This is a genomic window from Mycobacterium sp. E796 (assembly GCF_001672815.1).
Lineage (GTDB): Bacteria > Actinomycetota > Actinomycetes > Mycobacteriales > Mycobacteriaceae > Mycobacterium.
Map to the genome: position 1 here is coordinate 1 of NZ_LZKK01000365.1, position 55032 is coordinate 55032.

Here is a 55032-nt window from a genome sequence, read left to right on the forward strand (position 1 = left end):
TGCGGTCCGTCGGTGAACACGTGGCCGAGGTGGCCGCCGCATTGGCTGCAGAGAACTTCGGTGCGCATCATGCCCAGGCTGGCGTCTGGGCGTTGCAGCACCGCGTTATCCAGGGTCTTCCAGAAGCTCGGCCAACCAGTGCCGCTGTCGAACTTCGTGTCCGAGGAGTACAGGTGCAGCCCGCAGCCAGCGCAGCCAAAAACGCCGCGACGGTGTTCGTCATTGAGCGGGCTGGTGAACGGAGTCTCGGTGCCCGCGTTACGCAACACGTTGTATTGCGCCGGGGTCAGCAGTCTTTGCCACTCGGCGTCGCTGTGGGTCACGGCGAAGCCGGTATCAGGAGATGCCGACGACGTACCCTCGGCGAAGGCCCCGACCGTGACCATCGACATCACGCCTGCGCTTGCCCCGATGAGAAATCGCCGTCTCGTCACGTCCATGGCATCAGTGTGACGAGTTGACGGGGCGACGTCGAACTGTCTAGAAGTCCCAGTCCTCGTCCTCGGTGACGACGGCCTTGCCGATCACGTAAGACGAGCCCGAGCCCGAGAAGAAGTCGTGGTTCTCGTCGGCGTTGGGTGACAGCGCCGACAGGATCGCCGGGTTCACGTCGGTCTCGTCGCGCGGGAACATCGCCTCGTACCCCAGGTTCATCAGCGCCTTGTTGGCGTTGTACCGGATGAACTTCTTGACGTCCTCGGTCAGCCCGACCTCGTCGTAGAGGTCCTGCGTGTACTCCACCTCGTTGTCGTAGAGCTCGAAGAGCAGTTCGTAGGTGTAGTCCTTGATGTCGGCGCGCCTGGCGTCGTCGACCAAGGCCAAGCCGCGCTGGAACTTGTAGCCGATGTAGTAGCCGTGCACGGCCTCGTCGCGGATGATCAGCCGGATCAGGTCCGCGGTGTTGGTCAGCTTGGCCCGGCTCGACCAGTACATCGGCAGGTAGAAACCGGAATAGAAGAGGAAGCTTTCCAGCAGCACCGAGGCCACCTTGCGCTTGAGCGGGTCGTCGCCCCGGTAGTAGTCGATCACGATCTGTGCTTTGCGCTGCAGGTTGACGTTCTCCTCCGACCAGCGGAAGGCGTCGTCGATCTCGGTGGTCGAGCACAGCGTGGAGAAGATCGAGCTGTAGCTCTTGGCGTGCACGGACTCCATGAACGCGAAGTTGGTGAGGACGGCCTCCTCGTGCGGGGTCAGTGCATCCGGAATCATGCTGACCGCGCCGACCGTGCTCTGAACGGTGTCCAGCAGCGTCAGCCCCGTGAACACCCGCATCGTCAGCTGCTTTTCACTGTCGGTCAGCGTCCCCCACGACGGCAGGTCGTTGGACACCGGCACCTTCTCGGGCAACCAGAAATTTCCGGTCACCCGCTCCCAGACCTCGGCGTCCTTGTCGTCTTGCACCCGGTTCCAGTTGATCGCCGAGGTCCGGTCAATCAGCTTCATGTTCGTCACCAGAACCCTTCTTCACCAGCCGATTTTGCCTTCGATGTCTAGGTCACAAACACTACCCCTGGGGTCCGACAAGGCGGTGGAACACAACAACTTGTGTTTTGCCGTGTCGCGCCGTCAATCCAATCCCACCTCCCGCAGCGTGCGCGTCAGACCCTCCTCGAGGGCGCGCAAGGCGACGTCGGTGAGGCGGCTGAGCTCGTCGATATCCTCCCCGCCTTTACCCATCCAGGCTTCCAGCGACGCGAACACGGCGGTCGCCAGGCTGTGCGCCGCGATGTCGGCGATCATGGCGCCGTCGGCGGTGGGTGCCGATCGTTCGTGGATGAATCGGGCGATCTCGTCGGCCACCTGATCGCGCATCCGCCGAATGTGCGTGGTGATGATCTCCTGGTCGAGGTCGCGTGAGCGGATGGTGGCCGCCTCGCGGACCATCGCGAAGTCAAAAGGAAACGCGTCCATGGCTTTTCGCACCGACGCCGTGATGGGCTCACCGTGCGGGCGCAGCGCCAGCGCGCGGGCGAACCATTCGAATCCGATGTCGTAGTCGGCGAAGATCACCGCGTGCTTGGACGCGAAGTGCCGATAGAAGGTTCGCTCGGTGACCCCGACGTCGGCGGCGATGTCGGAAACGCTGGTTTGGTGCACGCCGTCGGCGACGAAGCGCTTCATCGCCGCCTGTTGCAGCGCCTGGCGCGTGCGCTGGCTCCGAGATTCCACCCTGTAAGCAGACACTAAATGTCACCATTGACGCAAATATGTCATATGTGACATTGTGCCTTCTGTCGACGGATCACCACCGAAGGAGCCGGCATGTCGGACTACGACGCGATCATCATCGGGGCAGGTCACAACGGTCTGGTCGCCGCCAACGTGCTGGCGAAGGGCGGCGCGAAGGTGCTCGTCCTGGAACGGGCGCACTTCCTCGGCGGGATGGCCGCCACCCGCGAACTCTTCGACGGCTACAAGCACAGCGTCGGCGCCTGGGCCGTGCTGATCTGGCGGCAGGAGATGACCGAACGCCTCGAGCTCACCAAGTGGGGCTTCGAGCTGATGGACCAGTGGACGTCGACGTGCACGTTCGGCGACGCAGCCGACTCCCCGTTCGTGATGTACAACGACCTTGAACGCATGGCGCGCCACCTGCTCGACGATCACGGGGCCGACACCGCGGCGGCGCTGGGGTCGCTGTTTGCCCACATCGGCCGATTCGCACCGTATTTCGTCGACTCGGCGTTCGGGCCGCCGCTGGACATCATCGAGGTGATCGCCTCCCAGCCCACGCCCGAGGACCGCCACGATTTCGCCCAGATGTGGTACGGCAGCACCATGGACACGGTCCGCCGTTTCCTGGCACCCGACCAGGGCCGCTGCATCCAGGGCTCGCTGGCCGCGATGTCCATCGACGCCTTCGACGGCGGCCCGTGGACCCCGGGTTCGAACGCATCGACCTTGTATCACTACCTGATCGGCGGCGGCAACGTCGAATACATCATGCCGCGCGGGGGCATCGGCTCGCTGAGCACCGCGCTGTGCCGGCGCGCCGAATCGCTGGGCGCCGAGGTGCAGCTGAAGCAACACGTCAAGGACATCCTGGTCACCGACGGGCGCGCCACCGGAGTCGAATTACGCGACGGCACAACGATTTCCGCCGACGCCGTGCTGTCGTCGCTCGACCCGTACACCACGTTCGTCAATCTGGCCGGCGCGCAGAACTTTCCGCCCGACTACATTCGCAAGATCAAGGAGATCAACTTCAACCTGGGTTACATCCAGGCGCATCTCACGATTGACCAGGCGCCCCGATGGATCGAGCGCCTGCAGCCCTACATGCACGACAACGGCCAGTGGTGTCCCACCGTCGCCTACGCGCCGTCGCCGGAGTACATCAGCGACGCGTGGGAGCAATACCGCAAGGGGCAGCTTCCCGACGCGCCGCCCACCTACCTGTACATCCCCAGCATGGTCGACTCGTCGCTGGCGCCGGCGGGCAAGCACAGCGCGACCATCTTCACCCCGTACTTCCCCACCGGGCTGGACGCCGACGAAAACCGAAGCTGGAAGGAGCAATACGCCGACACCTGCGTGCGCATCTTCGACACCTTCGCGCCCGGGTTCGCCGACTCCGTCACCAACCGCGTGGTGTTTTCCAACCGTTACTTCGGCAGCACCTTCAGCGCACACGCCGGCGACTACTCGCACGGCCTGCTGCAGCCGAACCAGCTGTGGACCGGCCGCGTCGTCGAGGGCGCCGACAAGTTCGCCACCCCGGTCGACGGGCTCTTCCTGTGCGGCCAGTGCACGCACCCCGGACCCGGGGTGACCGGCATCCCCGGCTGGAACGGCGCCGAGGCGGCGCTCAAGCACCTCAACGCCCGCGTCGCGTAGGGGCGTTGCAAAGCCCTGATTTCGATGTACCATTTGGTACATGTTTACCCAAGACAGCATCGAGATCGACGCGCCGCCGCAGGTCGTGTGGGACGTCTTCAGCGACGTCGAACACTGGCCCGAGTGGACCGCGTCGGTCGACTCCCTGACCGGGCGGGACGGTTCCGCCCTGGCCGCCGGCAGGCGGTTCGCGATCAAGCAACCCGGCCTGCAGAAGCTGATCTGGAAGGTCACAGAGATCGATCCCGGCACCTCCTGGACCTGGGTGACCCGCTCCCCCGGCGTGCAGGTGACCGCGCGCCACTACGTCACCGCCCTGCCCGGTGGACGCAGCCTGGTGCGCCAGGAACTCGATCAGCAGGGCCTCCTCGGTGCGCTGGTCGGGCGGTTGACGGTCAAACGGACCCAGCGCTTCCTCGAGATGGAGGCCAAGGGCCTCAAGGCCCGGTCTGAACAGGTCAGCCGCGCCAATGGCCCGCACGCCTGACCGACGGCGGCGCCGCGAACTACTGGATGCGCTCTTCGACGAGTTCGCCGCGAACGGCATCGGCGATCGCTCGCTTCGCGATGTCGCCGCCGCGGTCGGCACCAGCCACCGGATGCTGTTGCACCACTTCGGTTCTCGCGAAGACCTGCTGATCGCGATCGTCGAGGAGGCCGAGCGCCGCCAGATGGCCCTCGTCCCCGACCTGCCGCAGAACCCGGCCGAGGGCTTCGCCGCGATGTGGGCCGACCTTCGTCGCCGCGAATTGCGCCAACTGGAGCGCCTGTTCTTCGAGTGCTATTCGCGGGCCGCCCAGGGCGAAAAGCCGTTCACGCGAATGGTTCCCGGCGCGGTCGACGGCTGGCTGCGCGAGGTGGAATCGGCCGCCGCCGGCGTTGTCTACGACGGCGCGATGGCAAGGCTCGGGCTGGCCGTCACCCGAGGCCTGCTGCTGGACCTGGTGGCCACCGACGACGAGGCCGGCGTGGACGCGGCCGCGCAAGCGTTCATCGAGCTTTTGGCAACAGCGCGATGAGCGTGTCGACGAGCTCCTCGGCGTTGGTGTGCCACTTGTCCAAATCCATGTGGCCGCTGAGATCCAGTCCCGTGATGCCGTGGGCACTGGTCAACAGCAGCGCCCCATAACGGCGCGCCTGCTGCGGGCCGACAATGCGACCCATGATGTCGAGAAACAGATCCTGCGCGCGTTCGGCCGCCCGCATCGCCGCGGCCGGATCGCCCGCCGGCGGGGTGAACATCAACCGATACAGGTGAGGCCGGGTGCGGCCGATGGCGATCAGCGATAGCAAGCCGGATCGCAGTGACTCCTCGGGCGGGTCCCCGCTGTTGGCCAACGCCTCCAGCGCATCGCCCAGGTCGGTCAAGGCGTTGGTCGCGACCACCGCGAGCAGAGCTTCCTTGTCGGCGAAGTGGCGATACGCCGCCGAGCGCGACACACCGCTGCGCGCCCCCACCTCGCGCAGCGTCACCGCCTCGACTCCACCGAGGTCGAGCAAGACCTCGGCGGCCTCAAGCAGCGAACGACGTGTCGCCGCAGCGCTCTCCGCTCGACTCGTCACCCGCAGAGCATAAGCCCGGCAACCAGTTGACAACGTCAACTCAAACGCCTAGCTTCAGTTGACAACGTCAACTCAGTGCATTCACCGGACGGAGACAGCCATGAATTCCTCGAATCGCGCCGACCGCAACGAGCTGATCGTCGTCACCGGCGCGTCGACGGGGATGGGCGCGGCGACGGCTCGTGCGCTGGCGCGCAAGGGTTTTCACGTGCTCGCCGGCGTACGCCGCGAAGCCGACGCCGCAGCGCTGGCGGCCGACGGGCTGGAGCCGCGCATCCTGGACATCACCGTCGAATCGGACGTGGCCGCGATCGCCGAACGCGTCGCGAACGATCCGCTGCGCCGTCCGCTGCGCGCGCTGGTCAACAACGCCGGGATCGCGATCAACGCACCGGTGGAAGCCCTGCCAATGGACGAGTGGCGCAAGCAGTTTGAGGTCAACCTGTTCGGACACATCGCGATGATCCAGGCGTTGTTGCCGGCGCTGCTGCTCAGCTCGGGCACCGTCGTGAACATCAGTTCCGTCGGCGGGAAGGTCGTGTTGCCGACATATGGCGCATATGCCGGTTCGAAGTTCGCGCTGGAGGCGGTCAGCGATGCCCTGCGCCGAGAGGTCGGCGAGCTCGGGATCAAGGTCGTCGTCGTCGAACCCGGCGCCGTCAAAACCGAGATGGCGGAGCGTGGGATCGCCACCGCGGAGGGGCTGATGGCCAACATGACCGCCGCCCAGCTCGCACGCTATGAGGATCTCGCCGCGGCCGTCACCGCCCAAGCCCGATCGTTCGGTGAGGACGGCGTTTCGGCCGAGCACGCCGCGAAAGTGATCGTCAAGGCCGCGACCGCATCGCGTCCCCGGACGCGCTACACGATCGGCCGCGACGCCGCGATCCTGCTGCGAATCAGCCGTGTCGTATCCGACCGGGTTCTGGACCGCATTGTGCGGCTGAACCTTCGGTCGTTCGCGAAAACCTCAGCCTCCCACGGCCGCCGCGCGGCGGTTGGCGTGTGAGCCCGTCTTCACCCCGAAGAACTGGTACTCCTCCGGCTTCACCGCGCGGGTCGCTCGCCAGTACTCCCAGGTGTAGCCGCCCCACAGCACGGTGTTCTTGCCGTGCTCGTCGAGGTACCAGCTGCTGCAGCCGCCGCTGTTCCACACCGACTGCGAAAGCCTCTGCTGCAGTTCGTCGTTGAACCGGTCCTGCGCGGCGCGGGTCGGGGCCAGCGCCTCGGCGCCCAGCTTGTCACATTTCGCGATCGCGTCGGCGACGTAGTGGATCTGGGACTCGATCATGAACACCACGGAGTTGTGGCCGAGCCCCGTGTTCGGCCCCAGCAGGAAGAACAGGTTCGGCACGTCGGCGACGGTGATGCCCCGGTGCGCGCCGATGCCCTCCCGGTTCCACCGGTCGACCAGGTCCTCGCCGTTCCGCCCCTTGATCTGGACGTAGGTGTAGGAGTCGGTGACGTGGAAGCCGGTGCCGTAGACGATCACGTCCACCTTGCGCTCTTTGCCATCCGCCGTGACGATGCCGTCGCGCGTGATCCGGGTGATTCCGTCGGTGACCAGTTCGGTCTTGGGGTCGGCGACGGCGCCATAGTACGTGGAGGAGTTGAGGATTCGCTTGCAACCGATCCGGTAGTGCGGGGTCAGCTTGCGGCGCAGCTCGCGGTCCTTGACCGAGCGCCGGATGTTGTATTTCGCGTAGGCCTCGATGATCTTCAGCGCGTTCGGCCGTTTGGTCATGCCGAAGGCCAGCGCCTCCTGACCCCAGTAGATCGCCAGGCGCACCGCCGCGCGAAGGCCGGGAACGTTCTCCATCGCCCGGCGCAGCGCCACGGGCAGCTCGGGGTTGGACCGCGGCACCACCCACGGCGGGGTGCGTTGGTAGAGCTGAAGTTCGGCGACCTTCCCCACGATCTCGGGCACGATCTGGATCGCGCTGGCGCCGGTGCCGATCACGGCCACCCGCTTGCCGGTCAGGTCGACCGAGTGGTCCCACTCCGCGGAATGGAAAGCGGGACCGGCAAACTCGTCGCGGCCCTCGATGTCGGGGAACGACGGAATGTGCAGCGCGCCGGCCCCGGAGATCAGGAACTGCGCGACGTACTCGCGGCCGTCGGTGGTGAAGACGTGCCAGCGATTCTCGTCGTCGTCCCAGTGGCCCCGGTCGACCAGCGAGTTGAACACGATGTGGCGGCGCAGCCCGTATTTCTCGGTGACGCCCTTGAGGTAGTCCCAGATCTCGGGCTGATACGAGAACGGGTTCTTCCAGTCGGGCTTGGGCTCAAAGGAGAAGGAGTACAGGTGCGAGGGGATGTCGCAGGCACAGCCGGGATAGCTGTTGTCGCGCCACGTGCCACCGACGTCGCCGGCCTTCTCCAGGATGACGAAGTCCACGCCCTGCTGTTGCAGCTTGATGCCCATGCCCAGGCCGGAGAATCCGGTCCCGATGATCAGGGCGCGGGTGTGCACCGGCTCCTGCGTCTGCTGGGTCGGCTCGGCTTGTGTCATGGCATCGGTCACGGCGGATCGGTCTTCCTGTTGGCTAGCGCAAATACCCAGTACCCAGGGTATCGGATAGGGCGAGTGTTGACGATCGCCGGGACGATGTCAACGTGCCAAAAGTCCTCAGCTGGCGGCGGGGTTGCTGGGCACCACGCTGTGAATCGGCTGATCGGGGTCCATCGCGATGCCCAGCGCGTCGGCCGTGCCGACGAGAACGCCCATCATGATGGTCGTCAGGTGGGCGACGAACTGCTCGCGCGGCATGCGCCGCGGGCTGTCGGCCTCGGGGCCCAGCCACCACTCGGTGGCCGACGCGGCCGATCCGAAGGCCGCGTGCCCGGCCAGTTCGATCGCCGCGTGGTCCAGCTCCATCTCCCGCAGCTCGTTGTCGAACATGTCGGCCACGGCCAGGGTGATCCCGCGGCCCTCCTCCAGGATCTTGGGGCTCGCCGCGGAACGGCCCTGGATGAACACCCGCAGCACGTTGGGGTGCTGGTCGACGAGGTTGACATACTCCTCGACGGCGCGGCCGATCACCTCGCGGGCCGAATCGGTCTTGAGGTCGATCGACGGGAAGATCGCCGCCCACAACATGTCGCGCAGCCGCTCGCCGATCGCCTGAAACAGGTCGGATTTGTCGTGGAAGTGCCGGTAGATCTTGGGCTTGGCGGTGCCGGCCTCCTCGGCAATCTCCCGCACACTCAGCTCGGGGCCCAGGCGGTCGATGGCGCGGAACGCGGCATCCACGATTTCACCGCGCACCTTCTTGCGGTGTTCGCGCCACCGCTCGCTGCGCGCGTCGACCTTGACCCCGGGCTTCGCGCTTGGCGGATGGGGCATAGGTGGTCGGGGAATTCTCACCACACCAAGCACCTTACCCCGGTGGCGCCGCTGACCTGGGCAGACCGACCATCCGCGGCTCGGCGTGCCGATGCGTCACCGTGGCGCGCGCAGTACCTCGCTCGGAGATCGGCCGAACTCCCGGCGGTAGTCGGCCGCGAACCGGCCCAGGTTGCCGAACCCCCAGTGGTACGCGACGGCCGCGACGGTCGTTCCGTCCTCGATGGACGACCGCCGAAGGTCCGCGTGCGCTCGAGTGAGACGGATTGCCCTCAGGTATGCCATGGGCGTCGTGTCCAGGTGCCTCCGGAAGGCCTCCTGCAGGGCGCGGGTGCTCAATCGCGCCGCTGCGGCGACGTCACCGATCCGGACGTCCTCGGCTGCGGATTCCTCGAGGTAGGCGATCGCGCGCCGAATGGCTGGCGGGCGGACGCCGCCACTCGGGCCCCCGCCGGCCGTGTGGAGAATCCCGGGGTAGGCCTCGATGAGGCTCGCTATCAACATCCGCCGCATCTGCGCGGACAGCAGAGGCCCGGACGCCAAGAGCCCGTCCGGTCCGGCGTTTTGGAGCAGGATTTGCATCACCTTCGCTACGGCCTTCGACGCCGGTTTGGACGGGTGCCAGCTCAGCGGGAATCGGACGGCGGCCGGCCGGCTCGCGCCGGTGAACTCGGCAGCGGTCGTCTCGAAATCGGTGCGGGGTATTCGCACATGGAAAAGGTTGCAGTTTTCTTCCCAGCGCAGCCGATACGCCGTGTGCGCGTCCAGCACCAGGTGTTCGCCGGGCGACAGGAGCCGTTCCCCACTTGCGGCGCGGGCCGCGAACCGCCCGCTGATCTGCTGCGAGACCAGGAAGAAGTCGTCGAACGTCGACGATTCCAGAAGCGTGGTGCCCGATCCATACGACAGGGAGTAGACGCCCAGGCCGTCGGCGCCTCCCTCGGCATGCCGCGCGCGGAACGCCGACAAGCTGCCGCGGACGGTGAGCCGGTGGGGACAGTAAACCGACGCGATTTGGGTTCGCGCCTCTTCCGGATCTTTGGTATCGGTTCGGATGCGCAGACCCTCGATCGTGAGGCCAGGCTTCATGTGACCGCGACAATCGTCTTGCCGTCGCCGCGACACGCGGGGTCGAACGCGCCGGGTGCTTCGGCCAGTGAACAAACCGCGCCGACGATCGGGTGCAGCCTTCCGTCGCGCAGCATGTGTTCCAGCGCGGCCAAGCCCGCCCGGTCGGGTTCGACGACGAAGAAGATCGAGCGCGCATGCTCCGGTTCAACCTCCGGCGGTTCGGCGATGGTGATCAGCGAACCGCCGGGGCGCACCAATTCCGCTGAGCGCTTGAGGATTTCACCGCCGATCACGTCGAATACCACGTCGACCAAGCCGACATCCTCCAGCCGATCGGATTGCAGATCCACGAAAGCGTCGGCGCCCAGGCCCAGCACGGTCTCCCGGTGCTTGGCGCGGCCGCTGCCGATCACGCGAGCCCCGGCATCGCGAGCAAGTTGCACCGCCATACAGCCGACGGCGCCGGCGGCGCCGTGCACCAGAACGGTCTGGCCCGTGCCGAGCTGTGCGTGCAGGAACAGCCCCTGCCATGCGGTCAGTCCGGGGAGCGCCACCGCAGCGGCCACGGTGTGCTCGATGCTTGCCGATAAAGGCGCAAGATTGCGGGCCTCCACCGCAACGTATTCCGCGAGGGAGCCGTTGCGGGCCCAGTCGGTGATCCCGAAGACCCGCTGGCCCACTATCAAACCAGTTGTCCCGTAGCCCAACTCGGCGACGACCCCCGAGACTTCATGCCCCGGGATGCTGGGTGCGCGATCGTGACCGGCGCGGTCGGTCCAGGTTGCCGGCCAGTCGAGCTCACCCGGCGTGAAGCTGGCGGCGTGGACCCGCACGATGACGTCGTTTTCCGCGGCATGCGGATAGGGCATGTCGACCAGAGAAAGCCCACGGAAACCGGCGGCGCGGTCGCGCGCGGTAATCGCTTGCACAGCTGTCGCACCCCCAATGCCGACGGACGCGCAGCCACGGCCCGTCCGGACAACGTTATTCAAGCCTGCACGGCTGCGGCGCAATTCACCTATGGCCATTGAGCCGTCTTGTCCACAAAAAACGACACGAGCGGGTCAACGGGTGTCGGCGTATTCGGTCGCGGCAGCGCGTCGTGCGGTGGTCGTGCGCGGCGGTCTGGACCGGATCAGCCGGGGCCACCAGAAGAACGGTCCGAGCAGCTGGGCGATGGCGGGTGTGATGAACGAACGCACGATCAACGTGTCGAGCAGCAGGCCAATGCCGATTGTGGATCCCATTTCGCCGACCGACACCAATTTGCCGGAAACCATTGCCATCATGGTGACGGCGAAGACGAGCCCGGCGGTGGTGACCACCTTGCCGGAATTGGCCACCGCTCGGATCAGACCGGTGTTGAGACCCGCCTTGCTTTCTTCCAGGTAGCGGGCGATGAGCAGCAAGTTGTAGTCCGAGCCGACCGCCACCAAGATGATGAACGTGAGCGGCAGGCCCAGCCAGCTGATCGGAATGCCCAGCATGTGCTGCCAGATCAGCACCGACAGGCCAAACGCTCCCGAATAAGAGAAAGCTACGGTGCCAATTATCACCAATGCCGCGATCATGCTCCCGGTGATGAGCAGCATTACCAGGAAAATCAACGCGAATGCCGCCGTGGCCGCGATGATCAGGTCGGTCTTGGCCGCATCCTGGATGTCCCAGTAGGTCGTCGCGGCGCCGCCGAGATAGACGCGTGCCCCGCCGAGCGTGGTGCCTTTCAACGCCTCCTCGGCGGCGGGTAAATAGGTCTGGTCGTGACGGATACCTTCGGCAGTGAGCGCCTCACCGTCGTGGTAGATCATGTAGCGGGCGGCCTTGCCGTCCGGGGACATGAAAAATCTCAGGTCGATGTGAAATGAAGGGTTTCCGAACGCATCTGGTGGTAGGTAGAAGAACTCGTCATTCTTCGCACTGTCGAACGCGTTGCCCAGGTCCATCATCTGACGGCCCAGCTCGTCCAACTGCGCCAGCTGGGGCTCGATCGTACTGTTTTCGGCCAGGATGACCCGGTGCAGCTGGTCGAGCTGGTCCACGTTGCGGCCCAGCAGTTCGACCAGTTGGGGCGTCACCGAGTCCTGAATCAGCGCGGCCTTGAGACTCTTGTCCATCTGCTCGTCGAGCTGGTCGATCTTGTCGGTCGCGTCGAACAGCGACCGCAGTGACAAGCAGAGCGGGATGTCGAAACAGTGCTTCTCCCAGTAGAAGTAGCTTCGGATCGGTCGCCAGACGTCGTCGAAGTCGGCGAGGTTGTCCCGCACCGCATCCGTGACGTCCTTCATGCCCCTCGCGGCGTCGGCGGCGACATGAGCCGCGCCCGCCTGCTGCGACGTCAGTTCCTGCTGATGACGCATCAGGTCGGTCATCCGGTTCGTGATGTCGGCCAGCTCGGTGAGCCGGGTGTTGAGGTCGGTGAGGAACGGCAGGAGTTCCTTGATCTTCGTACCCATCGAGCCCATGGTGTAAGTGAACGAAGAATGCTCGAGGGGAGTCCCCAGCGGCCTGGTGACACTCTGGACCAATCCCACACCCGGAGTGTGAAATACAGTGCGTGCCACCCGGTCCAGCGCGATCATGTCGGTGCTGTTTCGCATGTCGTGATCGGATTCGACCATGAGCATATCGCCGTTAAGCCTGCTGACCGGGAAGTGCCTGTCGCTCGCGGCATATCCCTGCTTCGACGGGCTGTCGTCCGAGATGTAGATCCGGTCGTCATAGTTGGGACGGTAGGTGGGGAGCGTGAGCGACCCCACCAGCACCACGACACAGCTTGCCAGCAGGATCCGGCCGGGCCACCGAACCGTCAGGGTGCCGACCTTGCGCCAGATTCCCACTCCGCCTCGACGTTTCGGCTCGAAGACCCCGAAGCGGCTGCCCAACGCCAGCACAGCCGGACCGAACGTGAGAGCAGCCGCAACTGCCGTGAGCATGGCCACGGCGCAGGGAATTCCACAGGTGTTGAAGTAATTTAGCCGGGTGAACTTGAGGCAGAACGTTGCGCCGGCGACCGCGAGGCCGGACCCGAGGATGACGTGGGACACGCCGTTCACGGCCGAATAGTAGGCCGTCTCGCGGTCTTCACCCGCGTGCCGTGCCTCGTGGTAGCGGCCGACCAGAAAGATCGCGTAATCGGTGCCCGCCCCGAGGATCAGGGACACCAAGAGGTTCGACGCGAACTCCGATATCCCGATGAACTTGTGGAAGGCGAGAATGGCGACAATGCCTCGCCCGCAGTTCAATTCGAGCATCACCATGAACAGGACGAGAAGCGCTGTCTTGATCGATCGATAAACGACCAGCAGCATCACGCTGATCAGGACGATAGTGACGAACATGATCGTGATCAGGCTCTCGTTGCCGGCTTCGAGCATGTCCGCCGACAGCGGCGCCGAACCCGAGACGTAGACCTTCAGCCCAGGCGGACTTTTGGCCTGCGCCACCAAATCGCGCACCGCCTTGATTGATTCGTCCGACAGCGCCGAGCCGAGATTCCCGGCGATCCGCACCAGAGTGTAGGACGCCTTTCCGTCATTGCTCTGCACCCCGGCGGCGGTCGCGCCTTGGCCCCACAGGTCCATGACGTATTGAACGTGCTTGTCGTGCTGCAGCTTTGCGACCAAATCCGTGTAGAACGCGTGATCGGTTTCGTCCAGTTTGTGCTCGCCCTCGAAGACGACCATCACCAGGCTGTTGCTGTCGGACTCCTTGAACACTTCCCCGATGTGGATGAGCGCTTTCGCCGACGGCGCGTCGACCGGGACCAGGGGACCCCGGCCCGCCTCGGTAACGGGCTCTAGCTGCGGAACGACCACGTTGAGGACGACCATCAGCGCGATCCACGCGAGGACCACGGGCACGGCGAACTTGCGGATGGTCCGCGCGACGAATGGTTTGCGCACATCGGTGACGGCGCCGTCGAGGCTCATGCGGACAGCACCTGGCACCAGACGCCGGCATGCTCGCCGGTTGCCGTGTGCTCGGAACGCACCTGACCATCGACGGTGATGCGGCAGCCGACATTTCCTCCCGCCACCTGCGCCGTGATATCGGCGGTCGCCGTCGTCAAGACGGTTACTTCCGTGTGCGTCCAGGGCAGCGCAGCGAGGTCGACCGTGACCGCGTGAGAGTTCACGTCCCAGTAGCTGGTCCTCCCCCACCCAGCCAAATCGCCAAATATCTCGTATTCGATGCGTTTGGGATTGAACTGAGCGATCGCGAATTTGTTGCCCGGGCTTCGAGTTCGGTCCTTGGCGCCGAAGGTTCCGTGGGCGGTGTCGATGACGAATCCAGCCAGGACGACAACGACGGCCACCAGGGTGGGCACCCAGAGCCTGCCGATCAATCGCCGGGATACCGAAACGCCCACGCGAATAACCTTCCCCGGGCGGTGACGACAGAAATCCAACTCACGCGGGCCCGAACCACGCGAGTGATTGGTGCAGGGATGATGGCGAACGCGGCTGCGACGAACCCGCTAGGTGCGCGACGCGCTCAACATCCGCGTGAAACTTGCGAGCTCGACGAAGCCGTCCGCGGTCGGGGCGGTCCGTCCGGCTGAGCGGAAGACGGTGGCCATGTCCAGACTCTGCGCCGTCCAGCCACGCTCGGCCAGGTACGCTGCGGGGTCTGCGTGCTGCCCGGCGAAAGTGAGCCCCCGCAAGTCTATTTCGGGGTCTCGCTCGTTCCATATCGGATGGAGTCTCCGGAAATTTTCACCGAGCGCGTCGGCTCTCGGGCTGTAAACATAATCGGCTCCAAGCCGGCTGCCAGGAGCGCTCAATGCGGTAATCGCATCGAGTATTTCGTCGTGCGCCCGGGACGGTAGGTACCCGATGAGGATCCCCTCGAGGATCCAGACGGTGGGCTGGGCGTCATCGAAACCGGCTTGGCGCAACGCCGTTGGCCAGTCTTGGCGCAGATCGATGCCCAGGCAGTGGTGGCCTTCCGCCGGTGGCCAGCCCAAGCCGGTCAGGACGCTGCGTTTCCACTCGATTATCTGCGGTTGGTCGACTTCGTAGATGGACATCGCCGACGGCCAACCCAAACGGTAGGCACGGCAATCCAATCCAGACGCGAGGATCACGGCCTGCCGAACGCCAGAGCGGCACGCGTCGAGGGCGAAGTCGTCGAGGCTTCTGCTGCGCATGCCGAAATATGCGGGCATCCAGTCGGCGTCGAGGTCGCAGAAGTCGATCGTGCCGTCAAGCAACTGTCTGAACAATTTCAGCCCGACCGCTCGAACCAGCACTTCGGCGAACGGGTCCCTGATCACCGGATCGGTTTGCCTGCTGGCGACGGCTCGGGCCGCGGCCACCAACGTGGCCGTGGCGCCTACGCCGGTCTTGAGATCCCAACTGTCGTCACGGGTCCGCGGCATGTAGCCCCCTCTATTCATCGGATGCGTCCAAGACAGTCGACGGCACCCGAAGGGGGCGCCTTCTTGAAAGTCGCTGTCCGATGCAAAGTTAGGGGTGCACCCGCCACCGGTCTACCCGAATAACGCGGCCGATGGCCGGAATACGCGGTGAACCCCGCGGACCAAGCCCGACGGCCGAGTGTGAGCTACGCGACGCGAGCCGCGACTACACCGTCGCGTGCGTCACAGCATGCAGGAGACGCAACCCTCCACCTCAGTCCCCTCCAGCGCCATCTGGCGCAGCCGGATGTAGTAGAGCGTCTTGATTCCCTTGCGCCAGGCGTAGATCTGCGCCTTGTTCACGTCGCGGGTGGTCGCGGTGTCCTTGAAGAACAGCGTCAGCGACAGCCCTTGGTCCACGTGCTGGGTGGCCGCCGCGTAGGTGTCGATGATCTTCTCGTAACCGATCTCGTAGGCGTCCTGGTAGTACTCCAGGTTGTCGTTGGTCATGTAGGGCGCCGGGTAGTAGACCCGCCCGATCTTGCCCTCCTTGCGGATCTCGACCTTCGACACGATCGGGTGGATCGACGACGTGGAGTGGTTGATGTAAGAGATCGACCCGGTCGGCGGCACCGCCTGCAGGTTCTGGTTGTAGATGCCGTGCGCTTGAACCGATTCCTTCAGCCGCTTCCAATCGTCCTGGGTGGGGATGCGGATCTCGGCGTCGGCGAACAGCTGGCGCACCTTGTCGGTCGCCGGCTCCCACACCTGCTCGGTGTACTTGTCGAAGAACTCTCCCGACGCGTACTTGGAGCGCTCGAATCCCTTGAAGTGCGTGCCGCGTTCGATCGCGATGCGGTTCGAGGCCCGCAGCGCGTGGTAGAGCACGGTGTAGAAGTAGATGTTGGTGAAGTCGATGCCTTCCTCGGAACCGTAGAAGATGCCCTCGCGGGCCAGGTAGCCGTGCAGGTTCATCTGCCCGAGGCCGATCGCGTGGGAATCGTTGTTGCCCTGCTCGATTGAGGGCACCGACGTGATGTGCGTCTGGTCGCTGACGGCGGTGAGCGCCCGGATCGCCACCTCGATCGTCTGGGCGAAGTCCGGTGAGTCCATCGTCTTGGCGATGTTCAGCGACCCCAGGTTGCACGAAATGTCCTTGCCCACCTTCGCATATGACAGGTCGTCGTTGAACAGCGACGGCGTGGACACCTGCAGGATCTCCGAGCACAGGTTCGAATGCGTGATCTTGCCCTCGATGGGGTTGGCCCGGTTCACCGTGTCCTCGAACATGATGTACGGGTAGCCCGACTCGAACTGCAGCTCGGCCAGCGTCTGGAAGAATTCGCGCGCCTTGATCTTGGTCTTGCGGATGCGCGCGTCGTCGACCATCTCGTAGTACTTCTCGGTAATCGAGATGTCGGCGAACGGCACTCCGTAGACGCGCTCGACGTCGTATGGCGAGAACAGGTACATGTCCTCGTTCTTCTTGGCCAGCTCGAAGGTGATGTCGGGGATCACCACGCCCAGGCTCAGGGTCTTGATCCGGATCTTCTCGTCGGCGTTCTCCCGCTTGGTGTCCAGGAAGCGGTAGATGTCGGGGTGATGCGCCTGCAGGTACACCGCGCCGGCACCCTGGCGCGCCCCTAGCTGATTGGCGTAGGAGAACGAGTCCTCCAGCAGCTTCATGATCGGGATGACGCCCGAGGACTGGTTCTCGATGTTCTTGATCGGGGCGCCGTGCTCGCGAATGTTGGAGAGCAGCAACGCAACTCCCCCGCCGCGCTTGGACAGCTGCAGGGCGGAGTTGATCGATCGCCCGATCGACTCCATGTTGTCCTCGATGCGCAGCAGAAAGCAGCTGACCGGCTCTCCGCGCTGCTTCTTGCCCGAGTTCAGGAACGTCGGGGTGGCCGGCTGGAACCGCCCGTCGATGATCTCGTCGACCAGCTTCTCGGCCAGCCCGGTGTCGCCGGACGCCAGTGTCAGCGCGACCATGACGACGCGGTCCTCGAAGCGCTCCAGATAGCGCTTCCCGTCGAACGTCTTCAGCGTGTAGGAGGTGTAGTACTTGAACGCGCCCAGGAACGTCGGGAAGCGGAACTTCTTGGCGTAGGCGCGGTCCAGCAGCGACTTGACGAAGTTGCGCGAGTACTGGTCGAGAACCTCACGCTCGTAATAGTTTTCGCGGATCAGGTAGTCGAGCTTCTCGTCCTGATTATGGAAGAACACGGTGTTCTGGTTGACGTGCTGCAGGAAGTACTGGCGCGCCGCGAGAACGTCCTTGTCGAACTGAATCTTGCCGTCCTTGTCGTACAGGTTCAGCATCGCGTTCAGCGCGTGGTAGTCCGTTTCGTCGTGCAACCCGTGCGTGGCGGCGGCTACAGGCTCTGCAGTGACGGTTGGTGGCACGTCTGTTCCTTCCAGAAATCGGCGAGACCGGCGCGGACGGCATCCACGTCGTCCGGGGTCCCCATCAGTTCGAAGCGGTAAAGGTAGGGAACGCTGCACTTGCGCGAGATGATGTTGCCCGCGTACGCGAATGCGATCCCGTAGTCGTTGTTGCCCGCGGCGATGACGCCGCGGATCAACGACCGGTTGAGCTCGTTGTTCAAAAAGGCGATGACCTGTTTAGGGACATACCCCCGGGCATTGACGTCCAAGTCGTGCCGTCCGCCGCCGTACGTCGGCACGATCAGCACATACGGCTCGCTGACCTCAATGCGCCCGTGCAGCGGTATCCGTGTGGCGGGGACACCCAGCTTCTGCACGAAGCGGTGGGTGCTCTCCGACACGGAAGAGAAATAGACCAGTGACGATCGCAAGCGCGGCGCAGCCGGGCGAAGCGGGTCGTCACTCATCCAACCAAGGTTGCGCCCAGTGATCTCCATGGCACCGCAACCTTCCTTACCTAACGTCTGCCGCTTTGCCTACGCGCTGAGCGCCGACTCCGCGAGCGCCTTGATGCGGTCGGGGCGGAAACCCGACCAGTGATCGTTCCCGGCAACCACGACGGGAGCCTGCAGGTAGCCCAGCGCCATCACGTAGTCCCGCGACTCAGCGTCCAGCGTGATGTCGACCTTCTGGTAGGCGATGCCCTGCTTGTCCATGGCCTTGAAGGTGGCGCTGCACTGCACGCACGCGGGCTTGGTGTAGACGGTGATGCTCATGGATGCCGCTCCTTTGCGGAAGGGAGACCTGTAACGGACTGGCAACTACTCGGGTACTGCAACGAACTGCGTCTTCGCTGTGTTTCAGCGGCCCGTCAGGGCCCCGGATTCCCGTCTTGCGGCGCTGGAAGCCGAAGGCGCTGCTTCGACCTCTTCGAGCCGATTCGGGGAAGTCCCCAAGCCCGGCCAGCGTGGGGATCCTGGGATCTGCCGGTGCCTCGAAACACTACACCTAGTGGCCGACAAGTTGTCTAGATACAAGATGTTCTGAATAACAATTTTGAAATTCCCTGGTCGTAAGGCTCCGCACGACATCCGCTCGGCGTGTCGCAGGTCACAGATCGGTCTCGGGAAGCCCACACCATCCGGTATATCAGCGGCCACCGACAACGATCGTGTCGCCGCGGCGCGATCGGCGGCCGGGCCCATCCCCGCCCGATCACCAGCAAAGCCGCCAGCCAGGGCTGGCGGCTTCGGCTATTCGGTTATCGAAACGTCGCTGGTGGCCGGCGAGCGGCTTGTGGGTTCTCGCTAAATTCAGCCGACTTCGGCGGCCAGCTTGCCGACGACGTCGCGCACGTTCGCCGAGAGCTCGGCGTGTTCGCCGGGCGCATTGCCGTCCAGCGTCTTGAACGGCACCGAGAGCTTGAGCCCCTCGATCACCCGGGCGCCGGCGATTCCGAACGACTTGCGGGTCTCGTCGTGCGCCCACACCCCGCCGTACTGCCCGAACGATCCCCCGATGACCGCCAGGGGCTTGCCCTTCAGCGCGCCGTCGCCGAACGGGCGGGACAGCCAGTCGATCGCGTTCTTGATGACCGCCGGGATGCTGCCGTTGTATTCGGGGGTGACGACCAGCGCGGCGTCCGCGTCGGCCGCCGCGGCGCGCAGCGCGGTCACCGAAGCCAGCGGCGGGGCGTCGGGGTTCATCGCGTCGTCGATCTCTTCGTTGTAGAACGGCACCTCGGCCAGCCCCTCGAAGATCGTGACGGTTACGCCGTCGGGCGCGACGTCCCCCGCCAACTCGGCGATCTGGCGGTTGATCGACGCCGCGCGCAAACTGCCCACGAACGCCACAATTTTGATCTCTCCCACGCTTGTTCCCTTCGGCCTTTGGTCTACCATCCTTGCACGCCTCAACCGGACCACGGTCCGGTTTATTCCGGCAGCGTTAAAGTGCGGATATGAGCGGTGTCGAGCGGTCGCGCGAGTTGCCCGTGTCGGTTCCCCAGGAACGAGGCGACGCGGCGCGCAACCGCACGCTCCTGCTTCAGGCCGCGCGCAGGCTGGTCGCCGAGCGCGGCGCGGACGCGGTCACCATGGACGACGTCGCCGCCGCCGCAGGCGTCGGCAAGGGCACGCTGTTCCGCCGCTTCGGCAACCGGGCGGGCCTGATGATGGTGCTGCTCGACGAGGACGAGCGGGCCAGCCAGCAGGCTTTCCTGTTCGGCCCCCCGCCGCTCGGGCCCGATGCCCCGCCGATGGATCGCCTGGTCGCCTTCGGCCGCGCGCGGATGTGCTTCGTGCACACCCATCACGAGCTGCTGTCGGCGGCCAACCGCGATCCGCAGCTGCGCCACGCCGGGGCGGGCGCCGTGCAGCGCACGCACGTGCGGCTGCTGCTGGCCTCGGCGGGCACCACCGGCGACCTCGACATCCAGACCGACGCGCTGCTGGCCCTGCTAGACCCGGACTACGTGGAGCACCAACTCAACGGCGGCGGGCACACCCTGGACACGCTGTGCGATGCGTGGGAAAGCCTGGCGCGCAAGCTCTGTGGACGGTGACGGCGCCATGAGCTGGGTCCTGCATGTCGACCTCGACCAGTTTCTGGCGTCGGTCGAGCTGCGCCGCCACCCCCAACTGGCCGGGCTGCCGGTCATCGTCGGCGGCAGCGGCGATCCGACCGAACCGCGCAAGGTGGTCACCTGCGCCTCGTATGAGGCCCGGGAATTCGGTGTGCACGCCGGCATGCCGTTGCGCACCGCCGCCCGCCGCTGCCCTGACGCCACGTTCCTGCCGTCGGACCCGGCCGCCTACGACGCCGCCTCCGACCAGGTGATGGGCCTGCTGCGCGACCTGGGGCATCCGGTCGAAGTGTGGGGCTGGGATGAGGCCTACGTCGGCGTCGAGGGCGCGGAACCGACCGAGGTGGCCGAACAGATCCGAACGGTGATCGCGTCGGAGACCGGACTGTCGTGCTCGGTCGGCATCAGCGACAACAAACAGCGGGCCAAGGTCGCCACCGGCTTCGCGAAACCGGCCGGCATCTTCGCGCTCACCGACGCGAACTGGATGGCGGTGATGGCCGACCGCCCGGTCGACGCACTCTGGGGCGTGGGCCCCAAGACGGCGAAAAAGCTGGCGGCACTTGATATCACCACGGTCCGCGACCTCGCGAACGCCGACGCGGAGCTGCTGACGTCCACGTTCGGCCCGCGCACCGGCCTGTGGCTGCTGCTGCTGGCCAAGGGTGGCGGCGATGCGGAAGTCAGCGCCGAGCCGTGGATTCCGCGCTCGCGCAGCCACGTCATCACCTTTCCGCGCGACCTCACCGATAGGGCCGAAATGGACTCGGCCATAACGCGATTGGCGCGTCAGGCATTGGACGACGTGCTGGCCGGGGGACGGATCGTCACCCGCGTGGCCGTCACCGTGCGGACCGCGACGTTCTACACCCGCACCAAAATCCGCAAGCTGCCCGCGCCCACCACCGACGCAGACACCATCACCGAGGCGGCCCTGCGCGTCCTGGACCTCTTCGAGCTGGACCGGCCGATTCGCCTACTCGGCGTGCGACTCGAGCTGGCCATGCCGGACTAGCGGCGCCGGGGCGGGACGCAGTGCGCGCGTGAAGATCACGTTGACCTGACGCATCGCCACGCTGTACGGCCACCAGGCCAACCGCTTGAACGCGTACAGCGCACGGATGTCGCCCGACGTGTAGATCAGGTAGCGGTTCTTCGCGACGCCGGCCAGGATCTTCTCGGCCGCCCTTTCCGGCGATACCGCGTGACCGCTGAATCGGTCCACCCAGCGGGCGACTCTGGGGTCCTCGCGGTCGACCCCGGCGATCTCGACCGTGTCCACCAGCGGGGTCTTCACCGCGCCCGGCACCACCACCGACACCCCGATGCGGTGGCGCGCCAGGTCGAAGCGCAACACCTCGGACAGGCCGCGCAACCCGAACTTGCTCGCGCTGTAGGCCGCGTGCCACGGCAGCGCCACCAGCCCCGCCGCCGACGACACGTTGACCACGTGACCGCCCCGGCCGGCCGCCAACATCGGGGGAACGAACGCCTCGATGACGTGGATCGGACCCATCAGGTTGATCGCGATCATCTTGCTCCACTGCTCGTGGCTCAGCCGGTCGACGGTGCCCCAGGCCGACACGCCGGCGATGTTCAGCACGACATCCATCGTCGAATGCTCGGCGTGGATGTCGGCGGCGAAGGCCGCCACCTGGTCATGGTCGGCGATGTCCAGGGCGCGGTGGGCGGGCACCGCAGCGCCGAGCGCGCGGGCGTCGGCCACGGTCCGTTCGAGGCCGTCGGCGTTGCGATCGGTCAGGTACAGCTCGGCGCCCTGCGCGGCCAACCGCAGGGCGGTCGCCCGCCCGATCCCGCTCGCCGCGCCGGTGACCAGGCACCGCTTCCCCGCGAAATACCGCCCCGACGCCCTCGGAAGCCTTGGCCCCATGGCCGTGACCATACCGCGTTACTTCTGGCCGCCACCCCAGAGCGAATTCAGCCACAGCTGCTCGAGCACCCGCACGCGACGCTCCAGGTCGTCTTGGTGACCTTGGCGTCCGGCGAGCAGCGGGTCGCCGCTCAGCGTCAGGGAGGTGGTGCCCGCCAGGGTTCGCACCAACGCCGGGATGTCGTCGCTGATCGGGTTCGCCGTCCCGGCCTTCATCTCCGCCTCGACGATCGCCGTGATCTGTCCCAGCACCACCTCGAACTGCCGCTCCAGGAGCTCTTGAATCTGAACGTCGGTGTGGCGGGCCACCTCACAAGCCGCCATCACCGGGTCGTTGTGCGCGTAGACCGCGGCGGCGCTGCGGACCATCCGCTTGGCGAACTGTTCCGGCGACTCGCCCGGTTCGCGGGGGGCGAAGTACTGGGTTAGCTGTTCGAGTTCCTCGGCGGCGTCGGCCATGATCTGGGCGAGCACCGCGTACTTGGAGTCGAAGTAGAAGTAGAAGCCCGAGCGGGCCACCCCGGCCCGCAGGCTGATGGTGCTGACCGACAGTTCCGCGAACGGTTTCTCCTCGAGTAGGTCGCGCACCGCCTGCATGATCGCCTGCCGATGCTTGTCGCCCCGGCGGCGAATGGCCGGTTCGCCCGGGTCGGAGTCGGCATGGCTGCTCACGCCATCGACCTTGCACCACGCCACACGAAAAGCAAACTTGACAGCCGTCAACTTTTTCCCGAAGGTATGAGTCAGTGACCGCTGTCACCCGACCCGGGCCCGCAAAGGAGCGCGAAGGAGTTTCATGGCCGCCACTATCAGCACCCCTAATTACCTGCTCGATCAGGCGCGCCGCAGGTTGACCCCGTCATTCAACAACTTCCCCGGCATGGGCCTGGTCGAACGCAGGTTGCTGAACACCACGTTCCCGGAGCACAAGCTCGCCGACCCGCCGCCGGGCAGCGGGCTCAAGCCGGTCCTCGGTGACGCGGGGCTGCCGGTCCTCGGGCACATCATCGAGATGCTGCGCGGCGGACCCGACTATCTGTTGTTCCTGTACCGGACCAAGGGCCCGGTCGTCTTCGGTGACTCGCCGGTCCTGCCGGGGGTCGCGGCGCTGGGCCCCGACGCGGCACAGGTCATCTACTCCAACCGCAACAAGGACTACTCCCAGCAGGGCTGGGTGCCGGTGATCGGGCCATTCTTCCACCGCGGGCTGATGCTGCTCGACTTCGAAGAGCACCTGTTCCACCGGCGCATCATGCAGGAGGCGTTCGTCCGGTCCCGGCTCGTCTCCTACGTCGAGCAGATGGACAAGGTCATCACCAAAACGGTCGCGGACGACTGGGTGGTCAACGACGCGCGCTTTCTTCTCTATCCGGCGATGAAGGAGCTGACCCTCGACATCGCCTCGATGGTGTTCATGGGCCACGAGCCCGGCACCGACCGCGAACTGGTGACCAAGGTGAACAGGGCGTTCACGGTCACCACCCGCGCCGGGAACGCGATCATCCGCACCGGAGTCCCGCCGTTCACCTGGTGGCGCGGCCTGAAGGCCCGCGAACTGCTGGAGAACTATTTCCGCGAGCGCGTCAAGGAACAGCGCGGAAAGGACGGCAACGACCTGCTGTCCGTGTTGTGCCAGACCGAGGACGAGGACGGCAACAAGTTCTCCGACGAGGACATCGTCAACCACATGATCTTCCTGATGATGGCCGCGCACGACACGTCGACGTCGACCGCCACGACGATGGTCTACCAGCTGGCCGCCCACCCGGAGTGGCAGGAGCGCTGCCGCGACGAGTCGGACCGCCTGATCGGCGACGGGCCGCTCGACATCGACTCCCTCGAGAAGCTCGAGTCGCTGGACCTGGTGATGAACGAGTCGATCCGGCTGGTGACCCCGGTGCAGTGGGCGATGCGTCAGACCGTGCGCGACACGGACCTGCTGGGCTACTACATCCCCAAGGGCACGAACGTGATCGCCTATCCGGGGATGAATCACCGGCTGCCGGAACTCTGGACGGACCCGCTGAAATTCGACCCCGACCGGTTCACCGAGCCGCGCAACGAGCACAAGCGGCACCGCTACGGGTGGACGCCGTTCGGCGGCGGCGCGCACAAGTGCATCGGAATGGTGTTCGGGCAGTTGGAGATCAAGTCGATCCTGCACCGCCTGCTGCGCCGCTACCGGCTGGAGCTGCCCCGCCCTGGGTACCAGGCCGAGTGGGACTACGGCGGTATGCCGGTGCCCAAGGACGGCATGCCGATCGTGCTGCGCCCGCTCTAGTCCCCTCGCCACCAGACGCAAAAGTCCCCATTTGAGGCCCGAACTGGGGGCTTTTACGTCTGCTCGGCAGCGTCAGGCGATCAGCCGGTTGGCGCACGCGATCACCGCGCGCAACGCCGACTGGGTCGGATCCTCCGAGAGGCCCATCGCCCACTCGGCGCGAATCCCGTTGCTGCCGCGGATAAACGTCGCCGTGGCCGCGCCGCAACCGATCTGGTGAAACCTCAGCATCTCCACCGTGATCCCGCGCTCGTGCAGCATCGCGGTGAGGGCGGCGATCGGACCGCTGGCGGCGGCGGTCGACGTGCTGATGTGGTCGCCGACGGCGATCATCGCCCGAAAGTTGCGGGCCTGCGGGCCGAGCCGCCCGGCGGGCCGCTCGGTGTCGGTGCAGGCCCAGTGGCCCAGTCGCAGCGGGCCGGCCGTGCGACCGTAGGTGGCGACGAAGGCCTCCCACGACATCGCGTCGGCCTCCTCGCGCAGCCCGCGCGGCAGGGCGGCGCCGAAGTGCTCGCTTAAGGAGGGAAGGGATTTGGTAAGAGCCACGATTTCGGTCTTCTCTGATCAGCAGGGGCGACCGACGGTAGTAGCTTCCGACCCACAGCGGGGGGTCGGTCTGGGATCAGACCCCGCTGCGGGTGCTGGCTACTACGGCACGCTGAAGAAGACGCACGAGCGCCGAGACTAGACGTCGCGGGCCGGCAATGCAAATCCGTTTCGCGCGGCCCGGTAACTCACTGCCGGACAAGCGCTTTCGTGATGATGCCCTATCCGTTCGGCCCGGGCGCCGCGTCGAACCGCAGGTAGGCCTGGATCGTCGTCCCGGCCGGGGTGGTGTGCGTGCGGACCAGGTCCGATATGGCATTGACCAGATACAGACCGCGACTGGCCGGGCCGCTCGGGCCGGGGTCCAGGCGGCCCACCAGCGGGTTGCCCAGCCGCCCGGTGTCGCGCGCCTCACAAACCAGGTGCTCGTCTTCGCGCCAGAACGCCAGCCGGCAGGCTCCGTCGGTGTACATCAGGCTGTTGCTGGCCAGCTCCGTCGCGATCAGTTGCAGATCCTCGATGCCGTCCTGGGACATTCCCACCCAGCCGGCGTAGTCGACGGCGAACGAGCGGGCGGGCCGCAGGTCCGCCGACTTCCTGACTAGGTACGTGACGGCGCCCGGCTTGGCGACGAGCGGTTGGTTGCAGCGATCCAAGACCTCGCCGGGCGCATATTCGGCGCTGCGACGCAGCGCGCCACGGCTCCACAGCAAGGGGTGCGTCGCGCGGGCGTCCGCCAGCACCGCGTCACCCAGCTCGCTCGCGTCGTACAGGCACAACACGGTCGCCGGGTATCCGTCGAGGGCCGAATTCACCAGCGCCTCGTGTTCGGAGCAGGCGACGATTTCCGCGTCGGTGCGTTGGGGCCAGGCGAGCTCGCTCACGATTCGCACCCGCCGGCCCTGGTGTTCGTCGATGAAGGAACCCTCCATGGCCATGAAGCGGCTCGGGTTGCGGCCGATCTCGGCAATGTCGACCATCCGCAGTTCCGCAGCGAATCCCCCGCCGGGCCCGGGCAGCGCGTCGCGCAGCGTGTCCAGCTTGTCGCCGGGCACCGCCACCAAAACGTCCTCGTCCCGCGCCAACCCGTCGGCGACGAAGCGAACCGCAAAGTCCAGGTACTCCGCCTGCGAACGATAAAGAAGCCCGGAATGAACGAAACCCGAGTGGTCGGTGTACATCCCCCCGAAGCCTCCCGTCACCGGTGCGCGCTCGCTTTCGATCACAAGTGCCAACCCCCTGCCGGACCGGCCGTTCGGTACTTCCATTGCCAGTACCCCAGATGGGCTTTCGCTATGCCGACGAACGCGTCACACCCGGAAACGGCTATAGCCACCACGAGGCCGCGGCGTCGAGGTGACGACGGATGCGGTAACGCGCGAGGCTGTCGTCGCCGGCTTCGATCGCCTGCAGGATCCGCAGATGCGCGTGCTCGACGGCGACGACATCGGCCCAATCCGGCTCCGTCTGCGCGGTGCTGGACCAGTGCCGGCGAAACAGCTCGATGATGATGCGAAGGAACAAATCCAGCAGCGCGTTGCCGGCCAGCCGGGCCAATCCGAGGTGGAAGCGGGCCTCTTCGGCGACGGCCTTGCGCACGTCGCCCGGGTGGGTGTCCGGACGGGTCGCCAGAAACGCCGCCACCTCGGACTCGCTGCGCCGCTTGACGATTCTGGCGACGTTGTCGATCTCGATGGCGTCGCGAACGCAGCGCAGGTCGTCCCGCGTCGGCCTGCGGTACTGCAGGTACAGCGCGATGGTGTCGATGCTGGCCTCGGCGTGCGGTGTGGTGACGATCAGGCCGCCGCCCGGCCCGCGCCGCATCCGCGCGACCGAGTGATATTCGAGCAGCCGCACCGCCTCCCGGAAAACCGCGCGGCTGACCCGGTAACGCTCCAGCAGGGCCGTCTCCGTTCCGAACACCGAGCCGACCCGCCAGCCGTCGGCGGCGATGTCGTCGCCGACGGTGACGGCCAGCATCTCGGCGAGTTTGCCGGTGGGCGCGTCACCTTCGAGGGACAGGCCCGGCTGCAGCCGGCGCCCCCCGCGCGGAGGGGTGCCCTCGCCGGGGTAATGCCGCTGCAGCCAGGAGGTCACCGCTTCGACGTGCCGTTCGGAAAGCGTCTTGGCCCGGGCCGCGTCGCCGGAGGTGACGGCGGCGACGAGCCGCGAGTGGTCGCGGTGCATGTGCTCGACCGCCTCGATCGCCTCGGTCGACGAGTCGGCCCGCGACTGCAGGGCATAGCGCGAGGTGAGCCGCATCAAGATGTCGATGAATAATTGCAGGACCGGGCTTTTCGATTGCTCCGCCAGCGCGATGTGGAACTCGTCGCGCGGCGCCGGAAGGCCCGGCCGCCACTGCTCCTCCGCCCGCAACACCGCCCGCAACCGGTCGATGCCGGCCTCGTCGATGCGTTCGGCCGCAAGCGAGGCCGCCAGCGGCTCGAGGACCAGGCGCGCGTTGAGCAGGTCGACCAGGGTCGTGCCCAGGTACTCGAGGTAGATCACCACGGCTCGGGTCGCCGGGCCGGCGTCCGGCCGGCAGATCAGCAGCCCGCCACCCGGTCCGCGGCGCATCCGGGCGACCTGGTGGTGTTCGACCAGGCGGACGGCCTCGCGCAGCACCGATCGGCTCACGCCGTACCGCTGTTGCAGCGCCTGTTCGGAGCCCAGCGATTCGCCGACGGTCCAGCCGCGCCGGACTACGTCCGCCTCGATGCGGCGGGCAATCTGCGCGGCGAGTTTGTCCGCGGGACTCCAATCGCGCTGTGCCACAAGCTATCTCAACAGGTGAGCAATAAGCATCCGGCGACGGGGCCACCGCCCACGGAAACGACGCCGACCTCGGGGCGTTTAGACACCTGGCGCCCCCCCGCGTCGCCCCGCAGCTGCAGGCACCCTTCGTGCAAGGCCCAGTAGCCGTGCATGCGCCCCGCCGACAGCTGGCCGCCGTAGGTGTTCAGCGGCAGTTGGCCGTCACGGGCGATCCGCGCGCCGCCCTCGACGAACGGCCCGGCCTCGCCGTCGCCGCATACCCCCAGCGCCTCGAGCCACGCGAGGGCGAGAAACGTGAAACCGTCGTACAACTCGGCAAGCTCCAGGTCGGCCGGCGTCAACTGGGTGCGTGACCACATCTGCGCGGTCGCGTCCGACATCGCCATCTTCGGGTAGTCGGCACGGTGAAACCAGCCGCCCGCGCCGTCGGATCCGCCGATCGCCTCCACCGCCACCGCGCGGTGCGGACAGTCGCGGGCGTACTGGGCGTGCGACACCACCACCGCGATCGAACCGTCGATGGGCACGTCGCAGTCCAGCAGGCCGAACGGCGTCGAAACCGGCCGCGCCGCAAGGTAGTCGGCCATGGTCATCGGTTCGCGATAGACCGCAAGGGGATTCAGCGCGGCGTTGCGTCTGCCGTTGAGCGCCAGCCAGCCCAGCTGTTCCTTGGTGGTCCCGTACAGCTCCATGTGGCGGCGGCAGTTCAGCGCCAGCCAGTTCGCGGCGGAGTAGGCGTGGGCCGCGACCAGGTCGTTGACGTCGTCCATCGCGCCGACCGCCGGCTTCGGCGCGCCTTCTGGTGTCTCGAACATGCGCGCCAGTGCCGGCGCCGGCGCGTTTTCCTCCCGCTTGACCGGGACCGTCCCGCCGAGCATTTGGATCGTCCGGTAGATCACCACGTGGTGCGCGCGTCGTTCGGCGACCGCGCGGCACGCCGACATCACCGGGCTCAGCAGGCCCCCGGTGCCGAAGCCGGCCCCGCAGTCGGCCGCCTCAATGCGCAGTTCGGCGTTGACGTCCGCGGCGGGGGTGTCGCCTAGGGTGGCGATCCCGTCGATGTCGGTCGGCGACAGGCCGGCGTCGGCGATGGCGGCGCGCACCGCCTCCATGGTCAGTTCCAGGCCCGGGATCCCGGTGCGACGGCCGATTCGCGAGATGCCGAGGCCGGAGATGATCGCGTCTTTTTCGAAGTAGCTCATGTGCACCATCCGTCCAAGCAACCCAAACCAAAGAGTGTACTGTATTGGCCGTGTCAGGCGAGTTGCTCATCGAACACTGCGACGCGTGCGCGCGCTGGGTGCACCCGGCGGCCGGCGAATGCCGGGACTGCGGCGGCCCGCTGGTGGCGCGACCGGTGTCGGGCCGGGGCACCGTGTTCACCTACACCGTGAACCACCACCCGTACAACCCCGAGATCCCGACACCCTACGTGATCGCGATCGTCGAACTCGCCGAGCAGAGCGGGCTGCGGGTGGCCGCCAACATCGTTGGCTGCGAACCGGATTCGGTGACGTGCGGCCTGCCCGTCGCCATCCAGCCCGAGAGGGGCAGCGGCGGCGCGCCGCAATTCGCCCCTGCTTCATAACCGCGAGCAGACGCAAAAGACCCCAAATGCCCAGCGAAATAGGGGCTTTTGCGTCTGCTCGCCGAACGAAAGTTAGTTGATCAGCGGGTCACGCGGCATGCCAAGGATCCGCTCGGCGATCTGATTGCGGGTCACCTCGGAGGTGCCGCCGGCGATCGACATGCCACGGGCGCCCATGATCATCCGGCTCGCCAGCGCGCCCTGCCCGTCGCCAAGCGCGACCTCGGGCCCCAGCAACGCGGCCGAAATCGCGGCCCCGTCCACCATGTGTTCGGCCAACTTCAGCTTGGTGACGTTGCCCTCGGGCCCGGGGCCCGCGCCCTCGACGCTGCGGGCGACGCGGCGCAGGTTCAGCAACCGCAGCGCGTGGTCATCGGCCAGGTAGTTTCCCACGCGGATCTTGGCCCCCGCCAACTGATCCGGTCGCTGCCTGGCGAGTTCGATCAGCATGTCCGCCAGGCCCTCATAGAACGATCCGCTGCCGCCGATGCTGACGCGCTCGTTGCCGAGCGTGGCACGAGCAACCGTCCACCCGGTGTTGGGCTCGCCGACGACGTCTTCGTCGGGAACGAACAAGTCGTTGAAGAACACCTCGTTGAAATCCGAGCCGCCGGTGATCTGCCGCAGCGGCCGCACCTCGACCTCCGGCGCCTTCATGTCGACGATCACCGTGGTGATGCCGGCATGCTTCGGCGCGTCCGGGTCGGTGCGGACGGTAGCCAGCCCCCGCGCGCAATAGTGCGCCCCACTGGTCCACACCTTCTGCCCGTTGATCTTCCAGCCACCCTCGACGCGGGTGGCACGGGTCTTGATGGACGCCGCGTCCGATCCCGCGTCCGGCTCGGAGAACAGCTGACACCAGATCTCGTCTTTGCGCAGCGCCTTCTCTACGAATCTTTCGATCTGCCAGGGGGTTCCGTGCTGGATCAGGGTCAGGATCACCCATCCGGTGATTCCGTAGTCGGGCCGCTTGATGCCGGCGGCGCGAAACTCTTCCTCGATCACCAGCTGCTCCACCGCGTCGGCCGCCCGACCCCACGGCTTGGGCCAGTGCGGCATCACGTAGCCCGTCTCGATCAGCTTGTCGCGCTGGGCCTGTTTGTCCAGGGCGGCGATCTCGGCGGCGTCGGCGTGGATCCGGGTGCGCAGCTCCTCGGCCTCGGGCGGCAGGTCCAGGCTATTCTCGCGCACCGCGCCGGCCGCGGTGCGCTCGAAGACGTCGGCGACCGGGGCGTCCCCGCCGAACAGCGCCGCGGTCACCAGTGACCGCCGCAGGTGCAGGTGCGCGTCGTGCTCCCAGGTGAAGCCGATGCCGCCGTGCACCTGGATGTTCAGCTCGGCATTGCGCGCATACGCCGGGAACGCCAGCGCGGCGGCCGCTGCGGCGATGAGGCGAAACTGATCCTCGTCCTCCCCCGCGGCGCGCGAGGCGTCCCAAACCGCGGCGGTCGCCGACTCGGCGGCCACCAGCATGTTCGCGCAGTGATGCTTGACCGCCTGGAAGGTCGCGATGGTCCGGCCGAATTGCTGGCGCACCTTGGCATAGGCGACGGCGGCCTCGACGCAGTCCGACGACCCGCCGACGGCCTCGGCGGCCAGCAACGTGCGCGCTCGGGCCAGCGCCGACAGCCGCGCGCCCGGCAGGATGTCGTCGGCGCTGACGCGCACGCCCTGCAGGCGCACGCGACCGGAGCGCCGGGTCGGGTCGAGGTTGTCGGGCACGTCCACCGTCACCCCGTCGCGGGCCCGGTCCAGCAGCAGCACGTCGTCACCGGCGGCGACCAGCAGCAGCTCGGCGAGCCCGGCACCCAGCACGATCCCGGCGTCGCCCTCCGCCACGCCGCCGGTGACCCGCACCTTGCCGTCCAGGCCGATGCCCGCGGTGACGGTTCCGTCGATCAGGCCGGGCAGCAGCCGCGACTTCTGCTCTGCGCTGCCCTCTTTGGCGATCACCGCCGAGGCGATCACGGTCGGCACGAACGGTCCCGGCGCCACCGCGCGCCCGAGTTCCTCGACGACCACGACGAGTTCGGGCAGACCGTAGCCGGAGCCGCCGTGCTCCTCGTCGACATGCAGGCCGAGCCAGCCGAGCTCCACCAGGTTCTGCCAGAACGGCGGGCGGGATTCTTCGGCCGCGTCGAGCAGCGACCGCGCCGCCCAGCGCGCCTTCTGCGAAGTCAGGAACGCGCGGGCCACCTCGGCGAGTTCGCGATGGTCGTCGGTCAGTGCGATACCCATGAGGGGCCTCCTCGCTACCGGGCTGACTGCCTGCCCCGCTCCGAGGGGGAGCGGGGCGGCTGCCTAAAGAGTGTACTTATTCCCGGGAAGGCCCGCGCCGGGGGGTTACTTCGGCGCGAAGCGCTGTCCGGCGTCCAGCCGCAGGCACTGGCCGTTGAGCATCGGGTTGTCCACGATGGCCGCCGCGAGTTTGGCGTACTCGATGGGCCGGCCGAGGCGCTTGGGGAAGGCCGCGTCCTTGGTGAGCGCGGCCGCGAACTCGTCCGGTATGCCCTGGGTCAACCCCGTGGCGAACAGGCTGGGCGCGATCGCCAGCACGCGGATGCCCAGCGAACCAAGGTCACGCGCCATCGTCAGGCACATGCCCGCGACGCCGGCCTTGGCGGCGGTGTAGGCAACCTGCCCGATCTGGCCCTCGAAGGCCGCGATCGAGGCCGTGTTGATGATCACGCCGCGCTCTTCGTCCTCGGGTTCGTTCTTGGCCATGTGGGCGGCCGCCAGCCGGCTGATGTTGAAGGTGGCGATCAGGTTGAGATCGATCACCGACTGGAAGGACTCCAGGTCGTGCGGGCCGGACTTGGTCATGGTCCGCTTGGCGATGCCGCCACCGGCGGTGGTGATGATGACGTGCAGGCCGCCCAGCTTGTCGACCGCGGTCTGCAGCGTCTCCTCGGTTCCCGCGAAGTCGGTGACGTCGACGGGGTAGAACGCACCGCTGACGGCCTCGGCGACGGTCTTGCCGTCGGAACCCTCGCGGTCGAGTATGGCGACGTCCGCGCCGCGTTCGTGCAGCAACTCGGCGCTGGCACGGCCCATGCCCGACGCGCCGCCGATGACGACGACCTTCTTCCCGTTGATCTCCATCCGGACCTCCTCGTTAGGCTTGTCAGAATCCACGAAATTTGTAACGTTTCCTAGGCACGCTAGCGTGTCGGCCCGGCGGGGTTGTCCCCGCCTTGTTTCAAGAGCCATGCCAAGCTCGATTGCGTGCTCCTCTTCGACGTCGCAAGCACGTCGCTGAATGTCGGCGGGACGTCGTCGCGGCTGGCCAAGGTCGCCCACATCGCCGAGCTGCTGCGGCGCGCCGGCGCCGACCCACAGGCGGCGGCGATCATCGTCTCGTGGCTGTCGGGTGAGCTGCGGCAGCGCCAGATCGGGGTCGGCTGGGCGTCGCTGCGGTCCCGGCCGCCGCCGGCGTCAGACCCGACCCTGACCGTCACCGGGGTCGACGCCACCTTCACCGAGATCGGGGCGGTGTCGGGCAAGGGATCGCAGGCGCGGCGGGCCGAACTCCTCGGTGCGCTGTTCGCCGCCGCGACCGAAACCGAGCAGGCCTTTCTGCTGCGCCTGCTCGGCGGCGAGCTGCGCCAGGGGGCGCTGGCCGGGATCATGGCCGATGCCGTGGCCAAGGCCGCCGGGCTCCCCACCGCGTCGGTCCAACGCGCCGCGATGCTGGGCGGGGACTTGCCGGCGGTGGCCGCGGCTTGTTTAAAGGCCGCCCTCTCCGGGGAAGCCGCGGCCCTGGACGCGTTCACCCTGCGGGTCGGCCGGCCGGTCAGCCCGATGCTGGCCCAGACCGCGCCTGGCGTCGCCGATGCGCTCGAACGACACGGCGGCACAAGCATTTTCGAGGCGAAGCTGGACGGCGCGCGAGTGCAGATCCACCGCTCCGGCGACCAGGTCACGGTCTACACCCGCAGCCTCGACGACGTCACGGCCCGGCTGCCGGAGGTGGTCGAGGCGACGCTGGCGCTGCCGGCAACCGAGCTGATCGCCGACGGCGAGGCGATCGCGCTGCGGCCCGACAACTCACCGCATCGCTTCCAGGTCACCGCCTCGCGGTTCGGCCGATCCGTCGACATCGAGGCGGCCCTTGCCGCCCAACGGCTTTCGGTGTTCTTCTTCGACATCCTGCACCGCGACGGCGTGGACCTGCTGGACGCGCCGACCGTCGACCGGTTGGCCGCCCTGGACGACCTGGTGCCGCCCGCACAGCGGGTGGACCGGCTGCTGACATCGGACCCGTCGCGGGCCGCCGCCTTCCTGGACGCCACCCTGGCCGCCGGCCACGAGGGGGTGATGGCCAAGGCGCCCGACGCGCCGTACCTGGCGGGGCGCCGCGGCGCGGGCTGGCTGAAGGTCAAGCCGGTGCACACCCTGGATCTGGTGGTGCTCGCCGTCGAGTGGGGATCGGGGCGCCGCCGCGGCAAGCTGTCCAACATCCACCTGGGCGCCCGCGACCCGGCCACCGGCGAATTCGTGATGGTGGGAAAGACTTTCAAGGGCATGACCGATGCGATGCTGGACTGGCAGACCACCCGGTTCGGCGAACTCGCCGTAAGCGGAACTGACTCCTACGTCGTGCGGCTGCGGCCCGAGCAGGTGGTCGAGGTGGCCCTCGACGGCGTGCAGAAGTCGTCGCGCTATCCCGGTGGCCTCGCGTTGCGGTTCGCCCGGGTGGTGCGCTACCGCGACGACAAGGGCCCCGCCGACGCCGACACCATCGACGCGGTGCGGGCGCTGTATTAAAACTCCCGTGCAAACAGGAATTGTCAATTTTGCGCGCGTAGGGTTTTCGCCGTGGCAGTCAAAGAGCACGACAAAGGCGTCAGCTTCATCCACACTCTCGAAGAGCTACCGCCGGTCGCGATCATCGACCGGTCCCCCATCACCGCCTGGCACAAGGCCGTCTTCGGCGTGATCGCCGTGATCGGCGCCATCGCCTGGGCGATCATCGCCACCGCGCGCGGCGAGACGGTGAACGCTATCTGGTTCGTGGTCGCGGCGATCTGCACCTACATCATCGGGTACCGGTTCTATGCCCGGTTGGTCGAAATGAAGATCGTGCGTCCGCGCGACGACCACGCCACCCCGGCCGAGATGCTCGACGACGGCACCGACTACGTGCCCACCGACCGGCGCGTGCTGTTCGGGCATCATTTCGCCGCCATCGCGGGGGCCGGGCCGCTCGTCGGCCCGGTGCTGGCCACCCAGATGGGCTACCTGCCCGGGACCATCTGGATCATCGCCGGCGCGGTGTTCGGCGGCTGCGTGCAGGACTACCTGGTGCTCTGGATATCCACCCGGCGCCGCGGCCGTTCCCTGGGCCAGATGGCCCGCGACGAGCTGGGCGCGGTGGGCGGGGCCGCCGCCCTCCTCGGGGTGCTCGTCATCATGGTGATCCTGATCGCGGTGCTGGCAATGATCGTGGTGCAGGCACTGGCCAAGAGCCCGTGGGGGGTGTTCTCCATCGCCATGACCATCCCCATCGCCCTGTTCATGGGCTGCTACCTGCGGTTCCTGCGGCCAGGGCGGGTGTCGGAAGTGTCCGTGATCGGGTTCGTGCTGCTGCTGCTCGCCGTGGCCTCGGGCAACTGGGTCGCCGAAACATCCTGGGGCGCATCCTGGTTCACCCTGTCCCCCGTCGCCCTGTGCTGGTGCCTGATCGTCTATGGCCTCGCCGCGTCGGTGCTGCCGGTGTGGTTGCTGCTGGCGCCGCGCGACTACCTGTCGACGTTCATGAAGGTCGGCGCCGTCGGGCTCATCGCGGTCGGCATCTGCATCGCACAGCCGGTGATGCAGGCGCCCGCGGTCTCACAGTTCGCCACCCGGGGCAACGGCCCGGTGTTCGCCGGCGCGCTGTTCCCGTTCCTGTTCATCACGATCGCGTGTGGCGCCCTATCAGGATTTCACTCGCTGATCTCGTCCGGGACGACGCCGAAGATGCTGGAGAAGGAAGGCCAGATGCGGCTGATCGGCTACGGCGGCATGCTCACCGAGTCGTTCGTCGCGGTCATGGCGCTGATCACTGCGTCGATCATCAACCAGCACCTGTACTTCACCCTCAACGCGCCCGCCGCACAGACCGGCGGCACCGCGTCAACCGCCGCGCAATACGTCAACAAGCTCGGCCTGTCCGGCGCACCGGCCACGGCGGACCAGATCAACCAGGCCGCGGCCAGTGTCGGCGAGAAGTCCATCGTGTCGCGCACCGGCGGGGCGCCGACGCTGGCGTTCGGTATGTCCGAGGTGTTGCAGCGGGTGTTCGGCGGGGCGGGGCTCAAGGCGTTCTGGTATCACTTCGCGATCATGTTCGAGGCGCTGTTCATCCTGACCACTGTCGACGCAGGGACCCGGGTCAACCGGTTCATGCTCTCCGACACGCTCGGCAACTTCGGCGGCCCGCTGGCCAAGCTGCGCAACCCGAGCTGGCGGCCCGGCGTGTGGCTGTGCAGCCTGGCCGTCGTCGCCGCCTGGGGTAGCACCCTGCTGATGGGGGTGACCGATCCGCTGGGCGGCATCAACACCCTTTTCCCGCTGTTCGGCATTGCCAACCAGCTGCTCGCGGCGATCGCGCTGACCGTCATCACCGTCGTGGTCATCAAGAAGGGCCTACTGAGGTGGGCGTGGATCCCGGGGATTCCGCTGCTGTGGGACCTGGCCGTCACGCTGACCGCGTCGTGGCAGAAGATCTTCTCCGGCGATCCCGCCGTCGGCTACTGGACCCAGCACTCCTTGTACCTGGCGGCCAAACACGCCGGCAAGACCACGTTCGGTGCCGCGAAGAACGCCCGCCAACTCGACGAGGTCATCAGGAACACCGCCATTCAGGGCACCCTGTCGATCCTCTTCGCGTTGGTCGTCGTCATCGTGTTCGTCGCCGGAATCGCCGTCGCGCTCAGGGCGCTCGGCGGTGGCGGACGGCCGTTGAGCGAGGACGACCCGGTGCCGTCGAAACGGTTCGCACCCGCCGGGCTGATCCCCACCCCCGCCGAGCGGGAGGTGCAAAAACAATGGGACGTGGCCCCGGCCCCTGGCGGTTAATCGCGCTTGGCGTACGGCTTCGCAATCCAAGTGCGCGCTTCATCGGCTTCCGCCTCGGAAAACGTCATGTACCGGCCCGGCCACAGGAACCCGAAGAGCTCACTGAATCGCGCCATCTGCTTTACCCATTCCACGTCGCTGACGATCGCGCAGCGATCCCAGTCGAAGTAGTGACCGATACCGAACTTGGAATCCGCCCAGATCGCGCCCGGCCCAAAACTGGTGAAGTCGGGCGCGATCTCGAGATAAATTCCCACCCTGTCGTGCCGGCTCAATTTGTCTTCGAAGCCCGGTATGAGCACCGCGTCATAGTCGGCCTTGGTCACGTGCCCATGGAACGCGAACGCGGCGACATCGTCGGGAAAATCCTCGAGCATCTCGATCACGACGCCATCGTCTCCGCACCGGACGTGGCGGCCTAGGGGCCAAAGTCATCGGAAGCCGCGAACGGTGCCTTGGTGATGCCGTCGAGGCGAAGGGGTAGTCGACTACTCACGACGAATGCCGCTCGTCGCTCTTACGGTGATTTCACCAACGCCCGGTTCATCCGGTCACGGGACCACCGCATCGAAAAGAGTCAGACGAAATGTCGGCATCACCAACGGGACTCGCGAGACCAACCGATCCCGTCAACGAGCGCACACGCCAACGCCCATCGGTCGAGGTGTCGCCCGCCGAAGTGGTGATCAGCACCCAGCAGGTGGTGTTCGGCACCGCGGCGGCCTTGGGCACGCGCCGCGAGAGCATCGGCCGCCGGTTCGTCGCAATCGTCCGCCGCACGCTCGTGACCTCGCCGGATGAACCGGGCCCGCCGCGCAGGCACTACCCGCGGCACTACGGATTCCTCGAGAACTCCCTCATGGCACGCGAAATGGAAAGACTATGAACGTCATTGTCACCTTCGCCTCCGCGGTGCTGATGCTGATGATCGCGAAGGGGACCTACAGCCTGCAGTGGTGGCTCGAGCGCAGCGACTACAACCGTCACTTCGAGGATTGATCGCCCACGCCCGTAAAGGTTGATGCCTCCGGCCGTGGCACGGTCCTAAAATTGCGCGATGATGCTCGGTATCGACTTCGGCACCACCCACACCGTCGTTGCGGCCGTCGACCGGGGCAACTATCCGGTCATCTCTTTCGACGGCCTGGACGCCTGGCCGTCGCTCATCGCGGCCCACACAGACGGGCGGTTGCGGTTCGGGCTGGACGCCGCCGCGGTCCGCCACGAGCCGGGGTGGTCGCTGTTGCGATCGTTCAAACGCCTTCTCAACGAAGCCGGCCCGCAGACCGAGGTGCACGTGGCCGGTCGCGACCATCGGCTGCCCGACCTGCTCACCGCCTTTCTGGCGCAGCTGAAGAGCGACCTGCAAACCCGTTCCAATGCCACCCTCGCACCCGGCGAGACAATCGAGGCCGCGATCAGCGTGCCGGCCAACGCCTCCAGCGCCCAGCGCCTGCTGACCCTGGACGCCTTCGTCGCGGCGGGTTTCCACGTCGTCGCGCTGCTGAACGAACCATCGGCCGCCAGCCTCGAGTATGCGCACCGATACCGCTCCACAATCACCGCCAAGCGCGAGCACGTCCTCATCTACGACCTCGGCGGCGGCACCTTCGACGCGTCGCTGCTCAGGATGACCGGGCACGAGAACGAAGTGGTGGTCAGCGAGGGCATCCAACGCCTCGGCGGTGACGACTTCGACGAGGCGATCGTGGACCTCGTCCTCGACCGGCTGAACCTGAACGGGGCGGATCCCGCCACACGCGAGCTGCTCAAGGACGAGTGCGCCGCGCGCAAGGAGGCCGTCGGGCCGCAGACGCGCCGTTTCCTGGTGGACCTCACCGGAATCGACGCGGTCGACCGGCCCCCGTTCTCCTGCGGCATCGACGACGTCTACTCCGTGTGTGCGCCGCTCGTCGACCAGACGACCGAACTGCTGCAGCGCGTCCTGCAGGGTCCGACCCGGGACGGCAAGGACGTGGACTGGTCGGAGGTGGCGGGCATCTACGTGGTGGGCGGCGCCGGGGGCTTCCCGCTGGTTGCCCGGATGCTGCGCAGCGCCTTCGGTGAGAAGCGCGTGAAGCGCTCCCCGCACCCGTTCGCGGCGACGGCGATCGGCCTGGCGGTCTTCCTCGACAAGGAAGCGGGTTTCGCGCTGTCCGAACGCTTTTCGCGGCACTTCGGGGTTTTCCGCGAGGCGCAGGCCGGCACCGACGTGGTCTTCGACCCGATCGTGCCCAAGGACGCGTCGCTTCCGGCGGACGGGCGGACCCCGCTGGTCGTCAGCCGCACCTATCGGGCGGCGCACAACATCGGACACTTCCGCTTCGTGGAGTGCAGCCGCCTGATCGACGGGCGGCCCGACGGGGACGTCACGCCCTATGACCCGGTGCTCTTCCCGTTCGACCCGGCCCTGCGCGACCGCGACGACCTCGGCCGCCAGCCGGTCGGGCGGTGGAGTGACGGCCCGGACGTCGAGGAGCGCTACGTCGTCACCCCGAGCGGCGCGGTCGAGGTGACGCTGACGACGCAACCGGCCGGCTTCAAGCGCACCTTCCGGCTGGAGCGCTGCGCCGCCGCGGGTTGATGAATCGATGCCACACCGGGAATACCCCGGACTATGGCAGATTTAGATCTGGACGCCCTTTCCACCCGCGAACACGGCTACACCGTCAACGACGAGGACGACGACGACCCGGTGCTGCTCGACCGGGACGGCAACCACGTCGACACGTGGCGCGAGCGCTACCCGTACGACCACCGGATGCCGCGCGACGAATACGAGCGGCTGAAGCGCAGGCTGCAGATCGAGCTGCTGAAGCTGCAAAACCACGCCAAGCGCACCGGCCGCCGGCACGTGATCGTGTTCGAGGGCCGCGACGCCGCCGGCAAGGGCGGGACCATTCAGCGGTTCATGGAGCATCTCAACCCCCGCAGCGCGCGGGTGGTGGCGCTGGAGAAGCCGAGCGATCGCGAAAAATCGCAGTGGTATTTTCAGCGCTACGTCACCCACCTGCCGGCCGGCGGCGAGATCGTGCTGTTCGACCGCTCCTGGTACAACCGCGCCGGCGTCGAAAGGGTGATGGGCTTCTGCACCCCCGAGCAATACGCCGAATTCATGGAGCAGGCACCGCTTTTCGAACGGATGCTGGTCGACAACGGAATCGACCTGACGAAGTTCTGGTGCTCGGTCTCGCCGGCCGAGCAGCGCACCCGGTTCGCCATCCGGCTGGTCGACCCGGTGCGGCAGTGGAAGTTCTCGCCGATGGACATGGAGTCGGTGACCCGATGGGACGACTACACCGCGGCCAAGGAGGCGATGTTCGCCGCGACCGACACCGACGCCGCCCCGTGGATCGTGGTGCGCAGCAACGACAAGAAGCGCGCCCGGATCAACGCGATGCGCTACGTTCTGGCCAAGTCCGACTACGACGACAAGGACCACGACGTGGTGGGCGAGCCGGACCCGCAGATCGTGGGCCGCGCGCTGCTGGACTGAGTTGCGCCCCGACGGAAGGAGACACGTCATGTCCACCTGGCTCATCACCGGCTGCTCGACGGGGCTCGGCCGCGCGCTGGCCGAAGCCGTCATCGCCGCCGGACACAACGCGGTCGTCACCGCGCGTGACGTCGCGAAGGTGTCCGACCTGGGCCCGACGGAGCGGGTGCTCGCCGTCGCGCTCGACGTCACCGATCCCGCGCAGGTCGCCGCGGCGGTGCGGCAGGCCGACGAGCGGTTCGGCGCCGTCGACGTTTTGGTCAACAACGCCGGCTACGGCTATCGCGCCGCGGTGGAGGAAGGCGAGGACGCCGCGGTGCACGAATTGTTCGAGACGCACTTCTTCGGCAGCGTGGCGATGATCAAGGCCGTCCTGCCGGGGATGCGGGCGCGCCGCAGCGGGGCGATCGTGAACATCTCCTCGATCGGCGCGACCGTCACGCCGGTGGGCTCCGGGTACTACGCGGCCGCCAAGGCCGCCATCGAGGGGATGAGCGGGGCCCTGCGCGGTGAGCTCGCGCCGCTCGGCATCTCGGTGACGGTCGTCGAGCCCGGCGCGTTTCGCACCGACTTCGCCGGGCGCTCGCTCGCGCAGACGGCCACGGTCATCGACGACTACGCGGGCACCGCCGGGCAGCGCCGCAAGGAAAACGACACGATGCACGGCAACCAGGCCGGCGACCCGGCCAAGGCGGCCACCGCGATCATCGCGGCGGTCGAGTCCGGCGAGCCGCCGGGGTTTCTTCTACTGGGTCCCGACGCCCTGGGCCTCTACCGCTATGTCGCGGACGCCCGCGCGGCCGAGATCGCGAAATGGGAACACCTCACCACCGGCACCGACTTCGCCTGAGGCTCAGCCGCGCAGCGCGGGCAGCACGTCACGCTCCCACGCCGCGAAGAACCCGTCCATGTCGGGTCCGATCTGCTGCACGTAGACCTCGTCGATATCGGCGTCGATGTACTTGCGCACCTGCGCAACGTGCTTGTCCGGATCCGGTCCGCACGCGACGCTTTCGGCGACCTTGTCCGGCGGCACCAACGACATGAGCGCCGCGAAGTCCTTGGGCCGCGGCAGCATCTGCGACGTCTGCCCCGGCAGCCCCTCGTTGGCCCACAATCGATGCGCCACCTTCAGCGCGGCGTCGGGATCCTGGTCCCAGCTCACCTTGGTGCCCCCCTGCACCGGCTTGTCGCCGCCGCCTGCCTCCCGGAACTGTTTGACCAAGTCCGCCTCGGGCATCGCGATGCTGTATCCGTCACCGATGCGCGCGGCCAGCTGAACGGCCTGCGGGCCGAATCCGGAGACGTAGATCGGCACCGGCTGCTCCGGCCGCGTGTAGATCTGGGCTTCCTGCACCTCGTAGTGCTTGCCGTGGTGGCTCACCTCGCCGCCCTGGTGCAGCTTGCGGATGACCTCGACGGCCTCCTCGAGCATCTCCAGGCGCACACCGGCGGACGGCCAGGGATCGCCCAGGATGTGCTCGTTGAGCGCCTCACCGCTGCCCACCCCCAGCACGAAGCGGCCGCCGAGCTGGACGGCCGCGGTGGCCGACGCCTGCGCGATGATCGCCGGATGCGTCCGTACCGTCGGGCAGGTGACGGCCGTGCTGACCGGCAGCGACGTCGCCTCCGACAGCGCGCCGATCACGCCCCACACGAAGGGACTCTGGCCCTGCTCGTCGTTCCACGGGTGAAAGTGGTCGGAGATCCACAGCGCGTCGAAGCCCGCCGCCTCCGCCCGCTTGGCCTGGTCGACCAGTTCCTTGGGGCCGAACTGCTCACTGGAAAGGAAGTATCCGATCTTGGTCATGGCGGCGGGCTACCCGGTAAGCGGCGGATTATGCGTCGTTATCGGCAACCATCGGTCCGGCCCCGAATTAGGTTGCGATCCAACATGTTCCGCGTCGCGGCCACATCCGCCACACTAATCACGCCGCCGGAAGGACCATCCTTTGTGCCCGCCTCATAGCGACAACTGCTACACGCCGCGGCCAACTCGACATCACAGTCGCTGCGAGGCGGGCAGAAACCGATCCCTTGTCCGCATGGGCCGGCGTGATGAGAATAGCTTCGCAATTTTGGAGAAGGTTATTCTCCTAGGCCGAGAGACGCTTTACGATCGGTGGGTGCCACACACGCTCCAACTCGACCGGCCCCGCGACGGCGTCGTCGTCGTGCGCCTGAACCGCCCGGAGCGGCTCAACGCCATCAATGAGGTCATGCAATCCGAATTGCACACGGCCCTAGGTGATTTGGAGTCCGACCGGTCGATGCGTGCCGTTGTTCTGACGGGCGCCGGTCGCGGCTTTTGCGCCGGCATCGACATGCGCGACTTCGGCCCCAACGTGCCGGACGCCGCCGCCCCGGCGCTGGACCGGATGCGCTTCCAGGAGGGCATGGCCGCGCTCGCCGAGGGGTTGCACCGGTTGCCGCAGCCGGTCATCGCCGCCGTCAACGGCCCGTGCGTCGGCGCCGGGTTCGCGCTGTGCCTCGCGGCGGACATCCGGATCTGTTCGACGGAAGCCTCGTTCGGCAACGCCGCCATCCTGCTGGGTCTCTCCGGGGCCGAGATGGGCATGAGCTACCACCTCCCCCGCATCGTCGGCACCAGCGTGGCTGCCGACTGGATGCTCACCGGGCGCACGGTCTCGGCCACCGAGGCCGATCGGCGCGGGCTGGTCAGCGAGATCGTCGAACCCGGTCTGTTGCTCGAGCGCGCGACCGAGTTGGCAGCGCTGATCTCCGACCTGGCGCCGCTCGGCGTCCAGCTGACAAAGCGTGCGCTCCAGGTGAACACCGACGCGACGAGCCTGTCCTCGGCCCTGGAGCTGGAGAACCGCAACCAGGTGCTCTCGCACGCGACCGAGGAAGCGGCCGAACGCCGAAGAAAGTGGTCCCGGTGACCGAACCGAGAGGGGACGACGGATGTCGTGGGACTTCTCCACCGACCCGCAGTGGGCCGAACAACTGAAATGGGTCGAGGAGTTCGTGCGCAGCGAGTGCGAACCGATCGACCTGATCGTCAAGGAGTCGCACGACCTTAATGATCCGGTCCGCCAGGCGCTCATCCCGCCCCTGCAGGAGATCGTGAAGGAGCGGGGGCTGTGGGCCACCCACCTCGGACCGCACCTAGGTGGCCCGGGCTACGGCCAGGTGAAGCTGGCGCTGCTCAACGAGATCCTGGGCCGCTCGGAATGCGCACCGATCGTCTTCGGCTCACAGGCCCCCGATTCGGGCAACAGCGAGATCCTCGCGCACTACGGCACGCCCGAGCTGAAGGCTCGCTACCTGGAGCCGTTGCTGGACAACCGCATCGTGTCGTGCTTCTCGATGACCGAGCCGCAGGGCGGCGCGGACCCCAAGGTGTTCCGGACCACCGCCGTGCCCGACGGCGACCACTGGATCATCAACGGGGAGAAGTGGTTTTCGTCGTTCGCCTCGATGGCTTCGTTCATCATCGTGATGGCGATGACCGACCCCGAGGCGCCCCCGTATGAGCGCTACTCGATGTTCGTCGTGCCGGGCGGCACGCCGGGCATCAACGTGATGCGCGACGTCGGGCTGGGATACCAACCGCTCGGCGGCGGTGGGCGCGAAGGTTATGTCCGCTACGAGGACGTGCGGGTGCCCGCCGATCACATGCTGGGCCCGCGCGGCGGGGCGTTCGTCGTCGCCCAAACCCGCCTCGGCGGCGGGCGAATTCATCACGCCATGCGCACGGTGGGGCTGGTCCGCCGCATCTTCGACATGATCTGCGAGCGGGCGGTGTCGCGCTACACCCAGGGCGAGGTCCTGGCCAACAAGCAACTGGTGCAGGAGATGGTCGCCGACTCCTGGATGGAGATCGAGGCCTTCCGGCTACTGACCCTGCGAACCGCTTGGAAGATCGACCAATTCAACGACTACAAGGCGGTGCGGGCGGACATCTCGGCGGTCAAGGCGATGATGCAGAAGGTGTTACACGACGTGTCTTCTCGGGCGCTTCAGCTGCACGGATCGCTGGGCACCACGCACGAGATGCCCTTCGTGCAGTACCTGGTCGAGTCGTTCGTGCTCGGCCTAGCCGACGGTCCCACGGAAGTCCACAAGGTGACGCTGGCCCGCCTGTTGCTGAAGGACCGTCAACCGGCGCCGGACCTGTTCCCCTCCGAACACCTGCTCCGGTTGCGCGCGGCGGCGGAGGCGAAGTTCGCGGACAAGCTGGCGGGCATCCCCCGCGGCGTGGCGATCGCGAGCGCGGCGGGGCCGGGCGAAGCGGGTCGCCACCATCGGACTTAGACGGCTTTGGTGACGCCGACATAGGACAGCACCACATCGGATTGATCGGTTTCGCGGGTCAGCGTCGCGTAGGAGCGGATGAACGACTGCCCCACGCAGCCGTCGATCTTGACGTGGAAGTTACTGATCATCACCCAGGGACTCGGGCCCTTGAACTGCTTCTTGACCACCGGCACCACGATCACCAGCCCCGGCTTGAGCCCCACGGTGATCACGCCGTTGATCGGCACGGTCACCAGCGGGATGAACCCACCGGCCAACGGAAAGCCGACACCTGGGTTGACGCCGGCGCTACCGGCCATCGTGACGCCGTTGGAAGTGCTCATGTCGATCCCACAACCGATCTCGTAGCCCACCTCGAGGGTGCCCCGGGGCGGCTCCGAACCGATCAGGGAGCCGACGAACGTTCCGCTGGCCAGGTATTCACGAGACGAGACCGCGGTGGTCAACGGCGCCACGGGGATCTGCGACTCGTCCTTAGCGCCGAGGCCGAGGGTCCAGCCGTCGGGAGTGGTCAGGGTTGCGGGAGGATTCGATGGCACGCCGCCTTCCGGTGCCGGGGCCGTTGCGGCAACGGGGTCGACGTCCGGGTCGGCGCTTACCGCCGGCGCCGAGGTCACCATCGTGGCGAGACAAACCGCGATAACCGCGGTGCAGCGAACGACTGCGGTTACCGGTCTCACGCGCGACACCGTAGGCGTTGCGCGAATCGGATCATGGAATTTGCTGCGCGCCCGGCCGAAGTCGTTGTCCGTTCGTAACTGGTCCGCGATATCGCGCCGGGACGCTGGAGAAGTCCGTGCCGCTTGATTTGCCGGAGCGCTAGACTGCGCAGAAGACAGGGAGGGCAGCGATGAAGCTTCGCACGTTCGCTTGGGGTTCGCTGGTCGCAGCGATGAGCTTCATGGTCCTCGCGGGCGGCACCGGCGTAGCGCACGCCGATTCAGACCCGTTGGTGCCGGCCGGCCCCGGAATAGTCGATCTCATCGTCGCGGACACTCCAGCGCTGTCGGTGGATCCACGCGACGAAGGCGCCCCGTCAGCCGATTGGGGCGGCGCAGGGATGTACTGCGAAAACATGTTCGTGCGGTGCCGCTAATCCATTGCTAGTCCAGCATTGACCGCGCTCGCTCCAGCAGCCTTGGCAACACGGCCGCCATGGCCTCCAATTCGGTTCGCGGAGAGCGCCTTCGGCGATTGTGCTTGACGATCAGCGACCAGGTCGCAGCCGACTTGAAGCACGCCAGCGCGGTGAACCAGTCCAAATCACTTACCTGAAAGCCGAACTCGCGTTGGTAGAGGTCGGCAAGCTCGCCGGTCGGTGGCGCGATGCCGGGCGAGCGCACGCGTCGATAAGTGTCCGGGTCACCGTTGATCAGGAACCAGCCCACGTCGATGCGCGGGTCACCGATCGCCCAGATCTCCCAATCGATCACCGCGTTGATCCGGTCGCCGTCGGCCAGCAGGTTGCCCAGCCGGAAGTCCCCGTGAACCACGCTCGGGCGTAGTGCCGTTGGGGCGCACGCCAACAACGCGTCCCGCACGCCGGGCCAACCGGGCACCAGCGCCGCGTCGACGGTCTGCAGGGTCTCCGACCAACGCCGCACTTCCGCGGCCGGTTCTATGGCCGGTTCGCCCGCCAATCCGATGTCGGCCGGTGACAACCGGTGCAGGGCGGCCATGACGCGACACGCGTTGCGGTAACGCTCGAGCAGGTCGGCGGCCGGCGGACAACCGTCGAAAAGCGGTTCCACGCAATCGCCGTCGACGCGGGACATCACGAAGAGCGGCGGGGTGCTCGCGTCCTCCCACAGCACCTCGGGAACCGGAACTTGGCTCCCCGCAAGCGCTTTCATGACGCGCGCCTGGCGCAGCACGTCACGGTGTGCCACCGGCGCCACTCCGGGTGGGGCAACTTTGATCACCACCGCCCGGCCGTCGCGCTCACCGGAGAACGTGAGGCTGGACGCGCCACCGGCCAGCGGGGCGAGGCCAGCAACGCCCGCGGCCGCGAGCCGTCCCCGCAGCTCGTCCAGGTCTAGCTCGGTCACCTAGCCGCCCGGCTTCGACCAGCCGACTTCCGCCAGGAAGGGCTGGGTGTGCGCGATGCGCCCGGTCATGGTCTTCGGGTCGCAGGTGCACAACCGTAGGGCGGTCTCGGTGATCAGTTCGATGTCCTCGGTGTCGGTCTTGGCCAGGTCCAGGGTGCCGGCCCCGGGGGTCGCGACCGGGTTGGACGGGGCGGCGGCGTTGACCGCGATGCCGTCGTCGTACAGCTCGGCGGCGAGGCTCTTGGTGAGCCGGTTGAGCGCGGCCTTGGCCGTGCCGTAGATGCCGAAGCCCGCGGTCCGGTCGAAGTCGGAGAACGGCGGCCCCGGCGGCAGGTCGCCGCCCACCGACGTCAGGTTGAGGATCCAGCCCCGCCCGCGCTCGCGCATCGCGGGGATCGCCAACTGGCTCAGGTGCAGCGGGCCGAGCACGTGCATCTCGATCATCAGCCGGGCCCGCCGCTCGGGGAACCCGTCGAGCGGCCGCAGGAAGGTGACGGCGGCGTTGTTGACGAGGATGTCCGGGGCGCCGACGGCGCTCACCACCTCCGCGAAAAGCCTTTCGCGCTCCTCGGATTGGGAAAGGTCCGCCTGGACCGCGACGGCGCGGCCACCGGCGGCCACGATCTCGTCACGGGTCTGGCTCAGGGATCCCTGGTACTTGGCATCGGGTTCCATCGTGCGGGCGGTGAGCGCCACCGTGGCACCGTGCGCGGCGAGCCGCGCGGCGATCGCCTTGCCCAGGCCCCGGCTACTCCCCGTGACGAGCGCGACCAGCCCGTCGCACTGTCGGTCTGCGCCCATTCGGATGTCCTCTCCTGCGCCCGCGGAAATAGCTTCTCGAATACAGAGAATGCCATTATCACCGAATGAAATAAACCTGTCGATGACAAGATTCCCTGGTCATCGAAACGGGAACCTGATGGGGCATGGCCACACCCCGCGAGGTGATCGAACTCATCGACGCGCTCGCCGAAGACATTTACGACGCCTACGACAACCCTCGCCTTTACCCCGCGCCGGAGAAAGCCAAGGCGCTGACGGCGTCGCGCTACCTGGCCAGAAAGCTGGTCCGGAAAGGCTGGCGAAAAGGTGGCGGCATCTACCTTCCCTCCTGCCCCTATGGAACCGTCACGTGTTTTGACCCGGAACCGCACCCGCACTGCGCGGTGTAGCCCGGCCCGCGCGCAGGGCGTCGATCGAGTAGCGCCCGCCGCCGGTGAAGACCAGCAGGAAGAAAGCGAAGCAGAACAGGATCGCCAGCAGCCCGCCGTTGCCGGCAGGCGGTTCGCCGACCGGCCACAGCGCCTTCGGTTGGTGCATCCAAAAATAGGCGACCGCCATCTGCCCTGACGCGATGAAAGCGGCGGGGCGGGTGAACAATCCGGCCGCGATCAGGAGCCCCGTGACAAATTCGATCAGGCCGGCATACCAGGTGGGCCAGGTTCCGAACCCGGCGGGAAATGCCGGAGGGACGGGCCAATCGAAGAGGATGATCGAGCCACACGCGGCGAAGAGCAAGCCGTAGACGAACCGGAAAAGGCTGAGCACCGAGGGCGTAAAACGGGCGAGCCGTGCATCGAGGGTCTGGGTCACGACGCACACCTTACGGTCGCGGCCCAATCGAGCACGCGCCTCCACAGCCGCTGGCGGCTCGAGGCCATGTTGTGGCAGTGCGCGCTTTCGGAAAGCACGACGGTCGTGAGGTCGGGGCTGCGGCGATACAGGGCGGCCTCCGCGCGCGGGTCCGGTGAGACGTCGACGACACCGAAGCCGACGAGCACCGGAACGTCGATCTGTGCGGCATGCTCGGCGACCACGCCGGGGATCATCGCGGTGCCAAATACCCTTGGTACCACCGACTTTGCGGTGACGCAGTCCGCCGCCACGACATCGGCGGGCACATCGGTCAGGTGAAACCAACTCTGCATGTACTCGCGCGGGCCCTCGGCATACGGCTCGGGAAGAGCAGCGAGGATCTGCTTGGCCAGCTCGGCGCGGCCCTCGGCGGTGCGCGCCCGGGCGATGAAGCCGGCATCCAGGTTCAGCGGAGCGACGTGTTGGTTGGTGCAGCCGAGGACCGCCAGGCCTGCATAGCTGGAAAACAGCGATTGCTGAACGATCGCAAGGTAACCGCCCAGCGAATGCGCTACGGCCAGCGTGGGGACGCGCTCGCCCGTCGCCTCCGGCAGCGCGGAGACGGCCCGCGCGAGCGCGGCGGCGATGTCGGCGAAATCGAAATCCTTTACCGGCTTGGAACTTTCGCCGGTGCCCAGCGGATCGATCGTCACGACACCATAGCCGTTCGCCGTTGCGAAGTCGGCAAAGCTGTAGCCGCTGTGGCCCGGGAACTTCAGGTCCCAGTACTCGCGACTGTAGGTGCCGCCCGGCAGGCAGACGAATAGGGCGTCGGCGCCGCTGTGCGCCGGGTAGTAGGTGGCCGCCAACCACGCATGCTCGCCGACGACGTCGCTGACCTCGAAGCGCATGGGGCGTGGCACCTCAACAAAGTAACGCCGCGCCACTCTCCGCAGATATTCACGGCATGATCGGCACCCGCACTGCGACCGCGATCCGGGCGGCCGGCGTCGCCATGCTGGCGGCCGCCACCGCGCTGGGTCTGGCGGTGGGCACCGCGCACGCCACGCCCGACCCGCCGCGCGGCGCGGGCACGCTGTACGGCAACCCGGCGGCGGCCGCCCCGTTCTGGCGCTACCAGGGATATGACGACGACTGCGTGGAGATGGCGGTCGCCGACGTGGTCGGTGAACTGACCGGCAAGCCGCCCTCCGAGCAGGCCATCGTCAAGCTGGCCCAGGCTACGCCGAGCACCGTCCACTCCGGACCGATCTACACCAAGCCGAAGAAGCGCAAGCCCGGCGCCGGGACCTCGTTCGACGACGAGCCGGCGTTGCTCGCGCACTACGGCATCCACGCCACCTCGACCGACGAGGAGAGCGCCGCGAAGACCGGTGTCCCGACGGGAATGTCGGCGCTCGAGCAGGATCTGGCCAAGGGCCGCAAGGTGATCGTCGGGGTCAACTCCGAAGTCATCTGGCGCGAGCCCGTCGAGGACAAGACCCCGGACGGCCAACCGGAAGCCAACCACGCCGTCGTGGTCACCGGCGTCGACACCGCGGCCGGCATCGTGCACCTCAACGACAGCGGCAGCGAGGAGGGTCGCGACGAACAGGTGCCGATCGACGTCTTCGCCCGATCGTGGGCCAGCAGCGACGACCAGATGACGGTCACCGGTTAGGGACGACAGCCGCCTCCAGCAGGCCGACCAGCGCGTCGGTCACGTCGCGGGGGCGCTCCTCCATGACGTAGTGGTCGGCGCCGCGCAGGGGGATCAGCCTGGCGTTGGGAATGCGGTCGGCGAGTTCGCGGGCCGTGCCAAAGGGGATGTACGGATCACGCTCACCCCAGATGACCGCGACCGGGCAGCGGATGGACGCGAGCCCGTCGGCCAGCCAACCGACAGCGGGAACCGGGTAGTGGGCGAAGAACTCCCAAAACGTGCGCCGGCCTTCGGGTGTGCGCATCCAGCCCAGGTATTCGGCTTCCAGCGCGGCATCGAAGCAGCCGAGTCTTCGGTAACGGGTCAGGGCCGCGTGGTGCAGCGCGGCCAACGGCAGCCGGCGCGCGGCCGCGGCCAACACGGGATGGGTCGCGATCCGGTGCTCCCCCAACGAGAACCGGTAGAACCATGGGCGGAAGATTCCGTGCGCCCGGGTGTTCAGCAGCGCGAGCCGTTGCACCCGCTCGGGGTGGCGGATGACGTAGCCGAGCCCGACGAAGCCGCCGTAGTCGTGCGCGCACAGGTTGAATCGTTGCCAACCCAACCGTTGCACCAGCCGTTCGAGGCGGTCGACCTCGTTGTCGTACGTCGGCGGTGTCGACGGTGGATCGGACCGGCCGAATCCGGGCCAGTCGGGCGCGACGACACGGTGGTTGTCGGCCAGCGCCGGGATCTGGTGGCGCCAGCAGGACGCGCTCTGCGGATAGCCGTGCAGCAGCAGCACCGGCTCGCCGCTGCCGGCGGTCACGGCGAAGACCTTGCGCCCGTCGACATCCAACATGCTCGAAAATGTATTCGGAAACCGCTCTGCGCCAACCCGCACATCGAGACGGGTGGCGCTCCATTACGGCCAGCGCGATATTACGACGGGGCCGGCCCAGTTAGTAACTGCCGAAAGACCGGGCCGGCCCAACGGCTTAGCTCTTCGCGGCTGAGGTTGGCGATCGGTGTGCCGAGCACGGATCGCGTCGCGGCAAGCCCGATGACGAACGCATCCGTCAACGCAATCCGCTGCAGGTGATGGTCCGGCGTGGCGCCCCTCAGCGTCGGCGCGACATGCGTGGCCAAAGTTTCGTTGAGCGTGTCCGCCGCGACCCGGCTTGTCATCGCCGCCCGCAGCAACGCCAGGAACGACTGGTCGTCTTCCCACACCGCGAAATAGCGCGGCAGCAACATGTCCGCAATGTCGCCAGGGTCGGCCCTCGTCAGGTCGGGCAGCTTGATGGTGAATTCGGTCGCTGTGGCGAACAAGTCCTGCTTGCTGCCGAAGTAGCGGATCACCAGCGCAGCGTCCACGCCGACATCCGCCGCGATGGCCCGCAAGGTGGTGCGCTCGAAACCTTCCGTCGCGAAACGGCGGCGCGCCGCCGCGAGGATGTCGGCGCGGGTCTGAGCTGCGTTTCGAGGCCTCTTCGTACCCATCCCCAGACTCTATGTCAGCCGCTGTTGACTTGAGGCCGCGACGCGGCGTACGCTTCAAGTCACCCATTGTTGACAAAAGTCACCGACCGTTGAGATCGGAATTTTTAAAGGGCGGGTGGTCCCCATGGCGGGCGACATCGGACGGTCTGGAACGGCAACCCGTAGGACGGCGGTCACCGACACCACCCGTGCATTCCGGGGCGGCCTGCTGCGCCGCATCGCAGGGCTGGCCATCGCCGCCCCGGCGCGGACGATCGCTATCGCAGGGCTCGTGATGGTGGCCGCAGGCATCTTCGGGATCCCGGTCGCCAAGAGCCTGTCGGCCGGCGGGCTGCAGGATCCCACGTCCGAATCGGCAAGGGCAGCAAAGCTTCTGACTGACAAGTTCGGCCAGGGCGACGTGCAACTGCTGTTCATCGTTTCCGACCCGGACGGCGCCACGAGCACGGCGGCCCGCGCGGTCGGCACCGATATCGTCGATCAGCTGAGCCGGTCCGCGCACGTGACCAGCGTGACCTCGGCATGGACCGCGCCGCCGGCCGCCGCCGCGTCGCTGGTGAGCAAGGACGGAAGGTCCGGGCTGATCGTCGCGGGTATCGGTGGCGGCGAGACCGACTCGCAAAAGTACGCCGACGCCCTGTCGCAGCGGTTCGCGCACGACCGCAATGGGGTCGGCGTGCGGTCAGGCGGGGTCGCGATGGTCAACGCGCAGATCACCGAGCAGGCGCAGCGCGACGTGCTGGTGGTGGAGACGATCGCTATCCCGCTCAGCTTCGTCGTGCTGGTGTGGGTGTTCGGCGGCTTGTTCACCGCCGCCTTGCCCATCGCGATCGGCGGAATGTCGATCCTGGGCACGCTCGCGGTGCTCCGCCTGATCGCGTTCACCACCGATGTGTCGATCTTTGCGCTCAACCTCAGCACCGCGTTGGGCCTGGCCCTCGCGATCGACTACACGTTGCTCATCATCAGCCGCTTCCGGGACGAGATGGCCGGCGGGGCAAGCCGTGACGACGCGCTCATTCACACCATGGCGACCGCGGGCCGCACGGTGTTGTTCTCGGCCACGACGGTCGCGCTGTCGATGGCCGCAATGATCCTGTTTCCGATGCACTTCCTGAAGTCGTTCGGCTACGCAGGAATCGCGACGGTCGCGTTCACCGCGACGGCGGCGGTGGTGATCACGCCCGCGGCCATCGTCCTGCTCGGGGATCGATTGAATGCGCTCGACGTGCGTCGGCTAGCGCGCCGCGTGCGCGGCCGGACGGCGCCGGCCCGCATGCCCGTAAAAGAGGAATTCTGGTATCGATCAACGCGATTCGTCATCCGGCACGCGATTCCCATCGGGCTGAGCGTGGTTGGGTTGTTGTTGCTGGTCGGTATGCCGTTCCTCGGGGTGCGGTGGGGATTTCCCGATGACCGGGTGCTGCCGAACTCCGCTTCGGCTCGCCAGGTCGGCGATCAGTTGCGCGGCGATTTCGCCAACGACTCGGCCACCTCGATCAGCGTCGTCGTCCCGGACATCGACGGCGTGCCGGATTCCGAAATCGCGAGGTACTCAGCGGATCTGTCGCGGGTGCCCGATGTGTCGGCGGTGTCGGGTCCGGTCGGCACCTTCGTGACCGGGGCGATGGTCGCACCGCCTTCGGCACCGATTGGCCGGGCACAGGGCAGTGCGTTTCTCACCGTCAGGACCACCGCGCCGCTCTTCTCGGACCGGTCCGAGGCGCAGCTGCGTCGCCTGCACGGGATACCGCGCCCCGACGGGAGGGCGGTCGAGTTCGGCGGGACCGCCCAGACTAATCGGGACAGCGTCAAGGCGATTACGTCGCGCCTGCCGTTGGTGCTGGGCCTGATAGCCTCGGTCACTTTCGTATTGCTGTTCCTCCTGACGGGCAGCGTAGTGATGCCGCTCAAAGCTCTTGTCCTCAATATGCTTTCGCTGACAGCGGCGTTCGGTGCGATGGTGTGGATCTTTCAGGACCACCACCTCGGCGGCCTCGGAACCACATCCACCGGGACGCTGGTGGCCAACATGCCGGTGCTACTGTTCTGCATCGCCTTCGGCCTGTCGATGGACTACGAAGTCTTCGTTGTTTCGCGCATCCGTGAATTCTGGCTCGCCTCGGGGCGCACCCGCGCCGACAACGACGAGAGCGTCGCGCTCGGCGTGGCCCGCACGGGTCGGGTGGTAACGGCGGCAGCGCTGGTGATGTCGATCTCGTTCGCCGCGTTGATCGCCGCGCAGGTGTCGTTCATGCGGATGTTCGGAGTGGGCCTGACGCTGGCAGTGGCCGCGGACGCCACGCTGGTGCGCATGGTGCTGCTGCCGGCGTTCATGCACGTGATGGGACGGTGGAATTGGTGGTCGCCCAACTGGCTGGTGTGGCTGCACGCGCGTTTCGGAATCAGCGAGGGTAGCGCCATCGCGAACCCGATGAAGAACGATGACGAGAGCGGGAGCACCGAAGCGCTTGCTGCAGTGCCTACCTAGGCCGCACCCGAGTGCACGGGTCTTGGCACGCGTGGTTGATTCCCGGCAGCATCTGACGGGCGCAGCGCAACGCGCCCACCCAACCTACGGTGGGTCATTGCCATCGGTCTCATGCTCCCTATATCTGGCCGTCCACGCTGCCTGTTCGGTACCCAGAGCGCAGCCTAATGTGCGCAGACACATTTTGGTGAGTTCAACCCGCGAGACAGTCTGCGATTGAACCCATTTCACGCATGCCGCGCGGACGAACGCCAACCAGCCCTCTACGGCGAGTTCGACTGCATCGCGCACGCATCCCTGCGCGACGAGTTGATCGATCAGCCGTTGACCCACGACGTTGAGCTCTTCGGAGATGATCGCCCGGATTGCGGGGTCATCCGACAACGCGCCGCGATTGATCGTCACCGCTTCATATGGATGATCGACAAACGACTGGATGTGGGCTTCGAGTCCGGTGGCAAGCTGCTCCGCGAGCGGTAGCTGCGGATCAGGGACTACGCGCGCCAGTAACCGGTTACTGGCGCGCTTGAATATCGCTACGTAAATGTCTCGCTTGCTGGGATAATAGTGATATAGCGTCGCTCTGGATACGCCGGCGCGCGCCGCAATGTCCTCCATCCAGACGTCGTCGTAAGGATTGTCCGCGAACAGCGATGCTGCGATGTCGAGCAACTGTTCGCGCCGCTGCTGCGGCTCCAGCCGGCGTCGTGTCACCTGCGGCCGCTGCCGACGTTCGGCCCTAAACTGCCAACCGCCAGCCCACTAGGTTGCCACCTGCACCCACGAATGAAGGACAAGCCTCCGCCGCGGACCAATTCACCGGGTCCCGCTACAACGCGATTGCTGGTTTCAGAACATGAGATGACCAATTGCGGAATCGAAGTCCAAACCCTTGCCGCCATGAGCTCGGCAGGCCGACCGGCCCTCGACGGCATGATGCTCCTTGCTTTACCAAAGACCCCGAGCACGCGGCGAATTCATCGCATGCGCCGGTAGGAAATTCTAATGCAGTAGCCCGGGAGACGCAGTCGACACGTTCCGCCTGCCGGGAAAGCGCAGACATAAAGGCGTTCGGCGTCTCCATGCCGCCTCGCGAATAAGGGCAGCGTCGTGGGCTGCGTCGACAAGGATGGCCTCAGACTCGTCATCGACAACCAAAACGTTCTTACCGATCCTCCAGGCGTCAGCTGTCGAGCGCGAACGTGCTGGGTTATCACGTGGGTTTACTTGATCGAGGCAGCCAGGTCCCCCGACATGGCGGCGAGCTGCGGACCCCAGCTGGACCACCCATGATCACCACTGGTCGGGAAGTCAAAGTGGCCGTTGTGGCCACCCACCCCGCGATAGTGCGCGAAGAACGCCCGATTGCTGCCTTGCGCCTGGTCCGCATAACCGATCATCGCTGCCGGATCACTGGCGGTCAGCGTCCCTGGGCTAAACACCCACAACCGAGTGCCGTTGTCGGCCAACAGCTGCACGTGAGCGTCAGGGTCATGCCATTTCCACCGACCGAGCTGCGCCGGGTCGATGTCGGGCTTTCTCACCGTCGGAAATACCACACTCAACGGTGCGATCACCGCGGGCATGATGCAGTTCGGCGGGGTTGATACCAACAACATGTGGGGCCCGGCGCAGCTCGGTCGGTGGAAATGGCATGACCCTGACGCTCACGTGCAGCTGTTGGCCGACAACGGCACTCGGT

Annotated in this window: 53 protein-coding genes and 2 pseudogenes; 21 read left to right on the plus strand and 34 right to left on the minus strand. The window is 66.9% G+C overall.

All coding sequences use genetic code 11. The features are described 5' to 3' along the window. The 3 genes from msrB to A5706_RS29900 all read right to left on the minus strand — a co-directional run. Window positions 1-440: peptide-methionine (R)-S-oxide reductase MsrB (msrB, locus tag A5706_RS29890; RefSeq protein ID WP_082964743.1), on the minus strand; the 440-nt coding region annotated here is incomplete at its 3' end. A gap of 40 nt (window positions 441-480) precedes the next feature. Further along, window positions 481-1455 carry a class 1b ribonucleoside-diphosphate reductase subunit beta gene (nrdF, locus tag A5706_RS29895; RefSeq protein ID WP_156767411.1) on the minus strand — a complete coding sequence of 325 codons (975 nt, stop codon included), beginning with the start codon at window positions 1453-1455 and terminating at the stop codon, window positions 481-483. A 111-nt stretch (window positions 1456-1566) separates the two neighbouring features. Then, the gene (locus A5706_RS29900) at window positions 1567-2169 is read right to left on the minus strand and encodes a TetR/AcrR family transcriptional regulator (protein ID WP_082964738.1); all 603 of its coding nucleotides are present in this window, start codon (window positions 2167-2169) and stop codon (window positions 1567-1569) included. Between the two features lie 93 nt (window positions 2170-2262). On the opposite strand from A5706_RS29900, the gene A5706_RS29905 reads away from it, so the two are divergent. Genes A5706_RS29905 through A5706_RS29915 form a run of 3 tightly spaced genes read left to right on the plus strand, consistent with a single transcriptional unit; the run spans window position 2263 to window position 4856 of the window. Beyond that, the gene (locus A5706_RS29905) at window positions 2263-3837 is read left to right on the plus strand and encodes an NAD(P)/FAD-dependent oxidoreductase (RefSeq protein WP_068139569.1); all 1575 of its coding nucleotides are present in this window, start codon (window positions 2263-2265) and stop codon (window positions 3835-3837) included. Between the two features lie 40 nt (window positions 3838-3877). Continuing rightward, on the plus strand, window positions 3878-4324 hold the full coding sequence (locus tag A5706_RS29910) for an SRPBCC family protein (protein WP_068139572.1): 447 nt from the start codon (window positions 3878-3880) through the stop codon (window positions 4322-4324). After that, window positions 4308-4856 carry a TetR/AcrR family transcriptional regulator gene (locus tag A5706_RS29915; RefSeq protein WP_068139575.1) on the plus strand — a complete coding sequence of 183 codons (549 nt, stop codon included), beginning with the start codon at window positions 4308-4310 and terminating at the stop codon, window positions 4854-4856. Before A5706_RS29910 ends, A5706_RS29915 begins: the two co-directional genes overlap by 17 nt. Here A5706_RS29915 and A5706_RS29920 read toward each other — a convergent pair. Next, window positions 4828-5400: a TetR/AcrR family transcriptional regulator gene (locus A5706_RS29920; RefSeq protein WP_068139579.1), complete on the minus strand. Its 573-nt coding sequence runs from the start codon at window positions 5398-5400 to the stop codon at window positions 4828-4830. The two genes, A5706_RS29915 and A5706_RS29920, sit on opposite strands and share 29 nt — an antisense overlap. A 100-nt stretch (window positions 5401-5500) precedes the next feature. Between A5706_RS29920 and A5706_RS29925 the strand changes: the two genes are divergently transcribed. Continuing rightward, complete coding sequence (locus A5706_RS29925; RefSeq protein ID WP_068139580.1) at window positions 5501-6409, plus strand: SDR family NAD(P)-dependent oxidoreductase; 909 nt, start codon at window positions 5501-5503, stop codon at window positions 6407-6409. Here A5706_RS29925 and A5706_RS29930 read toward each other — a convergent pair. From A5706_RS29930 to A5706_RS29980, 11 genes are all read right to left on the minus strand, one after another. Next, entirely contained in the window at window positions 6371-7912 is a 1542-nt protein-coding gene (locus A5706_RS29930) for an NAD(P)/FAD-dependent oxidoreductase (RefSeq protein ID WP_156767416.1), read from the minus strand. The two genes, A5706_RS29925 and A5706_RS29930, sit on opposite strands and share 39 nt — an antisense overlap. A 117-nt stretch (window positions 7913-8029) precedes the next feature. Then, the gene (locus tag A5706_RS29935) at window positions 8030-8770 is read right to left on the minus strand and encodes a TetR/AcrR family transcriptional regulator (protein ID WP_156767412.1); all 741 of its coding nucleotides are present in this window, start codon (window positions 8768-8770) and stop codon (window positions 8030-8032) included. A 72-nt stretch (window positions 8771-8842) separates the two neighbouring features. After that, on the minus strand, window positions 8843-9835 hold the full coding sequence (locus tag A5706_RS29940) for an AraC family transcriptional regulator (protein ID WP_068139591.1): 993 nt from the start codon (window positions 9833-9835) through the stop codon (window positions 8843-8845). Continuing rightward, window positions 9832-10746 carry an NADP-dependent oxidoreductase gene (locus tag A5706_RS29945; protein WP_068139594.1) on the minus strand — a complete coding sequence of 305 codons (915 nt, stop codon included), beginning with the start codon at window positions 10744-10746 and terminating at the stop codon, window positions 9832-9834. Before A5706_RS29945 ends, A5706_RS29940 begins: the two co-directional genes overlap by 4 nt. Window positions 10747-10881: 135 nt before the next feature. Continuing rightward, window positions 10882-13746 (minus strand): RND family transporter, encoded by a 2865-nt coding sequence (locus A5706_RS29950; protein ID WP_068139596.1) that lies wholly within the window; start codon window positions 13744-13746, stop codon window positions 10882-10884. After that, window positions 13743-14186, minus strand: coding sequence for an MmpS family transport accessory protein (locus A5706_RS29955; RefSeq protein WP_156767413.1), 444 nt, complete (start codon window positions 14184-14186; stop codon window positions 13743-13745). The genes A5706_RS29950 and A5706_RS29955 overlap by 4 nt, the downstream gene beginning before the upstream one ends. Window positions 14187-14294: 108 nt before the next feature. Further along, window positions 14295-15137, minus strand: a complete 843-nt coding sequence (locus A5706_RS29960; protein ID WP_197518031.1) for an SAM-dependent methyltransferase — start codon at window positions 15135-15137, stop codon at window positions 14295-14297. 282 nt (window positions 15138-15419) lie between these two features. Continuing rightward, entirely contained in the window at window positions 15420-17585 is a 2166-nt protein-coding gene (nrdE, locus tag A5706_RS29965; protein WP_082964739.1) for a class 1b ribonucleoside-diphosphate reductase subunit alpha, read from the minus strand. Further along, on the minus strand, window positions 17555-18034 hold the full coding sequence (gene nrdI / locus A5706_RS29970; RefSeq protein WP_068139606.1) for a class Ib ribonucleoside-diphosphate reductase assembly flavoprotein NrdI: 480 nt from the start codon (window positions 18032-18034) through the stop codon (window positions 17555-17557). The genes nrdE and nrdI overlap by 31 nt, the downstream gene beginning before the upstream one ends. A gap of 69 nt (window positions 18035-18103) precedes the next feature. Continuing rightward, a complete protein-coding gene (locus A5706_RS29975; protein ID WP_068100267.1) occupies window positions 18104-18343 on the minus strand; it encodes a redoxin NrdH in 240 nt (79 codons plus the stop codon). Between the two features lie 537 nt (window positions 18344-18880). After that, window positions 18881-19468, minus strand: a complete 588-nt coding sequence (locus tag A5706_RS29980; RefSeq protein WP_068139610.1) for an NAD(P)H-dependent oxidoreductase — start codon at window positions 19466-19468, stop codon at window positions 18881-18883. Between the two features lie 59 nt (window positions 19469-19527). Between A5706_RS29980 and A5706_RS29985 the strand changes: the two genes are divergently transcribed. Beyond that, window positions 19528-20130 carry a TetR/AcrR family transcriptional regulator gene (locus A5706_RS29985; RefSeq protein ID WP_068139613.1) on the plus strand — a complete coding sequence of 201 codons (603 nt, stop codon included), beginning with the start codon at window positions 19528-19530 and terminating at the stop codon, window positions 20128-20130. Further along, window positions 20090-21166 carry a DNA polymerase IV gene (locus tag A5706_RS29990; RefSeq protein ID WP_369831976.1) on the plus strand — a complete coding sequence of 359 codons (1077 nt, stop codon included), beginning with the start codon at window positions 20090-20092 and terminating at the stop codon, window positions 21164-21166. Before A5706_RS29985 ends, A5706_RS29990 begins: the two co-directional genes overlap by 41 nt. Here A5706_RS29990 and A5706_RS29995 read toward each other — a convergent pair. Both A5706_RS29995 and A5706_RS30000 read right to left on the minus strand, forming a co-directional pair. Beyond that, the gene (locus tag A5706_RS29995) at window positions 21128-22042 is read right to left on the minus strand and encodes an SDR family oxidoreductase (RefSeq protein ID WP_068139710.1); all 915 of its coding nucleotides are present in this window, start codon (window positions 22040-22042) and stop codon (window positions 21128-21130) included. The genes A5706_RS29990 and A5706_RS29995 overlap by 39 nt on opposite strands. 18 nt (window positions 22043-22060) lie before the next feature. Then, window positions 22061-22639, minus strand: coding sequence for a TetR/AcrR family transcriptional regulator (locus A5706_RS30000; RefSeq protein ID WP_369831978.1), 579 nt, complete (start codon window positions 22637-22639; stop codon window positions 22061-22063). A gap of 199 nt (window positions 22640-22838) precedes the next feature. Here A5706_RS30000 and A5706_RS30005 point away from each other — a divergent pair, with 199 nt between their 5' ends. Further along, window positions 22839-24323: a cytochrome P450 gene (locus A5706_RS30005; RefSeq protein ID WP_068139615.1), complete on the plus strand. Its 1485-nt coding sequence runs from the start codon at window positions 22839-22841 to the stop codon at window positions 24321-24323. A gap of 72 nt (window positions 24324-24395) precedes the next feature. Here the strand turns inward: A5706_RS30005 and A5706_RS30010 are convergent, their stop codons facing one another. From A5706_RS30010 to A5706_RS30025, 4 genes are all read right to left on the minus strand, one after another. After that, window positions 24396-24872, minus strand: coding sequence for a homocitrate synthase (locus tag A5706_RS30010; protein WP_068139618.1), 477 nt, complete (start codon window positions 24870-24872; stop codon window positions 24396-24398). Window positions 24873-25090: 218 nt separating this feature from the next. After that, on the minus strand, window positions 25091-26095 hold the full coding sequence (locus A5706_RS30015; RefSeq protein ID WP_068139620.1) for a sensor histidine kinase: 1005 nt from the start codon (window positions 26093-26095) through the stop codon (window positions 25091-25093). Window positions 26096-26195: 100 nt separating this feature from the next. Continuing rightward, the gene (locus A5706_RS30020; protein ID WP_068139621.1) at window positions 26196-27644 is read right to left on the minus strand and encodes a FadR/GntR family transcriptional regulator; all 1449 of its coding nucleotides are present in this window, start codon (window positions 27642-27644) and stop codon (window positions 26196-26198) included. 8 nt (window positions 27645-27652) lie between these two features. Continuing rightward, on the minus strand, window positions 27653-28846 hold the full coding sequence (locus A5706_RS30025; RefSeq protein ID WP_068139721.1) for a thiolase family protein: 1194 nt from the start codon (window positions 28844-28846) through the stop codon (window positions 27653-27655). A gap of 50 nt (window positions 28847-28896) precedes the next feature. Here A5706_RS30025 and A5706_RS30030 point away from each other — a divergent pair, with 50 nt between their 5' ends. Beyond that, window positions 28897-29232, plus strand: a complete 336-nt coding sequence (locus A5706_RS30030) for a Zn-ribbon domain-containing OB-fold protein (RefSeq protein WP_369831977.1) — start codon at window positions 28897-28899, stop codon at window positions 29230-29232. 72 nt (window positions 29233-29304) lie between these two features. Here A5706_RS30030 and A5706_RS30035 read toward each other — a convergent pair whose 3' ends face one another. Next, window positions 29305-31470 (minus strand): acyl-CoA dehydrogenase, encoded by a 2166-nt coding sequence (locus tag A5706_RS30035; protein ID WP_068139626.1) that lies wholly within the window; start codon window positions 31468-31470, stop codon window positions 29305-29307. A gap of 105 nt (window positions 31471-31575) precedes the next feature. Then, window positions 31576-32334, minus strand: coding sequence for an SDR family NAD(P)-dependent oxidoreductase (locus tag A5706_RS30040; RefSeq protein ID WP_068139630.1), 759 nt, complete (start codon window positions 32332-32334; stop codon window positions 31576-31578). Window positions 32335-32457: 123 nt separating this feature from the next. Here A5706_RS30040 and A5706_RS30045 point away from each other — a divergent pair, with 123 nt between their 5' ends. Both A5706_RS30045 and A5706_RS30050 read left to right on the plus strand, forming a co-directional pair. Further along, window positions 32458-33999, plus strand: a complete 1542-nt coding sequence (locus tag A5706_RS30045; protein ID WP_068139633.1) for an ATP-dependent DNA ligase — start codon at window positions 32458-32460, stop codon at window positions 33997-33999. 51 nt (window positions 34000-34050) lie between these two features. Continuing rightward, window positions 34051-36294, plus strand: coding sequence for a carbon starvation CstA family protein (locus tag A5706_RS30050; protein ID WP_068139636.1), 2244 nt, complete (start codon window positions 34051-34053; stop codon window positions 36292-36294). Here A5706_RS30050 and A5706_RS30055 read toward each other — a convergent pair. Further along, window positions 36291-36671, minus strand: a complete 381-nt coding sequence (locus tag A5706_RS30055; RefSeq protein ID WP_231985473.1) for an STAS/SEC14 domain-containing protein — start codon at window positions 36669-36671, stop codon at window positions 36291-36293. The genes A5706_RS30050 and A5706_RS30055 overlap by 4 nt on opposite strands. A 302-nt stretch (window positions 36672-36973) precedes the next feature. Here A5706_RS30055 and A5706_RS30060 point away from each other — a divergent pair, with 302 nt between their 5' ends. The 4 genes from A5706_RS30060 (at window position 36974) to A5706_RS30075 (ending at window position 40640) form a co-directional block, all read left to right on the plus strand. Then, window positions 36974-37180 carry a hypothetical protein gene (locus tag A5706_RS30060; protein ID WP_156767415.1) on the plus strand — a complete coding sequence of 69 codons (207 nt, stop codon included), beginning with the start codon at window positions 36974-36976 and terminating at the stop codon, window positions 37178-37180. A 171-nt stretch (window positions 37181-37351) separates the two neighbouring features. Further along, a complete protein-coding gene (locus tag A5706_RS30065) occupies window positions 37352-38878 on the plus strand; it encodes an Hsp70 family protein (protein ID WP_068139643.1) in 1527 nt (508 codons plus the stop codon). Between the two features lie 33 nt (window positions 38879-38911). Further along, window positions 38912-39790, plus strand: a complete 879-nt coding sequence (ppk2, locus tag A5706_RS30070; RefSeq protein WP_068139647.1) for a polyphosphate kinase 2 — start codon at window positions 38912-38914, stop codon at window positions 39788-39790. A 28-nt stretch (window positions 39791-39818) separates the two neighbouring features. After that, on the plus strand, window positions 39819-40640 hold the full coding sequence (locus tag A5706_RS30075; RefSeq protein ID WP_068139648.1) for an oxidoreductase: 822 nt from the start codon (window positions 39819-39821) through the stop codon (window positions 40638-40640). 3 nt (window positions 40641-40643) lie between these two features. Here the strand turns inward: A5706_RS30075 and A5706_RS30080 are convergent, their stop codons facing one another. Beyond that, on the minus strand, window positions 40644-41600 hold the full coding sequence (locus A5706_RS30080) for an LLM class F420-dependent oxidoreductase (protein WP_068139653.1): 957 nt from the start codon (window positions 41598-41600) through the stop codon (window positions 40644-40646). A 316-nt stretch (window positions 41601-41916) separates the two neighbouring features. Between A5706_RS30080 and A5706_RS30085 the strand changes: the two genes are divergently transcribed. Beyond that, complete coding sequence (locus A5706_RS30085) at window positions 41917-42693, plus strand: enoyl-CoA hydratase/isomerase family protein (RefSeq protein WP_068139656.1); 777 nt, start codon at window positions 41917-41919, stop codon at window positions 42691-42693. A 22-nt stretch (window positions 42694-42715) separates the two neighbouring features. Next, a complete protein-coding gene (locus tag A5706_RS30090; RefSeq protein WP_068139659.1) occupies window positions 42716-44068 on the plus strand; it encodes an acyl-CoA dehydrogenase family protein in 1353 nt (450 codons plus the stop codon). Here A5706_RS30090 and A5706_RS30095 read toward each other — a convergent pair. Continuing rightward, a complete protein-coding gene (locus A5706_RS30095) occupies window positions 44065-44691 on the minus strand; it encodes an MspA family porin (protein WP_068139662.1) in 627 nt (208 codons plus the stop codon). The two genes, A5706_RS30090 and A5706_RS30095, sit on opposite strands and share 4 nt — an antisense overlap. 230 nt (window positions 44692-44921) lie before the next feature. On the opposite strand from A5706_RS30095, the gene A5706_RS30100 reads away from it, so the two are divergent. Next, window positions 44922-45167 carry a hypothetical protein gene (locus tag A5706_RS30100; protein WP_068139665.1) on the plus strand — a complete coding sequence of 82 codons (246 nt, stop codon included), beginning with the start codon at window positions 44922-44924 and terminating at the stop codon, window positions 45165-45167. Between the two features lie 7 nt (window positions 45168-45174). Here A5706_RS30100 and A5706_RS30105 read toward each other — a convergent pair whose 3' ends face one another. After that, entirely contained in the window at window positions 45175-46119 is a 945-nt protein-coding gene (locus A5706_RS30105) for a phosphotransferase family protein (protein WP_068139667.1), read from the minus strand. Next, on the minus strand, window positions 46120-46920 hold the full coding sequence (locus A5706_RS30110; RefSeq protein WP_068139672.1) for an SDR family NAD(P)-dependent oxidoreductase: 801 nt from the start codon (window positions 46918-46920) through the stop codon (window positions 46120-46122). It abuts the gene before it with no gap. A 125-nt stretch (window positions 46921-47045) separates the two neighbouring features. On the opposite strand from A5706_RS30110, the gene A5706_RS30115 reads away from it, so the two are divergent. Continuing rightward, entirely contained in the window at window positions 47046-47291 is a 246-nt protein-coding gene (locus A5706_RS30115) for a hypothetical protein (RefSeq protein WP_068139674.1), read from the plus strand. Here the strand turns inward: A5706_RS30115 and A5706_RS30120 are convergent. Both A5706_RS30120 and A5706_RS30125 read right to left on the minus strand, forming a co-directional pair. Continuing rightward, complete coding sequence (locus A5706_RS30120) at window positions 47248-47712, minus strand: DoxX family protein (protein ID WP_068139724.1); 465 nt, start codon at window positions 47710-47712, stop codon at window positions 47248-47250. The genes A5706_RS30115 and A5706_RS30120 overlap by 44 nt on opposite strands. Beyond that, window positions 47709-48605 carry an alpha/beta hydrolase gene (locus A5706_RS30125; RefSeq protein WP_082964741.1) on the minus strand — a complete coding sequence of 299 codons (897 nt, stop codon included), beginning with the start codon at window positions 48603-48605 and terminating at the stop codon, window positions 47709-47711. The genes A5706_RS30120 and A5706_RS30125 overlap by 4 nt, the downstream gene beginning before the upstream one ends. 56 nt (window positions 48606-48661) lie before the next feature. Here A5706_RS30125 and A5706_RS30130 point away from each other — a divergent pair, with 56 nt between their 5' ends. Next, a complete protein-coding gene (locus tag A5706_RS30130; protein WP_068139683.1) occupies window positions 48662-49375 on the plus strand; it encodes a hypothetical protein in 714 nt (237 codons plus the stop codon). Here A5706_RS30130 and A5706_RS30135 read toward each other — a convergent pair. Continuing rightward, on the minus strand, window positions 49365-50198 hold the full coding sequence (locus A5706_RS30135; protein ID WP_068139684.1) for an alpha/beta fold hydrolase: 834 nt from the start codon (window positions 50196-50198) through the stop codon (window positions 49365-49367). The two genes, A5706_RS30130 and A5706_RS30135, sit on opposite strands and share 11 nt — an antisense overlap. A gap of 80 nt (window positions 50199-50278) precedes the next feature. Next, window positions 50279-50839: a TetR/AcrR family transcriptional regulator gene (locus tag A5706_RS30140; RefSeq protein WP_068139690.1), complete on the minus strand. Its 561-nt coding sequence runs from the start codon at window positions 50837-50839 to the stop codon at window positions 50279-50281. Window positions 50840-51044: 205 nt separating this feature from the next. On the opposite strand from A5706_RS30140, the gene A5706_RS30145 reads away from it, so the two are divergent. After that, the gene (locus tag A5706_RS30145) at window positions 51045-53330 is read left to right on the plus strand and encodes an MMPL family transporter (RefSeq protein WP_068139727.1); all 2286 of its coding nucleotides are present in this window, start codon (window positions 51045-51047) and stop codon (window positions 53328-53330) included. Between the two features lie 84 nt (window positions 53331-53414). Here the strand turns inward: A5706_RS30145 and A5706_RS32725 are convergent, their stop codons facing one another. Further along, window positions 53415-54044: a TetR/AcrR family transcriptional regulator gene (locus A5706_RS32725; protein WP_082964742.1), complete on the minus strand. Its 630-nt coding sequence runs from the start codon at window positions 54042-54044 to the stop codon at window positions 53415-53417. A gap of 509 nt (window positions 54045-54553) precedes the next feature. Next, window positions 54554-54847, minus strand: a pseudogene (locus tag A5706_RS30155) (alpha/beta hydrolase-fold protein); the annotation flags it as partial. Here A5706_RS30155 and A5706_RS33905 point away from each other — a divergent pair. Continuing rightward, window positions 54843-55032: pseudogene (locus tag A5706_RS33905) on the plus strand (hypothetical protein); the annotation flags it as partial. The pseudogenes A5706_RS30155 and A5706_RS33905 overlap by 5 nt on opposite strands.

Coding starts and splice junctions, on each gene's coding strand:
- A5706_RS29905 (WP_068139569.1), top strand. CDS start 2,263: ATGTCGGACTACGACGCGATCATCATCGGGGCAGGTCACAACGGTCTG.
- A5706_RS29910 (WP_068139572.1), top strand. CDS start 3,878: ATGTTTACCCAAGACAGCATCGAGATCGACGCGCCGCCGCAGGTCGTG.
- A5706_RS29915 (WP_068139575.1), top strand. CDS start 4,308: ATGGCCCGCACGCCTGACCGACGGCGGCGCCGCGAACTACTGGATGCG.
- A5706_RS29925 (WP_068139580.1), top strand. CDS start 5,501: ATGAATTCCTCGAATCGCGCCGACCGCAACGAGCTGATCGTCGTCACC.
- A5706_RS29930 (WP_156767416.1), bottom strand. CDS start 7,912: ATGACACAAGCCGAGCCGACCCAGCAGACGCAGGAGCCGGTGCACACC.
- A5706_RS29940 (WP_068139591.1), bottom strand. CDS start 9,835: ATGAAGCCTGGCCTCACGATCGAGGGTCTGCGCATCCGAACCGATACC.
- A5706_RS29950 (WP_068139596.1), bottom strand. CDS start 13,746: ATGAGCCTCGACGGCGCCGTCACCGATGTGCGCAAACCATTCGTCGCG.
- nrdI (WP_068139606.1), bottom strand. CDS start 18,034: ATGAGTGACGACCCGCTTCGCCCGGCTGCGCCGCGCTTGCGATCGTCA.
- A5706_RS29975 (WP_068100267.1), bottom strand. CDS start 18,343: ATGAGCATCACCGTCTACACCAAGCCCGCGTGCGTGCAGTGCAGCGCC.
- A5706_RS29980 (WP_068139610.1), bottom strand. CDS start 19,468: ATGGTAGACCAAAGGCCGAAGGGAACAAGCGTGGGAGAGATCAAAATT.
- A5706_RS29985 (WP_068139613.1), top strand. CDS start 19,528: ATGAGCGGTGTCGAGCGGTCGCGCGAGTTGCCCGTGTCGGTTCCCCAG.
- A5706_RS29990 (WP_369831976.1), top strand. CDS start 20,090: ATGCGTGGGAAAGCCTGGCGCGCAAGCTCTGTGGACGGTGACGGCGCC.
- A5706_RS29995 (WP_068139710.1), bottom strand. CDS start 22,042: ATGGGGCCAAGGCTTCCGAGGGCGTCGGGGCGGTATTTCGCGGGGAAG.
- A5706_RS30000 (WP_369831978.1), bottom strand. CDS start 22,639: ATGCAGGCGGTGCGCGACCTACTCGAGGAGAAACCGTTCGCGGAACTG.
- A5706_RS30005 (WP_068139615.1), top strand. CDS start 22,839: ATGGCCGCCACTATCAGCACCCCTAATTACCTGCTCGATCAGGCGCGC.
- A5706_RS30025 (WP_068139721.1), bottom strand. CDS start 28,846: ATGAGCTACTTCGAAAAAGACGCGATCATCTCCGGCCTCGGCATCTCG.
- A5706_RS30035 (WP_068139626.1), bottom strand. CDS start 31,470: ATGGGTATCGCACTGACCGACGACCATCGCGAACTCGCCGAGGTGGCC.
- A5706_RS30040 (WP_068139630.1), bottom strand. CDS start 32,334: ATGGAGATCAACGGGAAGAAGGTCGTCGTCATCGGCGGCGCGTCGGGC.
- A5706_RS30055 (WP_231985473.1), bottom strand. CDS start 36,671: ATGCTCGAGGATTTTCCCGACGATGTCGCCGCGTTCGCGTTCCATGGG.
- A5706_RS30065 (WP_068139643.1), top strand. CDS start 37,352: ATGATGCTCGGTATCGACTTCGGCACCACCCACACCGTCGTTGCGGCC.
- ppk2 (WP_068139647.1), top strand. CDS start 38,912: ATGGCAGATTTAGATCTGGACGCCCTTTCCACCCGCGAACACGGCTAC.
- A5706_RS30075 (WP_068139648.1), top strand. CDS start 39,819: ATGTCCACCTGGCTCATCACCGGCTGCTCGACGGGGCTCGGCCGCGCG.
- A5706_RS30080 (WP_068139653.1), bottom strand. CDS start 41,600: ATGACCAAGATCGGATACTTCCTTTCCAGTGAGCAGTTCGGCCCCAAG.
- A5706_RS30090 (WP_068139659.1), top strand. CDS start 42,716: ATGTCGTGGGACTTCTCCACCGACCCGCAGTGGGCCGAACAACTGAAA.
- A5706_RS30095 (WP_068139662.1), bottom strand. CDS start 44,691: ATGGTGACCTCGGCGCCGGCGGTAAGCGCCGACCCGGACGTCGACCCC.
- A5706_RS30100 (WP_068139665.1), top strand. CDS start 44,922: ATGAAGCTTCGCACGTTCGCTTGGGGTTCGCTGGTCGCAGCGATGAGC.
- A5706_RS30110 (WP_068139672.1), bottom strand. CDS start 46,920: ATGGGCGCAGACCGACAGTGCGACGGGCTGGTCGCGCTCGTCACGGGG.
- A5706_RS30115 (WP_068139674.1), top strand. CDS start 47,046: ATGGCCACACCCCGCGAGGTGATCGAACTCATCGACGCGCTCGCCGAA.
- A5706_RS30125 (WP_082964741.1), bottom strand. CDS start 48,605: ATGCGCTTCGAGGTCAGCGACGTCGTCGGCGAGCATGCGTGGTTGGCG.
- A5706_RS30130 (WP_068139683.1), top strand. CDS start 48,662: ATGATCGGCACCCGCACTGCGACCGCGATCCGGGCGGCCGGCGTCGCC.
- A5706_RS30135 (WP_068139684.1), bottom strand. CDS start 50,198: ATGTTGGATGTCGACGGGCGCAAGGTCTTCGCCGTGACCGCCGGCAGC.
- A5706_RS30140 (WP_068139690.1), bottom strand. CDS start 50,839: ATGGGTACGAAGAGGCCTCGAAACGCAGCTCAGACCCGCGCCGACATC.